54 protein-coding genes, 1 other RNA gene and 2 other annotated features (1 of these 57 running past the window's edge) are annotated in these 57,671 nt (G+C 52.8%); of the genes, 41 read left to right on the forward strand and 14 right to left on the reverse strand.

Annotated elements, in window-relative coordinates; all coding sequences use genetic code 11:
- Positions 1–74: 74 nt before the first annotated feature.
- On the reverse strand, positions 75–446 hold the full coding sequence (locus KNP02_RS14950) for a hypothetical protein (protein ID WP_251129312.1): 372 nt from the start codon (positions 444–446) through the stop codon (positions 75–77).
- Positions 447–1,247: an NAD(P)-binding domain-containing protein gene (locus KNP02_RS11815; protein ID WP_251129313.1), complete on the reverse strand. Its 801-nt coding sequence runs from the start codon at positions 1,245–1,247 to the stop codon at positions 447–449.
- A gap of 177 nt (positions 1,248–1,424) precedes the next feature.
- On the opposite strand from KNP02_RS11815, the gene KNP02_RS11820 reads away from it, so the two are divergent.
- Positions 1,425–3,185, forward strand: coding sequence for a methyl-accepting chemotaxis protein (locus KNP02_RS11820; RefSeq protein ID WP_214709630.1), 1,761 nt, complete (start codon positions 1,425–1,427; stop codon positions 3,183–3,185).
- A 40-nt stretch (positions 3,186–3,225) separates the two neighbouring features.
- Here KNP02_RS11820 and zupT read toward each other — a convergent pair whose 3' ends face one another.
- A complete protein-coding gene (gene zupT, locus KNP02_RS11825; RefSeq protein WP_034776881.1) occupies positions 3,226–4,080 on the reverse strand; it encodes a zinc transporter ZupT in 855 nt (284 codons plus the stop codon).
- 220 nt (positions 4,081–4,300) lie between these two features.
- On the opposite strand from zupT, the gene secD reads away from it, so the two are divergent.
- The 8 genes from secD (at position 4,301) to aspS (ending at position 15,629) form a co-directional block, all read left to right on the forward strand.
- The gene (secD, locus tag KNP02_RS11830) at positions 4,301–5,602 is read left to right on the forward strand and encodes a protein translocase subunit SecD (RefSeq protein WP_214709628.1); all 1,302 of its coding nucleotides are present in this window, start codon (positions 4,301–4,303) and stop codon (positions 5,600–5,602) included.
- Complete coding sequence (gene secF / locus KNP02_RS11835) at positions 5,592–6,515, forward strand: protein translocase subunit SecF (protein WP_214709626.1); 924 nt, start codon at positions 5,592–5,594, stop codon at positions 6,513–6,515. Before secD ends, secF begins: the two co-directional genes overlap by 11 nt.
- 102 nt (positions 6,516–6,617) lie before the next feature.
- Entirely contained in the window at positions 6,618–8,909 is a 2,292-nt protein-coding gene (gene recJ / locus KNP02_RS11840; RefSeq protein WP_214709625.1) for a single-stranded-DNA-specific exonuclease RecJ, read from the forward strand.
- A gap of 1 nt (position 8,910) precedes the next feature.
- The gene (locus tag KNP02_RS11845; protein ID WP_034776883.1) at positions 8,911–9,429 is read left to right on the forward strand and encodes an adenine phosphoribosyltransferase; all 519 of its coding nucleotides are present in this window, start codon (positions 8,911–8,913) and stop codon (positions 9,427–9,429) included.
- A gap of 244 nt (positions 9,430–9,673) precedes the next feature.
- A complete protein-coding gene (locus KNP02_RS11850; RefSeq protein WP_371819503.1) occupies positions 9,674–11,806 on the forward strand; it encodes a RelA/SpoT family protein in 2,133 nt (710 codons plus the stop codon).
- 16 nt (positions 11,807–11,822) lie between these two features.
- On the forward strand, positions 11,823–12,266 hold the full coding sequence (dtd, locus tag KNP02_RS11855) for a D-aminoacyl-tRNA deacylase (RefSeq protein WP_034776885.1): 444 nt from the start codon (positions 11,823–11,825) through the stop codon (positions 12,264–12,266).
- A 38-nt stretch (positions 12,267–12,304) separates the two neighbouring features.
- Positions 12,305–12,540, forward strand: a binding site (T-box leader).
- A 39-nt stretch (positions 12,541–12,579) separates the two neighbouring features.
- A complete protein-coding gene (gene hisS / locus KNP02_RS11860) occupies positions 12,580–13,860 on the forward strand; it encodes a histidine--tRNA ligase (RefSeq protein WP_214709621.1) in 1,281 nt (426 codons plus the stop codon).
- Positions 13,857–15,629: an aspartate--tRNA ligase gene (gene aspS / locus KNP02_RS11865; RefSeq protein ID WP_214709619.1), complete on the forward strand. Its 1,773-nt coding sequence runs from the start codon at positions 13,857–13,859 to the stop codon at positions 15,627–15,629. Before hisS ends, aspS begins: the two co-directional genes overlap by 4 nt.
- A 38-nt stretch (positions 15,630–15,667) precedes the next feature.
- Here the strand turns inward: aspS and KNP02_RS11870 are convergent, their stop codons facing one another.
- Together KNP02_RS11870 and KNP02_RS11875 are read right to left on the reverse strand one after the other, a co-directional pair.
- Positions 15,668–15,883, reverse strand: coding sequence for a hypothetical protein (locus tag KNP02_RS11870; RefSeq protein WP_214751538.1), 216 nt, complete (start codon positions 15,881–15,883; stop codon positions 15,668–15,670).
- Complete coding sequence (locus KNP02_RS11875) at positions 15,856–16,206, reverse strand: iron-sulfur cluster biosynthesis family protein (RefSeq protein ID WP_138859724.1); 351 nt, start codon at positions 16,204–16,206, stop codon at positions 15,856–15,858. Before KNP02_RS11875 ends, KNP02_RS11870 begins: the two co-directional genes overlap by 28 nt.
- A 119-nt stretch (positions 16,207–16,325) precedes the next feature.
- On the opposite strand from KNP02_RS11875, the gene KNP02_RS11880 reads away from it, so the two are divergent.
- Positions 16,326–18,038, forward strand: a complete 1,713-nt coding sequence (locus KNP02_RS11880; RefSeq protein ID WP_214709615.1) for an ABC transporter ATP-binding protein — start codon at positions 16,326–16,328, stop codon at positions 18,036–18,038.
- A 121-nt stretch (positions 18,039–18,159) separates the two neighbouring features.
- On the opposite strand, the gene KNP02_RS11885 is transcribed toward KNP02_RS11880, so the two are convergent.
- Positions 18,160–18,807: a YczE/YyaS/YitT family protein gene (locus KNP02_RS11885; protein WP_214709613.1), complete on the reverse strand. Its 648-nt coding sequence runs from the start codon at positions 18,805–18,807 to the stop codon at positions 18,160–18,162.
- A 345-nt stretch (positions 18,808–19,152) separates the two neighbouring features.
- Here KNP02_RS11885 and KNP02_RS11890 point away from each other — a divergent pair, with 345 nt between their 5' ends.
- The 3 genes from KNP02_RS11890 to KNP02_RS11900 all read left to right on the forward strand — a co-directional run bounded on the left by KNP02_RS11890 (position 19,153) and on the right by KNP02_RS11900 (position 21,491).
- A complete protein-coding gene (locus KNP02_RS11890; RefSeq protein ID WP_214709611.1) occupies positions 19,153–20,367 on the forward strand; it encodes a DASH family cryptochrome in 1,215 nt (404 codons plus the stop codon).
- A 75-nt stretch (positions 20,368–20,442) separates the two neighbouring features.
- Positions 20,443–20,629, forward strand: a non-coding RNA gene (ssrS, locus tag KNP02_RS11895) — 6S RNA.
- Between the two features lie 94 nt (positions 20,630–20,723).
- Positions 20,724–21,491, forward strand: coding sequence for a tRNA threonylcarbamoyladenosine dehydratase (locus KNP02_RS11900; RefSeq protein ID WP_214709609.1), 768 nt, complete (start codon positions 20,724–20,726; stop codon positions 21,489–21,491).
- A 23-nt stretch (positions 21,492–21,514) separates the two neighbouring features.
- Here KNP02_RS11900 and KNP02_RS11905 read toward each other — a convergent pair whose 3' ends face one another.
- Positions 21,515–22,822: a replication-associated recombination protein A gene (locus tag KNP02_RS11905; protein WP_034776901.1), complete on the reverse strand. Its 1,308-nt coding sequence runs from the start codon at positions 22,820–22,822 to the stop codon at positions 21,515–21,517.
- 60 nt (positions 22,823–22,882) lie between these two features.
- Here KNP02_RS11905 and cymR point away from each other — a divergent pair, with 60 nt between their 5' ends.
- From cymR to KNP02_RS11925, 4 genes are read left to right on the forward strand one after another with little or no spacing between them, the layout of a single operon-like run.
- Positions 22,883–23,290, forward strand: a complete 408-nt coding sequence (gene cymR / locus KNP02_RS11910) for a cysteine metabolism transcriptional regulator CymR (RefSeq protein WP_214709607.1) — start codon at positions 22,883–22,885, stop codon at positions 23,288–23,290.
- 17 nt (positions 23,291–23,307) lie between these two features.
- Positions 23,308–24,444 carry a cysteine desulfurase family protein gene (locus tag KNP02_RS11915; protein ID WP_214709605.1) on the forward strand — a complete coding sequence of 379 codons (1,137 nt, stop codon included), beginning with the start codon at positions 23,308–23,310 and terminating at the stop codon, positions 24,442–24,444.
- A 3-nt stretch (positions 24,445–24,447) separates the two neighbouring features.
- Positions 24,448–25,569: a tRNA 2-thiouridine(34) synthase MnmA gene (gene mnmA / locus KNP02_RS11920; RefSeq protein ID WP_214709603.1), complete on the forward strand. Its 1,122-nt coding sequence runs from the start codon at positions 24,448–24,450 to the stop codon at positions 25,567–25,569.
- 4 nt (positions 25,570–25,573) lie between these two features.
- Positions 25,574–26,239 (forward strand): tetratricopeptide repeat protein, encoded by a 666-nt coding sequence (locus KNP02_RS11925; protein WP_214709636.1) that lies wholly within the window; start codon positions 25,574–25,576, stop codon positions 26,237–26,239.
- A 44-nt stretch (positions 26,240–26,283) separates the two neighbouring features.
- On the opposite strand, the gene KNP02_RS11930 is transcribed toward KNP02_RS11925, so the two are convergent.
- The 3 genes from KNP02_RS11930 to KNP02_RS11940 all read right to left on the reverse strand — a co-directional run bounded on the left by KNP02_RS11930 (position 26,284) and on the right by KNP02_RS11940 (position 27,613).
- Positions 26,284–26,730 carry a hypothetical protein gene (locus tag KNP02_RS11930; RefSeq protein ID WP_214709601.1) on the reverse strand — a complete coding sequence of 149 codons (447 nt, stop codon included), beginning with the start codon at positions 26,728–26,730 and terminating at the stop codon, positions 26,284–26,286.
- Complete coding sequence (locus KNP02_RS11935; protein ID WP_138859715.1) at positions 26,727–27,002, reverse strand: hypothetical protein; 276 nt, start codon at positions 27,000–27,002, stop codon at positions 26,727–26,729. Before KNP02_RS11935 ends, KNP02_RS11930 begins: the two co-directional genes overlap by 4 nt.
- 62 nt (positions 27,003–27,064) lie before the next feature.
- On the reverse strand, positions 27,065–27,613 hold the full coding sequence (locus KNP02_RS11940; RefSeq protein WP_251129315.1) for a VOC family protein: 549 nt from the start codon (positions 27,611–27,613) through the stop codon (positions 27,065–27,067).
- A 118-nt stretch (positions 27,614–27,731) separates the two neighbouring features.
- On the opposite strand from KNP02_RS11940, the gene KNP02_RS11945 reads away from it, so the two are divergent.
- The 15 genes from KNP02_RS11945 to KNP02_RS12015 all read left to right on the forward strand — a co-directional run bounded on the left by KNP02_RS11945 (position 27,732) and on the right by KNP02_RS12015 (position 44,286).
- A complete protein-coding gene (locus KNP02_RS11945; protein WP_214709595.1) occupies positions 27,732–28,418 on the forward strand; it encodes a magnesium and cobalt transport protein CorA in 687 nt (228 codons plus the stop codon).
- A 70-nt stretch (positions 28,419–28,488) separates the two neighbouring features.
- Positions 28,489–30,696 (forward strand): SF1B family DNA helicase RecD2, encoded by a 2,208-nt coding sequence (gene recD2, locus KNP02_RS11950; RefSeq protein ID WP_251129316.1) that lies wholly within the window; start codon positions 28,489–28,491, stop codon positions 30,694–30,696.
- Positions 30,697–31,006: 310 nt separating this feature from the next.
- The gene (gene alaS / locus KNP02_RS11955; protein ID WP_034776913.1) at positions 31,007–33,646 is read left to right on the forward strand and encodes an alanine--tRNA ligase; all 2,640 of its coding nucleotides are present in this window, start codon (positions 31,007–31,009) and stop codon (positions 33,644–33,646) included.
- Between the two features lie 37 nt (positions 33,647–33,683).
- Positions 33,684–33,950 (forward strand): IreB family regulatory phosphoprotein, encoded by a 267-nt coding sequence (locus KNP02_RS11960; protein WP_029595797.1) that lies wholly within the window; start codon positions 33,684–33,686, stop codon positions 33,948–33,950.
- Position 33,951: 1 nt separating this feature from the next.
- Positions 33,952–34,374 (forward strand): Holliday junction resolvase RuvX, encoded by a 423-nt coding sequence (gene ruvX, locus KNP02_RS11965; RefSeq protein WP_034776916.1) that lies wholly within the window; start codon positions 33,952–33,954, stop codon positions 34,372–34,374.
- Positions 34,375–34,387: 13 nt separating this feature from the next.
- On the forward strand, positions 34,388–34,690 hold the full coding sequence (locus KNP02_RS11970; protein WP_034776918.1) for a DUF1292 domain-containing protein: 303 nt from the start codon (positions 34,388–34,390) through the stop codon (positions 34,688–34,690).
- A gap of 71 nt (positions 34,691–34,761) precedes the next feature.
- Entirely contained in the window at positions 34,762–35,904 is a 1,143-nt protein-coding gene (gene mltG, locus KNP02_RS11975; RefSeq protein WP_138859711.1) for an endolytic transglycosylase MltG, read from the forward strand.
- Between the two features lie 66 nt (positions 35,905–35,970).
- A complete protein-coding gene (locus tag KNP02_RS11980) occupies positions 35,971–36,612 on the forward strand; it encodes an O-methyltransferase (protein ID WP_138859710.1) in 642 nt (213 codons plus the stop codon).
- Positions 36,613–36,628: 16 nt separating this feature from the next.
- The gene (gene udk / locus KNP02_RS11985) at positions 36,629–37,264 is read left to right on the forward strand and encodes a uridine kinase (protein ID WP_034776924.1); all 636 of its coding nucleotides are present in this window, start codon (positions 36,629–36,631) and stop codon (positions 37,262–37,264) included.
- Positions 37,265–37,330: 66 nt separating this feature from the next.
- A complete protein-coding gene (greA, locus tag KNP02_RS11990; RefSeq protein WP_029595793.1) occupies positions 37,331–37,804 on the forward strand; it encodes a transcription elongation factor GreA in 474 nt (157 codons plus the stop codon).
- A 55-nt stretch (positions 37,805–37,859) separates the two neighbouring features.
- Positions 37,860–38,564 (forward strand): 5'-methylthioadenosine/S-adenosylhomocysteine nucleosidase, encoded by a 705-nt coding sequence (gene mtnN, locus KNP02_RS11995; protein WP_029595792.1) that lies wholly within the window; start codon positions 37,860–37,862, stop codon positions 38,562–38,564.
- Positions 38,565–38,639: 75 nt separating this feature from the next.
- A complete protein-coding gene (locus KNP02_RS12000) occupies positions 38,640–39,599 on the forward strand; it encodes a beta-ketoacyl-ACP synthase III (protein ID WP_034776926.1) in 960 nt (319 codons plus the stop codon).
- On the forward strand, positions 39,596–40,828 hold the full coding sequence (gene fabF / locus KNP02_RS12005; RefSeq protein WP_214709592.1) for a beta-ketoacyl-ACP synthase II: 1,233 nt from the start codon (positions 39,596–39,598) through the stop codon (positions 40,826–40,828). The genes KNP02_RS12000 and fabF overlap by 4 nt, the downstream gene beginning before the upstream one ends.
- A 66-nt stretch (positions 40,829–40,894) precedes the next feature.
- Positions 40,895–42,427 carry a peptide ABC transporter substrate-binding protein gene (locus KNP02_RS12010; RefSeq protein WP_214709590.1) on the forward strand — a complete coding sequence of 511 codons (1,533 nt, stop codon included), beginning with the start codon at positions 40,895–40,897 and terminating at the stop codon, positions 42,425–42,427.
- 203 nt (positions 42,428–42,630) lie between these two features.
- A complete protein-coding gene (locus tag KNP02_RS12015; protein WP_214709588.1) occupies positions 42,631–44,286 on the forward strand; it encodes a peptide ABC transporter substrate-binding protein in 1,656 nt (551 codons plus the stop codon).
- A gap of 120 nt (positions 44,287–44,406) precedes the next feature.
- Here the strand turns inward: KNP02_RS12015 and trpS are convergent, their stop codons facing one another.
- Together trpS and KNP02_RS12025 are read right to left on the reverse strand one after the other, a co-directional pair.
- Positions 44,407–45,408: a tryptophan--tRNA ligase gene (gene trpS, locus KNP02_RS12020; protein ID WP_214709586.1), complete on the reverse strand. Its 1,002-nt coding sequence runs from the start codon at positions 45,406–45,408 to the stop codon at positions 44,407–44,409.
- A 49-nt stretch (positions 45,409–45,457) separates the two neighbouring features.
- Positions 45,458–45,665 (reverse strand) — a binding site (T-box leader).
- A gap of 46 nt (positions 45,666–45,711) precedes the next feature.
- A complete protein-coding gene (locus tag KNP02_RS12025; RefSeq protein WP_214709584.1) occupies positions 45,712–46,080 on the reverse strand; it encodes a DUF3899 domain-containing protein in 369 nt (122 codons plus the stop codon).
- A 272-nt stretch (positions 46,081–46,352) separates the two neighbouring features.
- On the opposite strand from KNP02_RS12025, the gene KNP02_RS12030 reads away from it, so the two are divergent.
- The 5 genes from KNP02_RS12030 (at position 46,353) to KNP02_RS12050 (ending at position 52,271) form a co-directional block, all read left to right on the forward strand.
- A complete protein-coding gene (locus KNP02_RS12030) occupies positions 46,353–47,969 on the forward strand; it encodes a peptide ABC transporter substrate-binding protein (RefSeq protein ID WP_214709582.1) in 1,617 nt (538 codons plus the stop codon).
- 302 nt (positions 47,970–48,271) lie between these two features.
- Positions 48,272–49,198, forward strand: a complete 927-nt coding sequence (gene opp3b / locus KNP02_RS12035; RefSeq protein WP_214709580.1) for an oligopeptide ABC transporter permease — start codon at positions 48,272–48,274, stop codon at positions 49,196–49,198.
- A complete protein-coding gene (gene opp3C / locus KNP02_RS12040) occupies positions 49,198–50,223 on the forward strand; it encodes an oligopeptide ABC transporter permease (RefSeq protein WP_371819500.1) in 1,026 nt (341 codons plus the stop codon). The genes opp3b and opp3C overlap by 1 nt, the downstream gene beginning before the upstream one ends.
- Positions 50,224–50,247: 24 nt before the next feature.
- Positions 50,248–51,321, forward strand: coding sequence for an ABC transporter ATP-binding protein (locus KNP02_RS12045; RefSeq protein WP_034776940.1), 1,074 nt, complete (start codon positions 50,248–50,250; stop codon positions 51,319–51,321).
- Positions 51,321–52,271 carry an ABC transporter ATP-binding protein gene (locus tag KNP02_RS12050; protein ID WP_034776942.1) on the forward strand — a complete coding sequence of 317 codons (951 nt, stop codon included), beginning with the start codon at positions 51,321–51,323 and terminating at the stop codon, positions 52,269–52,271. Before KNP02_RS12045 ends, KNP02_RS12050 begins: the two co-directional genes overlap by 1 nt.
- A 72-nt stretch (positions 52,272–52,343) precedes the next feature.
- Here KNP02_RS12050 and KNP02_RS12055 read toward each other — a convergent pair whose 3' ends face one another.
- Positions 52,344–52,874 (reverse strand): HD domain-containing protein, encoded by a 531-nt coding sequence (locus KNP02_RS12055; RefSeq protein WP_214709578.1) that lies wholly within the window; start codon positions 52,872–52,874, stop codon positions 52,344–52,346.
- A gap of 544 nt (positions 52,875–53,418) precedes the next feature.
- On the opposite strand from KNP02_RS12055, the gene spxA reads away from it, so the two are divergent.
- From spxA to KNP02_RS12070, 3 genes are all read left to right on the forward strand, one after another.
- Entirely contained in the window at positions 53,419–53,817 is a 399-nt protein-coding gene (gene spxA, locus KNP02_RS12060) for a transcriptional regulator SpxA (RefSeq protein WP_015881217.1), read from the forward strand.
- 180 nt (positions 53,818–53,997) lie between these two features.
- Positions 53,998–54,654, forward strand: a complete 657-nt coding sequence (gene mecA, locus KNP02_RS12065) for an adaptor protein MecA (protein ID WP_034776946.1) — start codon at positions 53,998–54,000, stop codon at positions 54,652–54,654.
- A gap of 68 nt (positions 54,655–54,722) precedes the next feature.
- On the forward strand, positions 54,723–55,955 hold the full coding sequence (locus KNP02_RS12070) for a DUF2254 domain-containing protein (RefSeq protein WP_138859695.1): 1,233 nt from the start codon (positions 54,723–54,725) through the stop codon (positions 55,953–55,955).
- A 43-nt stretch (positions 55,956–55,998) separates the two neighbouring features.
- Here KNP02_RS12070 and KNP02_RS12075 read toward each other — a convergent pair whose 3' ends face one another.
- Complete coding sequence (locus tag KNP02_RS12075) at positions 55,999–56,721, reverse strand: SDR family NAD(P)-dependent oxidoreductase (RefSeq protein ID WP_214709576.1); 723 nt, start codon at positions 56,719–56,721, stop codon at positions 55,999–56,001.
- Between the two features lie 81 nt (positions 56,722–56,802).
- On the opposite strand from KNP02_RS12075, the gene cls reads away from it, so the two are divergent.
- Positions 56,803–57,671, forward strand: partial view of a cardiolipin synthase gene (gene cls, locus KNP02_RS12080; RefSeq protein WP_034776952.1) — the 5' portion only. It continues 643 nt past the right edge of the window; the window shows 869 of its 1,512 coding nt (coding positions 1–869); the start codon lies at positions 56,803–56,805; its stop codon lies beyond the right edge, outside the window.

Genomic DNA, 57,671 nt, shown 5'->3' on the forward strand with positions numbered 1-57,671 from the left:
CAAAGAAGGGGTCCGGCCACCGAAAATCGGTGACCGGACCCCTCTTTTTATTAAAAAGCTTTAAAGCCGGCTAGTTATGTCCCAGCCTCGTATTTTTGTGTGGAAAATAATTGGGGGATGATCCGCCGAGCCGCTTCTTGTCCCCCATAGATGGCGCGTGCGAACGGTCCGACGATAAGGTCGGCATAGGCTCCGGTCATATAAAAATCGTCGGTCCAAGCAAGCGTCTCATCGAGAACAGGCGTGCCACAAGGGGTGAGCGGCAAGTCGAGTTGCTCGAGAAGCGGTCGTAGAAACGACTGGGTGACATCGAGCGGACGGATACCCGTACAACAGACGATCTCGGTCGATGGGAGTGCCTGTCCGTCGACATACAATTGTTCGTCACACCGGACCGCCTCACCAATCACGTGATTGATCACGTCTTGACGGATGAGTCGTTTCACTTAGAGGACGAGGTCGTTCGGGGACGTCCCGGGCCGACGCTCGGCTTTGACGAAGGAGCGCTTCTCGATCCAATCGTCTTCAAGCTTATGGAAGGCCCGTAAGCCTTTCGGTCCCATAAAGCTACGGTCGGCATCGAACTGGCTCACCTCGAGCGGTCGTTTCGTGACAAGCGTGACGTGATGTCCTTTCTGATATCGTGCCAAGGCGTAATGGAGCGCTGTGATTCCACCACCGACGACGGTGACATGATCTTGCTCATGGACCTCCTCAGCGGAGAAAATGTGACGGCAACGTGGAAGTTCGGCCCAGTCCGGAAGGTGGACGGCGTTCGACTGTCCCGTCGCGACGATGACCACATCAGCCGTGATGCAGCGCTGGTTCGTCTCGATGACGTACATATTCTCTTCACGTGTCACGCGGGCGACAGGCTCGTTTCCAATAAAGTGGGACGATAGCTGCCAATCATCAATCGTTTGGTCACAATGGTCGTTGAACAGGGCGAGCGAGGGACGACCGAACGTGTCTTTGAAATGATGCGAGCCGTAATCGTAACAAGCGGCGAACTGTTTCAAAGCGTGCGGGTTAGAAGACAGGTGATGCACCCGCGTCGAGCGTAAGTGCGACATTGAAATCCGTTCCGTCTGCGTCTTCCAATTAGCGAGCGGACAATCGTTTGCGTCAATAATCAGCAGGTCTTCGAGCGACCCGCCTTGTTCTAAGTAGGAGACGGCGAGTGTCATCCCATGGACGCCGCCGCCGATTATCAAAATCCGTGTATGTCGTGTATGTGAAGAAACCATCGTTCCACCTCTTAAATAGTAATCATTACGATTAGTATCATAGCGGAAGTGGCGTCTTTTTGACAAACTTCGTCAATCCGACGAATCATCCACCTTATTTCCAAAAATCAAATTGAATCGTGAAAACGTTTGCATTATCGTCAAGTTGAGAAGACTTGGAAAGAAGGAGAAGAAGACATGGATGTGAAACGATTGCTACGCCCACTCAAAAAATGGAAGGTACGACGTCGCCCTGACCGCGTGAAAGGACGCTCGTCGATGCGCCGTAAGATGGCGATGGCGCTCGTGCCGACACTGATCGCTTTACTGATCGTCGGTGCGCTCGGCTCGTATCAATTACAGAACGCGACGTCAGAGTATGACCGCGTCTTGAACGAGCGGCTCCAAGATATGCTCGTCGCCGAAGATTTGGCGTTGACCGTGACCGATGCCGAGCGTTATTTGAACTACTACCTGCTCGTCTCGAACCCGAAAACGTTGATTAGCCTTGAGGCTTCCCAGACGAAACGGGACGAATTGATGGATACGCTCCAACAGTCGACAGAAGATCCGAAAGTGCTCGCCTGGCTCGATGATCTCGAGAAATTCAATCAACATCTCGACACGGAGATGGCCCGCGTCATCGACCTTCGACAGCAGCAAGACGAGATCGGATACAAGACGGTGCTCAATACGAGTGTGACACCGACGACGGATCGCGTCCGGATGACGGTGACCGACCTCGTCACGTATCAAGGCGAAGCGCTCGCCGCTGAGTCGGAAGCGGTCCAGGCGAGTGCCGGGCAGTCGATCATCTGGATGGTTGTCATCAGCATCATCGGCGTCGCTGTGGGTCTACTTTCACTAGTAGCCCTCCAAAAGCTGTTCTTGAAGCCGATCAATCGACTCGTCAGCGAAGCGCGCGTCGTTGCCGAAGGAGACTTGACCGGAGATGATATCGAGGTCGGTTCAAACGATGAGCTCGGTGACCTCGTCACGGCGTTCAACGATATGAAACGGAACCTCGTCGGCCTGATTCGCCAAGTCGGGGCGGCCTCGGATAAAGTGACGGCCTATTCGGAAGAGCTGTACGCCAGTACGGACCATGTCGCCACGACGACGCAAGATGTAGCCGGTCTATTCGAACAGATGAACCTTGCCGCCCAAGTGTCGGCGAAACGGGCCGAAGAAGGGACGTCCGGCGTCAATCAAGCCGTCGTCGGCTTGAACCAAATCGCCGCTGCCTCGCAAGGCGTGAACGAGCAGACGATTCATACACTCGAAGCGGCGAGTGGGGGACTGGAGACAATTCAGTTGGCCGAGCAGCAGATGCGGGAGATTCAACAAGCGAACGACTTGACGCAACGGATGGTCGAGCGCTTATCGAATCAATCGCTCGAGATCGAGAAAATCACTCGTTCCATCACGGCCATCACGGAACAGACGAACCTGCTCGCCTTGAACGCGGCGATTGAAGCGGCTCGGGCCGGGGAACACGGCAAAGGGTTTGCCGTCGTCGCGGCCGAGGTCAGAAAACTGGCCGAAGAGTCGAAACAGTCGGCAAAACAGATTCAAGCGGTCGTCGCCGACATTCAGCGCGACACGTCGGAAGTCGAAGCGGCGTTCGACGTCACAAGCCAGCATGTGACGAGCGGCGTCACCCAAATGGGAGAAGTCGCCGGTGCGTTCCGTGAGATCGTCTCTGTCATTCAAGAGACGTCTCGTCAAATGAGTGAGATCGCGGCGGCGACGGAAGAAGTGAGCGCGAACACGACCGAGGTAGCGGTCTCGGTCGAGGATATGTCGACGAATGCCGTGTCGACGCAACGAAGCGTGGAAGAAGCAGGCGCAAACGTAGAAGAACAACTCGCCGCCATTCAAGAAATCAACGGCATCGCCGAGACGATGAGCCATATGTCCGTCGAGTTGAAAGATCTTGTTCATTTATTCAAGGCATGAAAACAGCGTCTCCTCGACAATCGAGGAGACGCTGTTTCGGTTACATTAACAAAATCAGACTGGCTGCCATGACCATCATACCGGCGACCATGCCGTACACGGCATGGTGGGCCCGTCCGTATTCACGGGCAGCTGGGAGTAACTCGTCGAGCGAGATGAACACCATGATGCCGCCGACGCCTGCAAACAAGAGGCCGAACACCGTGTCACTCAAGAATGGCATCAAAAGAAGGAAACCAACGACCGCTCCGAGCGGTTCGGCAAGTCCGGACAAGAAGGACAGTTTCAGCGCCTTCTTCCGAGAACCGGTCGCATAATAGATCGGAACCGAGACGGCGATGCCTTCCGGAATGTTGTGTAATGCGATTGCGATTGCGATGGCGAGACCGACCGCTGGGTCATCGAGGGCCGAGATAAACGTGGCCAAACCTTCCGGAAAGTTATGGATGGTGATGGCGAGCGCCATGAACAGACCCATTTTATGAAGCCGTTGTTTCGTCTCTTGGTTCAATGGGACACGTTCGGTCGCCGTCGTCGCAAGTTCCTGGGACGACGGGTCGTTTTGCATCGTCTCGACGAATTTGACTTCGTGTGGGTTTTCCGGAGACGGGATGAACTTGTCGATCAAGGCGATCAACAACATCCCGCCGAAGAAGGCGAGGACGGTATAGAGCGTGCCGGCCTGCTCTCCGTGGGCCCCGACGAGTTCATCGAGCGCTTTCGGAAAAATCTCGATAAAGGATACGTAAATCATGACCCCGCCTGAGAAGCCAAGGGATACCGACAAAAATGCCGTGTTGGTCCGTTTGGCGAAGAAGGCGATCATACTTCCGATCCCCGTCGCGAGTCCAGCGAACAGCGTCAGTAAAAAGGCATAGAGTATCGTACTATCCATTAGAAAGGACTCCTTTGCATGTAGTGTGTAAGTTGATAATCACATCATAGCTCAAGTTTTGCCCTAATGCAACTTTTAGTCGCAAGTGCAAAAAAGCGTGGGAAATCAACGTGTGGGTGTTACAATTTCAGGAAAACGATTGATAAATGTTTAGAATATTTGTAATGTTAACGAGAGAAGTTTTTTTACGAGAACATGTGTTTAGAAAGGAAATAGTCGTATGTACAAAAAAGGGAATATCGCGATCTTTGCGGTCATCATGATTGCAACGATCCTGCTCGCCGCCTTGTCGACGCCATGGGTCGTCAAGAACACGAACCTCGGCCTCGATCTTAAAGGCGGGTTCGAAGTGCTGTACGAAGTCCAGCCGCTCGAAGACGGCGATGTCATCGATCAATCAGCGATGAATGCAACCGTTCGCGCCATCAACAACCGTGTCAACGTCCTCGGTGTCTCGGAACCAGACATTCGGATTGAGGATGATAACCGGATTCGTGTCCAACTCGCGGGTGTATCGAACCAAAACGATGCCCGAGAAGTGCTGTCGTCGACGGCGCAGCTTACGTTCCGCGACATCGATGACAACGTCCTGCTCGACGGAAAAGATCTCGCGCCGCGCGGTGCCTCAATCAGCTACGATCAGCAAGGCAACCCGGTCGTTGAATTGACGCTCCAATCGGCAGAACAGTTCGGTGAAGTGACGTCTGAGATCGCCCAGCGTCCGGCACCGGAAAACCGGCTCGTCATCTGGCTTGATTATGAAGAAGGCGACACGTACGCCGAAGAGATTCAAAAAGAGAACTCGAAAATCGTCTCGGACGCTTCGGTCAACGGACCGATTCTTTCGGATAAAGCCATCATCTCCGGTGGAGATATCGACGCCGAGAGTGGTCAACGTCTCGCTGACATCTTGAACGCCGGGGCACTCCCGGTCAAACTTGAAGAGATTTACTCGACGTCGGTCTCGGCCCAATTCGGTCAAGATGCACTTGAGAAGACCGTGTTCGCTTCGGTCATCGGTGTCGTCGCTATCTTCTTGTTCATGTTGTTCTTCTATCGTTTACCCGGTCTCGTCTCGATCATCACACTCATTTTGTATATCAATTTGATTATGTTGTTCTTTAACGGAATTAACGCCGTCTTGACGCTCCCGGGGATTGCCGGTCTCGTCCTCGGTATCGGTATGGCAGTCGATGCCAACATCATCACGGCCGAGCGAATTAAAGACGAACTCCGCTCAGGGAAGTCGGTCCTATCGGCGTTCCGTGCCGGTAACCGTCGCTCGCTCAGTACGATCATCGATGCCAACTTGACGACGCTCATCTCGGCAGCGGTCTTGTTCTATTTCGGAACGAGTTCCGTCAAAGGGTTCGCGCTCATGCTCATGATCTCGATCGCGATGACGTTCGTCTCGAACGTCTTCATCTCGCGCTATTTGATGCACCTCCTCGTCGCAAGTCGTCTCTTCGACAAGCGCAAAGGCTGGTTTGGTGTGAAGGAGAGTGAAATCCGTGAACTTTAAGCTCACTGAATTAAACTATATTAAACCGATGCGCACGTTGTTCCTCATCTCATGTGCCGTCGTCATCATCGGGCTCGGGATCTTGTTCTTCCGCGGCTTGAACCTCGGAATCGACTTCGCGTCTGGAACGCGGGTCGAAGTCCAAACTGAGTCGCAAGTGTCGCAAGACGATTTAGCGGCCGCCTTCACCGAGGCAGGCGTGGATGAAGACATCTCTTCTGTCCAATATGCAGAAGGCGGGACGCTCGCGAACGTGACGTTCGTCGGGCAGCTCACTCAAGATGAAGTCGCTTCGGTGAAGACTGTGTTCACGGAGACGTTCGGGAACGACCCGAACATCAGCACCGTCTCAGCCGAGGTTGGCCGAGACATCGCCCGTAATGCGATTTATGCCGTCTCGCTCGCATCGCTCGGGATTATCTTGTATATCACGTTCCGCTTCCAATTCTCTTACGGTGTCGCCACCGTCGTCGCCATGCTCCACGATGCGTTCTTCATGCTTGTGGCGTTCTCGATTTTTGGCATCGAGGTCAACTTGTACTTCGTCGCCGCTATCTTGACGATCATCGGTTATTCGGTCAACGATACAATCGTTACGTTCGACCGGGTGCGCGAGAACATTCAAGCGTATGAGAAAGAACGGAAAATCAAGACGATGGACGAGTACCGTATGCTCGTGAACAAAGCGATTCAAGAGACGATCGTCCGCTCGATCAATACGGTCGTCACTGTATTGTTCACCGTCATCGCCTTGTACATCTTTGGTGCCGAGTCAATCCGTGGTTTCTCAATCGCGTTGCTCATCGGTCTCGTCATGGGGATGTACTCATCGATTTTCATCGCCTCGTACTTGTGGATGCTCCTCAAAGGCATGTCGCTCAACAAAAAGAAAGAAACCGCCCCAGAGGCGTAACAGCAGGTCTCCCGCATCGTTCGGGGGACCTTTTTTGAATGTCAAGACGGCACTTCACTCGCTCGTTCTGATATAATCAACAATTGATTGGAGTGAGGCATTATGTATCATGCGAAGAAACGTTGGGTGTATCCGGAGACGGATACAACGGCTGTTGAACTGTTACAGACAGAATTGAATATATCGGAGCAACTTGCGACGCTCCTCATGCAACGGGGGCACCGCGACGTCGAGGCGGCCAAGGCGTTTTTATACGTCGAGGATGAATTGACGTTCCACGATCCGTTTTTATTTGAACAGATGCCAAAAGTCGTCGAACGTTTGAAACGAGCGGCCGACGAAGGCGAAATGGTATTGATTTATGGTGACTATGACGTCGATGGTGTCAGCGCCTCGGCCGTCATGTGGCACGCCTTGACGGAGATCGGTGTCATGGCGGAATGCTATATCCCGAACCGGTTCACCGAAGGATATGGGCCGAACAAAGAGGCGTTCAGCTGGGCCGCCGGTGAAGGGTTCACCCTCATCATCACGGTCGACTGTGGGATCTCGGGGATTGAAGAAGCGGCGCTCTTGAAAGAGCTCGGTGTCGATTTGATCATCACCGATCACCACGAACCGAAAGAGACGTTACCGGATGCATTCGCTATCATCCATCCTCATATCGACCCGTCGTATCCGTATGACAAACTCGCTGGGGCGGGCGTCGCACTCAAAGTGGCTCATGCCGTGCTCGGACGGATGCCGGAAGAGTTGCTCGACTTGGCCGTGCTCGGCACGATTGCCGACCTCGTCCCGCTCGACGGGGAGAACCGTTTGCTCGCGAAGCTTGGTCTGAAAGCGCTCGATGACTCAAAACGTCCAGGCATTCTCGCGCTCCGCGAAGTGTGCGCGTTGACGGACGGGACATTGAACGAAGAGTCGGTCGGTTTTGCGTTTGGACCGCGCATCAACGCCGCCGGTCGTCTTGACTCGGCGATGCCGGCGCTCCAAATGTTGCTCGCCGAGAGCGTCGAGGAAGCACTCGAACTGGCTCAAAAGCTCGACAAACAGAACAAAGAACGTCAAGACATCGTCAAGACGATCGCCAAAGAAGCGACTGAACTCGTCGAGGCCTCGATGACGGACGACCGCGTCCTCGTCGTCGCCAGCGAACGATGGAATCCGGGTGTCGTCGGGATTGTCGCCTCACGACTCGTCGAGGCGTACTATCGTCCGGTCATCCTGTTGTGCCACGACCCGAAAACAGGGAAGGCGAAGGGGTCGGGCCGTTCGATCGACGGTTTCGACTTGTTCAAAGAACTGTCGAAAAATGAAGACATCTTGCCGCACTTCGGCGGACACCCGGCCGCAGCCGGGATGACCTTGTTATCGGAGAACGTGGCCGAACTGCGCCGGCGTCTGAACGAACAAGCCGAATCGATTCCGGATGAGACGTTCGTCGCCCGCGTGAACGTCGACTTGAAACTTGACGTGAACGACGTGTCGCTCGATTTGATTGCAGAGATCGGCAAGCTCGCCCCGTTCGGGATGGGCAATCCATCACCGCGCGTCGTCGTAGCGGATGCGCGCCTGCGTGACATTCGTCAAATCGGGCGCGACAATACCCATTTGAAAGTCCAGCTCGCAGGGGACAAACGAGAGCTCGACGGGATTGGCTTCGGCTTCGGTCACGTCGTCTCCGAAATTTCGAAGATGGCCCACGTTTCGGTCATGGGCAGTCTGCAGGTCAATGAATGGAACGGGATGCGCAAGCCGCAGCTCATGATTCAAGACATCCGTGTCGACGGTTTCCAAGTGTTCGACTACCGAGGCAAGAAAAACTCGCTCGACGAATTGAAACAGCTTCCGGGCGAGACGACGTCGTTCGTATCATTCCAAGGCCGGGACGACTTCCCGCTCCACGATCTCAGCACGCCGCTCAAACCGTTCGTCGTCCTGCTCGATTTGCCGGACGAGGAAGATGTGCTCGCGGACATGTTGACCGAAGACGTCGAGCGCGTGTACTGTGCGTTCGGACAAGGCGGCTCATTTTTTGAGAAGTTGCCGACGCGAGAAGATTTCCGAACATATTACGTCCATATGGCGACGTGCGAACGGAAAAACCTGCGCGAAAACTTGATTCGTTTGTCAATCGAGCGAAAATGGTCAAAAAATACGATTCAATTTATGCATCAAGTATTCTCTGAACTCGAATTTCTTGTTACAATGGAAGACGGACTGCCTGGAGTGAATCCAGAAGCGCCGAAACGTGATTTGACCGAAGCGCCATGTTATAAGCGCCGGGTCGGACGAGTCCAACTCGAGGAGCGTTTCATCTATGCGTCGTTGGCAGAACTGAAAGAGCGGTTACAATCATTGCGATCGAACAAGATGCAGGAGGCTTACACATAAAATGGATTTCAAACAGCATATTAAAGAAGTAGCGGATTACCCGAAAGAAGGGATCAGCTTCAAGGACATCACGTCACTCATGCAAGACGGCCCGGCCTATAAAAAAGCGGTCGACGAGCTCATCGCTTACGCACAGGAGCGCGGTGCTGAACTCATCGCCGGCCCTGAGGCACGCGGTTTCGTCGTCGGTTGCCCGGCAGCGTACGCACTTGAGCTCGGGTTCGTCCCGGTCCGTAAAGAAGGCAAGTTGCCACGTGAGACGGTTCGCGTCTCTTACGGACTCGAATACGGCACAGACATTTTGACGATGCACAAAGACTCGATCAAACCGGGCCAACAAGTCGTCATCTTAGATGACTTGCTCGCAACAGGCGGAACGATCGAAGCGACAATCAAAATGATTGAACAGCTCGGCGGCGTCGTCGCTGGGATCGGATTCTTAATCGAGCTTGATGGACTTGGTGGACGTGAGCGTCTCGAAGGATACGACGTGTTCTCACTCATCCGTTACGAAGATTAATCAAAGGGAAGCGATGGCTTCCCTTTTTTAAATAGTTTTTTAAGTAAAACAACCCACAACCTTTGACAGGTCGTCAGATTTTTTCGATAATAGTAAGTAAAATTAGAACAACCACGTACGTTAACTACTACCATGCTGCGACTTGTCCGAGTCGATTGGAGCGGTAAGAAAAAGGGTGTCGAATGTTATGACCAAAAAACAAATCGTAAGTATTGAGGACCTTCTCGACGCGCTCGGGGAGTATATGGGTGAAGACGAGATTGCCGAAGTAAGACGCGCTTACGAATACGCCAAACTGCATCATACCGGTCAGTTCCGACGTTCAGGCGAACCCTACATTCTGCATCCGGTCCAAGTGGCCGGTATTCTCGTTGATATCGGGTTAGACGCGACGACCATCATCGGGGCGCTCTTGCACGACGTCGTCGAGGATACGGACGTCACGCTCAAAGAACTCGCCGATGAGTTCGGTGTCGATGTGGCCATGCTCGTCGATGGAGTGACGAAGCTTGGTAAAATCAAATATAAATCGAAAAAAGAAGAACTCGCTGAGAATCACCGTAAAATGATTATCGCGATGGCAGAAGATGTGCGCGTCATCTTGATCAAGCTTGCCGATCGTCTGCACAACATGCGGACGCTTCAACATATGCCGAAAGAAAAACAAGTTCAAAAGGCGGAAGAGACGCTCGAAATCTTTGCCCCGCTCGCCCACCGGATGGGGATCTCGACGATTAAATGGGAGCTCGAGGATATCTCGTTACGTTATATCAACCCGCAGCAATACTATAAGATCGTCTCGATGATGAAACAGAAGCGCACTGAACGCGAAGCGCTCGTCACATCGGTCATCACGGAAGTGAAAACCGTTCTCGAGGACGTGAGTATCGAGGCCGATGTCAACGGCCGTCCGAAGCATATCTACTCGATTTACAACAAGATGGTGAAGCATAAAAAAGAGTTCAATGAAATTTATGACTTGATGGCCGTCCGCATCATCGTCGATTCGATTCGCGACTGTTACGCCGTCCTCGGCATCATCCACACGCAGTACAAGCCGATGCCAGGCCGGTTCAAAGACTACATCGCCATGCCGAAACCGAACATGTATCAGTCGCTCCACACGACGGTGATTGGACCGAAGGGTGAGCCGCTCGAAGTGCAAATCCGGACGAAGGACATGCACTTCATCGCCGAATTCGGGATTGCCGCGCACTGGGCCTATAAAGAAGGAAAGAACGTCGCGACGAACGGGTTCGATGAAAAGATCGCCCATCTTCGCGAGATTTTAGAGCTTCAAAAAGATACGACCGACGCTGAAGAGTTCATGGAATCGCTCAAAGTCGATTTCTTCAGCGACATGCTCTACGTCTTCACACCGAAAGGCGACGTCTTCGAGTTGCCGAAAGGCTCGGTCCCGATCGATTACGCGTACCGCATCCATACCGAGATTGGTCACCGGATGACGGGCGCGAAAGTGAACGGACGGATGGTGCCGCTCGACCATAAACTCGAGACGGGTGACATCATCGAGATCATCACGTCGAAACACAGCTACGGGCCGAGCAAGGACTGGCTCAAACTAGCCGTCTCGAGCCAAGCGAAGAACAAGATTCGCCAATGGTTCAAGCGCCAACAGCGTGAAGAGAACGTCGAGAAAGGCAAAGAGCTCGTCGACGTCGAAATCAAGAAGCTCGGTTTCGAACCGAAAGAAGTGATCGATGACCAGTCGCTTGCCGTCGTCGTCGAGAAGTTCAACTTCGGGAACGAAGAAGAGATGTACGCCGCGGTCGGGTATCATGGCATCACGGCGGCGCAAGTCGCCCACAAGTTGACGGAGAAGCAGCGGAAAGAACCGAAACTTGAACTGTCGGACGCGATCAACGAATTGAAAGTCAGTCAGTCACCGAAGAAGAAGACGACCGAGGCCGGCGTCTCGGTGAAAGGGATCGACAATATGCTCATCCGCATGAGCCGATGCTGTAACCCGGTACCGGGCGACGAAATCGTCGGGTATATCACGCGCGGACGCGGCGTGTCGATTCACCGGAAAGACTGCTTGAACATCATCAATGAGCAGCATCCGGAGCGGCTCCTCACGGTCGAGTGGGAAGCCGGGCAAGCAAAAGAGAAGAACTATAACGTTGACATCGAGATCACAGGCTACGACCGTTCAGGGCTCTTGAACGACGTGCTTCAAGCCGTCTCGGCGACGAACACGAACATCGTGGCGGTGAGCGGGCGCGGGGACCAGAACAAACAGGCCCGCATCTCGATGACAATCTCGATTCCGAACGTGAACCATCTGCAAAAAGTCGTCGACCGGATTAAGCAAATCTCGGACGTGTACTCGGTCAGCCGAGTCATGATGACGTAACGAAAGGAAGATTTCAGTGCGTGTATTGTTGCAACGAGTGAAACAAGCCTCGGTCACCGTCGACGCGGAGACGGTCGGCCAAATCGAGGCCGGCTATCTGCTCCTCGTCGGGGTGACCCACGAGGACACCGAGACGGAAGTAAACTGGCTCGCCGACAAGGTGGCCGGACTTCGTGTCTTTGAGGACGCGGACGAGAAGATGAACCTATCGATTCAAGACGTCGATGGGAAAGTATTGTCCGTATCACAGTTCACGCTGTACGGCGACACGCAGAAAGGCCGTCGTCCCGCGTTCACGCAAGCAGCGAAGCCGGATATCGCCGAACGTCTTTACGAGAAGTTCAACGAGCGTTTGCGGACGCACGGGCTCGTCGTCGAGACCGGGCAGTTCGGGGCGATGATGGATGTCGCGCTCGTCAATGACGGACCGGTCACGCTCATGCTCGAAAAAAACGCTTGACAGAAGAGGGCACGATTCGGCATCATGAACCATATAACCTAACACCTGCGATAAAGAAGAGTACGGTCACCCCACCAGCAAAGAGAGCGATGCCTAGGCTGAAAGCATCGACTGGATGATGACCCGAACGACACTTTGGAGGTGCTTCCTTGAACGCTTAGTAGGGGGAGCCGTTTCATCGGGCGTTAACCGATTTCGAGTGGCAGAGTTTCAAGCATTGGCTCTGCAACGAGGGTGGTACCACGGGAAACTTTAACAGGCTCTCGTCCCTTTGCGGACGAGGGCCTTTTTGTATTCTAAGGAGGGAAATTGGATGAAAGCACCACGCGGCACACAAGACCTGCTTCCGGGCACGGTCGAGACGTGGCAGTATGTCGAAGAGAAACTACGCGACATCAGCGCCCGTTACAACTATAAAGAGATTCGTACCCCGATTTTTGAAACGACCGACCTGTTCACAAGAAGCGTCGGCGAGACGACAGACATCGTCCAAAAAGAGATGTTTACACTCGTCAAGAAAGGCAAGGACGAGTATACGCTCCGTCCGGAAGGCACGGCCTCGGTCGTCCGCGCCTTCGTCACGAACAAGCTGTTCGGTAGCCCTGACCAGCCGACGAAACTGTACTACATGGGACCGATGTTCCGCTACGAACGTCCACAAAAGGGACGGTTCCGCCAACTGCACCAATACGGTGTCGAGGCGATCGGCAGTAGCGACCCAGCCGTTGACGCCGAGGTCATCAGCCTCGCCTACACGATTTACAAATCGTTCGGGCTTAAAAAAATCAAAGTCGTCGTCAACTCGCTCGGTGACGCCGAGAGCCGCAACGCTCACCGCGAAGCGCTCATCCGTCACTTCGAGCCGGTCCAAGATGAGTTATGCCAAGATTGCCAGACGCGGCTTCACCAGAACCCGCTTCGCGTCCTCGACTGTAAAGTCGACCGCGACCACCCGTCGATGAAATCGGCACCATCGATTCTCGACTTCTTGAACGAAGAGTCGAAGACGTACTTCGAGAAAGTCCTCGCGCACTTGGACGCGCTCGGTGTCGCCTACGAGGTCGACCCGACGCTCGTCCGTGGTCTCGACTACTACACGCACACGGCGTTCGAGATCATGTCAGAAGCAGAAGGCTTCGGCGCCATCACGACGCTTTGCGGCGGTGGACGCTATAACGGTCTCGTCCAAGACATCGGCGGACCGGACATGCCGGGCATCGGCTTCGGGATCGGGCTCGAGCGACTCATCCTCGCTCTTGAGAACGAAGGAGTACTTCCTGAACTCGAGACGGGACTTGACGTCTTCGTCGTCGCCCAAGGCGGCACGGAAGTCGAAATGACGGCGACACGCCTGTTGCAACTGCTTCGCAGCGAAGGCTTCAAGGCGGACCGCGATTACCTCGGCCGCAAGTTCAAAGGCCAATTCAAACAAGCCGACCGCTTGAACGCGAAGTTCACCGTCATCCTCGGAGACGATGAAGTCGAACGCGGCTCAGCTTCCCTCAAGGTCATGGCGACCGGGGAACAAGTCGACGTGCCGCTCTCGGCCGTCGCAGACAAAATTCGTGAACTATCGGAAGGAGCAGGACAATGATCGGACGCACACATATGAACGGCCGCGTGACAGAGTCACTCATCGGCCAAGAGGTACAACTTAAAGGATGGGTACAAAAACGTCGTGACCTTGGAGGACTCATTTTCATCGACCTTCGTGACCGCACAGGCATCGTCCAAGTCGTCGTTCGCCCGGAAAACGAAGCGGTGCACCAGCTCGCCGAATCGATTCGCAGCGAATACGTGCTCGATATCAAAGGGACAGTCCTCGAACGTGAGAACAAGAACCCGAACATGCCGACCGGGAACGTCGAAGTCATCGCTTCAGAGATTAACATCTTGAACGCGGCGAAGATGACGCCGATTCCAATCGGTGACGAGGCCGAGAACGTCTCGGAAGACCTCCGTCTCAAATACCGTTACCTTGACCTCCGTCGTCCGGCGCTCCAAGAGACGTTCCGTCTTCGTTCGAAAGCGTCGAACACGATTCGTAACTTCTTGACGGAAGAAGAGTTCCTCGAAGTCGAGACGCCGATTTTGACGAAATCGACACCAGAAGGCGCGCGTGACTATCTCGTCCCGAGCCGTGTCCACGGCGGCGAGTTCTACGCGCTCCCGCAATCACCACAGTTGTTCAAACAGCTCCTCATGGTGGCCGGGTTCGACCGTTACTTCCAAATCGCACGTTGCTTCCGTGACGAAGACCTTCGGGCCGACCGTCAACCGGAATTCACGCAAGTCGACATCGAGACGAGCTTCACGGACGTCGAAGACTTGATGGCGATGATGGAATCGATGATGGGGCAAGTCATGGAAGCGACGCTCGGTCGCACCGATACGCCGGCCAAGTTCGAGCGGATGACATACGAAGAAGCGATGCGCCGTTTCGGTTCAGACAAACCGGATACTCGTTTCGGTCTCGAACTCATCGACGTCGCCGACGCGGTCACAGGTGCCGGCTTCAAAGTATTCGATATGGCCCTCGAGTCAAACGGACAAGTGAAAGCGATCAACGTCAAAGGCGAGGCGGACAAGTTCTCGCGTAAAGACATCGACAAGCTTCAAGAGTTCACAGCCGTCTACGGTGCCAAAGGCCTCGCTTGGCTCAAAGTGACGCCGGAAGGCTTGAACGGACCGATCGCCAAGTTCTTTGATGAGACGTACGCCCAGAAGTTGATGGAAGCGACGAACGCGGAAGCGGGCGACCTGCTCCTCTTCGTGGCGTCAAAACCGACTGTCGTCGCCGACAGCCTCGGCGCACTTCGCGTCAAACTCGGTCATGAGCTCGGTCTCATCGACGAGTCGAAGTTCAACTTCCTTTGGGTGACGGACTTCCCGCTCGTCACGTTCGAAGAAGAAGACGGCCGTTTCTACGCCAACCACCACCCGTTCACGATGCCTAACCGTGAAGACCTCCATCTTCTTGAGACGGACCCAGCGAGCGTACGCGCCCTTGCCTATGACCTCGTCTTGAACGGGTATGAGCTCGGCGGCGGCTCGCAACGGATTTATGAGCGCGACATTCAAGAGCGGATGTTCAAATTGCTCGGCTTCACAGAACAAGAAGCGGTCGATCAGTTCGGGTTCTTGCTCGAAGCGTTCGAATACGGTACACCGCCACACGCGGGTATCGCCCTCGGTCTCGACCGTCTCGTCATGATCCTCGCGGGTCGCTCGAACCTTCGTGACACGATCGCCTTCCCGAAAACGGCGTCGGCGAGCGACTTGCTCACACAAGCACCAAGCCCGGTCGCGGACGCGCAACTCCAAGAGTTGTCGATTCGCACTGCGGTGAAAGAGAAGAAATAAGGAAACGAAAGGAGGTTCGCCGCGGCGAACCTCCTTTTTTAATCGGTCTGTTTGTCCATCTTCTTCGCCGTCCGCTGCAGGGCGAACCCGAAAGCGAACAGCGAGGCGATCACGGCCGTCATCGTATAGACGGAGTCGGTGAAAGCGAGGAAGATGCCGAACAAGCCGAGCCCGAAGCTGAGGAGAAACCAAAGCCAAAGGCTCGGATGGTCTCGTAACGCCTGTTTCATCGGCTCGGGACGTTCAACTGGCAACCGGTCCCGTCGGTCACGAGCAAGTTCGAGTTGAACACTTGGCCGTTGCTCTTCAAGACGAGCGATCGTTTATCTTCGCGATAGTCGATGATCATGTCATCGTCGAGAAACACTTTCGTCCAGTTCTTGATGAGGATCGGGCCGATGTTCGAATCAATCTCGACGTCTTCCGGTGTCGTTTCGGTCACGTAGCGAATCTCGAAGATGCCGCTATTGCCGCAGCCGCAACCTTCCGTCTCATAAAACAAATGCATCTGTCCTTTACGGTCGCCTTTTAAAGCGTCAATCCGCTCTTGGGCGCGTTCTGTAATTTGTACGTTCATTTGAATCAGCTCCTTATGTCTATTATACCGCGCTGGAAAAAAGATTGAAAAAGACGTGCTTCCCATTTTCCACTTCCTGCAAAAAGGCGTAAACTATTTGTTTAGAAGGGGGAAACGAAATGATCTCACGTTTTTTTAGTTATTACCGTCCACATAAGAAGTTATTCATCCTCGATTTCTCGTTCGCCATCCTCGTCGGTCTGCTCGAGCTCGGCTTTCCGCTCGCCGTGCAATGGTTCATCGACGATTTGTTGCCAGGTGGGGAATGGAACTGGATTATCATCATCAGCATCGGCTTGCTCATCCTTTACATACTCGCCATGATGATGCAGTACGTCGTCAACTATTGGGGGCATAAGCTCGGCATCAATATCGAGACCGATATGCGGGAAGAGCTGTTCACCCATATCCATAAACAGTCGTTCCGGTTCTTCGATAACCACAAGACCGGCCATTTGATGAGCCGAGTGACGAACGACTTGTTCGATATCGGCGAAGTGGCGCACCACGGGCCTGAAGATTTCTTCATCGCCATCATGACGCTGCTCGGTGCGTTCGGGATCATGTTCTCGATCGACCCGCAACTCGCGCTCGTGACGGTCGTCGCCGTGCCGTTCCTCGTCATCATGATCACGTATGCCAACAAGAACATGAACAAGGCGTGGCAAAAGATGTATACGAACATCGGAGAAGTGAACGCCCGCGTCGAGGACAGCGTCTCTGGGGCACGCGTCGTCCAATCGTTCACGAACGAGACGTTCGAGATCAAGCGGTTCCAGAAAGACAACAATTTCTATCGCGGCTCGAAAATCGAGGCGTACCAAGTCATGAGTAAGTCGCTCGCCGGGATTTACATCACGACGCGGCTCATGACGCTGCTCGTCCTCGTCTACGGCGCCTATTTGACGTATCAAGGGCAACTGTCTTACGGACAGCTCGTCGGGTTCATCCTCTATATGAATTTGCTCATCAAGCCAATCGAGAAGATCACGGCCCTCCTCGAGATGTACCCGAAAGGGATGGCCGGCTTCAAACGGTTCACGCAACTGCTTGACGAGGCTCCGGACATCGAGAACCGTCCGGACGCCGTCGACGTCACTTCACTGAAAGGCGACATCGCCTTCCAACACGTCTCGTTCGGCTACTCGGACTATCGCCAAGTGTTGACCGACATCGACCTCGACATCAAGTCGGGGACGACGGTCGCCCTCGTCGGGACGAGCGGGGCCGGGAAGACGACAATCTGTTCGCTCATCCCACGTTTCTATGATGTGACGAGCGGTGCCATCACGATCGATGGCATGGACATCCGTGATATGACGAAAGAGAGTCTGCGCCGCCAAATTGGGATCGTGCAACAAGACGTGTTCTTGTTCGCCGGGACGCTCCGTGAGAATATCGCCTACGGAAAACTGGACGCGACCGACGCGGAGATTATGCATGCGGTCGAGAAGGCGCATTTGAACTCGCTCGTCGAGGAGCTCGAGCATGGTCTCGAGACGCAAATCGGGGAGCGGGGCTTGAAACTGTCGGGCGGACAGAAACAACGGATCGCCATCGCCCGCATGTTCCTTAAAAATCCGCCGATCTTGATTTTGGACGAGGCGACGTCCGCGCTCGACACGGAGACGGAAGCGATCATTCAAGACTCGCTCAATGAGCTCGCGGCCGACCGGACGACGCTCATCATCGCCCACCGTTTGGCGACGGTGAAAAATGCCGATCGCATCCTCGTCGTTACCGCTGACGGCATCGTCGAGGACGGGACGCACGATGAACTGAGCGCGAAAGGCGGCGTGTTCGCCGGACTTTTAAAGCGCCAACAGTTGTAAAATTCACAACTCGCTCATGTTTGTAAACAGCATACCGTACAGTTAAATAGTCGAACCAAACTATCAGTTTTCATCAACAAAAGAAGGGAAGCTGGACGTTAAGTCCAACTTCCCTTCTTTTTTATACTGGATCCACTTTTGCGCGATCAATGACCGAGACGAGCCGCCGGAACTGTTCGAGCCAAAACTGGAAGAACGGGCCGATCAGGAAAATCGACAGGACCGTTCCGAAGAAGACGGGGCCGCCGAGCACCCAGCCGATGAGGCAGGCCGTCAGTTCCATCCACGTCCGCATCATGCGGACCGACGTGTTGAATCGATCAGCCAAGGCGAGCGTCAACCCATCCCGTGGGCCGGCCCCATAACCGATGGCGACGTACAAACCGGCACCCATCCCGATGACGAAGATGCCGAGGACGAGCCAGGCGATGTTGAGCGCGATGCCGTCGAGCTGCGGCAACCAATGCTGGTCGAGAATCAAGTTCATGAACACGCCGACGAAGACGGCATTGACGAGCGTCCCGAACTGGGGCCGAATCCGGTCCAGTATGTACTTGCAGAGGACGAGCAAAAGACCGACGAGCAAGATGATCGTCCCGACGGAAATCGGTGTGTGGCGGGCGAGGCCGAGATGGAGCACGTCCCACGTCGACACGCCGAGGTCGGCCGTGATCATCATCGATGACCCGAGGGCGAGCAGGAATAGACCGCTCATGAACAACGTCCACTTCAAGCTGATTCGTAAAGATTGTACCCATACCGCGTGCATGTTCGTCGCCTCGATTCCCTAAAATGTTCCATCATCATATCATAGTTGGTTTCACGACAAGAAAAAAACGCCTCAGACGAAGTCCGAAGCGCTTGGCTCACTTTTTAGGTGTCGATGCTTTTTTTGCTTTGTTCTTTTTATAGTAATCGTAGACGAACGGTGCGACCGCCGTCGCGACTTTGATGAGTGTACCAAATTTACCTTTTCTAGCCATGTTGTTGCACCCCTTTCTGTTTCTAATGATGTATATTCCACCTGTTTAGGAAATGAAAACATGTTTTCTACAGTTTCGTCTAAGGTAACACCAGCAGCCATGTCCCATAATGGGGGAAGGAGGCGAAAAAGATGAAGACGATTATCTGGTATCAAAACGATTTACGGGTCGACGACCATCGTCCGCTCGAGGAGGCGCTCCGTCATGACGATCCGATTGAGGGCCATTACGTCATTGCGCAAGAAGAGCTCATTGAAAACCGTTTCGGCCATATTCCGCTCGGGCCGCGGCGACTCCAGTTTTTGAACGAGGCACTCGACGACTTGGCCGGTTCGCTCACAGCGTTTGGCATCCCGCTGTTCATCCATGTCGGACATCCACTCGACGTCTTCGAACCGACCGACCGCTTGTTATTCCAACGGTCGATCGGCTATAACGAACGGAGACGTGAACGTGAGGTCACAACCGCGTGGCAAGGCGAATATCAGTCGTTCGACGGATTCACCCTCTATCCGCGGGAAGAGATTCCATTTGAGAAGCTGCCATTCCTCTTCACCGAGTTTCGGAAAGCGGTCGAAGCTGATGCGAGACCGGACCGATTGGTCGAACGTTCGCCTATGAAGGAATGGCGTGCCGTCGATTTTCCGGTCGCTTATACACAGCCGGGACAGGACGCACGGACTGCGTTCCCGTTCCAAGGCGGGGAACGGGCGGGGCGAGCGCGTCTCGCCGCCTATTTGGCCGATCCGGTCAGAACGTACAAAGAGACACGAAACGGCTTCGGGGTCGACGACTCGTCGAAGCTGTCGGCTTATCTCGCCAACGGGTCGCTCTCACCGCGCCGGGTGCTGCACGAGCTCGAGCAACATGAGCGGTCACACGGTGCGAATGAGTCGACGTATTGGCTCTATTTTGAATTGCTCTGGCGTGATTTCTTCCAATGGGTCGCACTCGAGCAAGGGAAACGACTGTTCCGCGCCCAAGGCATCCGTTCGAAACAGAAGACATGGCGCGTGGACGATGACGTCATCGGGCGTTGGCAAGCGGGAGAGACGGGCGTCGACTTCGTCGATGCGTTCATGCGCGAATTGAACGCGACGGGATGGATGTCAAACCGGGGGCGTCAAATCGTCGCGAGCTATTTTGCGAAAGAGCTCGGGCAGGACTGGCGTATCGGCGCGTCGTATTTCGAATCGATGCTGATCGACTATGATGTTGCCAGCAATACCGGCAATTGGGCGTACCAGGCCGGCGTCGGCAACGACTCGAGAGATCGCCGTTTCAACGTCACGCGGCAACAAGATACGTACGACCCGACCGGTGCGTTTCGTAACAGCTGGTTGTGACGAAACTGTCATAAGAAGTCGTCGTTTCTGATTGACTTCTTTTTACAGACAGTGCTATAGTAAGGGCAACAGATGGGATACCTGAGGTGTACGAGAGCCGCCTTCGTTATTTTGAGCCAACACTTTGAATACGGGAGACCGAACTGCTATCCAGATCAACTGCCTCATCACGTGCAGGAGGACTTGTGAAGGGGACGCTAGGTCACCCACCTGCTTAAGCAGGTTCAAAAGCAGGGCATCGTCACGGCACTCCGGGTCCCATCGATTTTATTGTAAAAACGTCGCTAGACGTTTTTTTTTGATTATAATTCCGAGTAAAATAGTGTGAGAAAATAGGATTCATTTGGAGGAAGAGTATGTTACACCAGTTTTCACGTAATGAGTTGGCCATCGGTCAAGAAGGGTTAGAAACATTAAAAGGCAAGACGGTCGCCATTCTAGGCGTCGGCGGTGTCGGGTCGTTCGCGGCCGAGGCGCTTGCCCGGAGCGGCGTCGGACGAATCGTGCTCGTCGATAAAGATGATATCGATATCACAAACGTCAACCGCCAGATTCACGCGCTCTTATCGACGGTCGGGCAACCGAAAGTCGAAGCGATGGCGACACGCCTCCTCGATATCAACCCTGAGCTCGAGCTCGTCAAATTAAAAATGTTCTACACGGAAGAGACGTTCGAAGAATTCTTCGAGCAAAACCTCGACTTCGTCATCGATGCCTCGGACACGATCATCTATAAGATCCACTTGATCGTCGAGTGCAAACGTCGTGGCATCCCGGTCATCTCGAGCATGGGCATGGCCAACAAGATGGACCCGACGCGCATCAAAGTCGTCGACATCAAGGATACGACATACGACCCGATCGCCAAAATGGTCCGGACGCGTCTCCGTAAAGAGCGCATCCATAAAGGCGTCCCGGTCGTCTTTTCAGACGAGTCGCCGATCGTGACACGCGAAGACGTGAACGAGGTCGTCGGGAAGAAAGATGCCCCGATCCGTAAAGCGAAGATGCCGCCGAGTTCGAACGCGTTCGTCCCATCGGTCGCCGGCCTCGTCGCAGCAGGGTACGTCATCAACCAAATGCTTGAGACAGCTGGTGTCGAAATCAACCGCATCCAGAAATGAAAAAACGACGCGGCTCAAAAGAGTCAGCGTCGTTTTTCCCAATAATCGAGTCGTTTTTGCAGCTGTTGCTCGAAGCCACGGCTCGTCGGTGTATAATATTTAGGACGTTTTCGGGCCAAGTTCTCCGGCCAGTAGTTTTGCGCGACGTAGCCGTCTTTCTCGTCGTGCGGGTATTTGTATCCGGCACCGTTGCCGAGCTCGCGGGCGCCTGGGCTGTGCGCGTCACGGAGATGGACCGGTACCGGACCGCCTTCGACCGTCCGGACGTGGTGAATCGCCTTATCGATGGCGGTGATGACCGCGTTCGATTTCGGTGCCGTTGCGAGATATAGGACGGCCTGTGCCATCGGGATGCGCGCTTCCGGGAAACCGACGTGTTCGCTCGCGCGAGCGGCTGCATCGACGATGACGAGCGCGTTCGGGTCACTGAGCCCGATATCTTCGGCCGCATGCACATAGAGCCTGCGCATGATGAAACGCGGTGATTCGCCGGCCTCGATCATGACGGCGAGCCAGTACAGTGCCGCGTCCGGGTCCGAGCCGCGAATCGACTTAATGAACGCCGAGATGACGTCATAGTGTCGGTCACCCGTCTTGTCGTACTTGATGGCTTTTTGTTGAATCGACTCCTCGGCGACGTCGAGTGTGATTTGAATCTTGCCATCGACCTCGGGCGTCGTCAATACGGCTAGCTCGAGGGCGTTCAACAGGACACGGTAGTCGCCGTCCGCCATTTTGATATAATGGTCCACGGCGGCTTCCTCGATTTGGACGGGATAGTTGCCGAGTCCCTTTTTATCAGCGAGAGCCCGCTCCAAGACGACACGAAGTTCGTCTGGTCCAGGCGGTTCGAGCCGAAACACGGTCGCGCGCGACAGCAACGCCGCGTTGACCTCAAAACTCGGGTTTTCGGTCGTCGCCCCGATCAAGATGAGTTTCCCGGCCTCTAGTGCCGGGAGCAGGGCGTCTTGTTGCAGTTTATTGAAACGATGAATCTCGTCTAAAAATAAAATCGTTCGTTCTTGCTCGAAATCAAACCGGGACTCGGCCTCGCGGATGACGCTCCGGAGTTCATCGAGTTTGGCCGTGACGGCGTTCAATTGCACGAACGTCGCTTTCGTATAATTCGAGATGACGCGGGCGAGTGTCGTCTTGCCCGTTCCCGGCGGTCCATACAGGATGATCGTGCCGAGGCGGTCGGCCTCGATGGCCCGCCGCAGCAATTTGCCTTCGCCGATGATGTGGCGTTGACCGATGACTTCGTCTAACGTTTCAGGCCGCATCCGATTGGCGAGCGGGCCGCTATTCGATTGCTGAAATAAATCACTCATACGTACACATTCCTTTCGACAAACGTTTGTTCGACTAGTATAGCAGAAGGAGACATGAAGATGAAAATATCTACAAAAGGTCGTTATGGATTGACGATCATGATCGCACTGGCCCGGGAAACGGACAATAAACCGCTCAGCTTGAAAAAGATTGCGGCCCGGCATGACTTGCCGGAACATTACTTAGAGCAGTTGATCGGTCCACTTCGCAACGGCGGTCTCGTCAAGAGCGTCCGCGGGGCGTACGGCGGCTATCAGCTCGTCAAACCGGCAACGGACATCACGGCGGGAGAAATCATCCGCTTGCTCGAAGGGCCGCTCACAATCGTCGAAGACTCAGAAGCGGACGACGCCGTGAAACGGAAGCTTTGGGATAAAATCAAAGCGGCGATCGAGAAAGTGCTCGAAGAGACGACACTCGCCGATCTCGCTGAAAAAGATTCTGATGGCTATATGTTCTATATATAAAGATGAGGTGAACGAATATGAACTATTTTGATCATGCCGCAACGACGCCGATGCGTCCGGAAGTGCTCGAAGCGATGACACCTTATATGCTCGAACATTATGGCAACCCGTCGAGCATCCACGGCATCGGACGGACGGCGCGCGCCGCACTGGATACTTCGCGCCGGACGCTCGCCACGTGGATCGGGGCGACCCCGAACGAGATTGTCTTCACATCGGGCGGCACCGAGTCGGACAACTATGCGTTGTTCGGTACGGCTTACGCGAATCAACATAAAGGCAAACATATGATCACGACGAAAGTCGAACACCACGCCGTCTTGCACGCGATGGAGCAACTCGAGCGGGAAGGATTCGAAGTGACGTATCTCGATGTCGACGCGACGGGTGCGGTGACGCTTGACTCCGTTCGTGCTGCACTCCGGGACGATACGATCCTCGTCTCGGTCATGTACGGCAACAACGAGGTCGGCACACTGCAACCGATTGCGGAAATCGGTGCGCTCCTCGCCGACCATCAGGCCTATTTCCATACGGACGCGGTCCAAGCGCTCGGCACGGAAACGATTGACGTCAAGGCGCTCGGGGTCGATTTATTGTCGGCCTCGGCCCATAAAATCAATGGCCCGAAAGGTATCGGTTTTCTTTTTATAAAAACAGGTGTAAAATTAGCGACGCGTTCTTTTGGAGGACAACAAGAACGGAAACGTCGAGCCGGCACGGAAAACGTTCCGGGTGCCGTCGGGTTCCAACAAGCAGCCGAACTGGCCAAAATCGAGCAAGTCGAACGAGTGGGCGCGTACCAGCAAATGACCGAGGCGCTCTTCAAGCGACTCGATGAGCTCGGAGTCGAGTATGACGTGAACGGGGCGAACCGCTTACCGCACATCGTCAACTTGTATCTCCCGGGCATCGAACTTGAACCGTTCCTCATCATGATGGACATGCGCGGCTTTGCCATCTCGAGCGGCAGTGCCTGCACGGCAGGGTCGATTGAACCGTCACACGTCTTGACGGCGATGTTCGGGACGTCGGATCGGACGAAACAGTCCGTCCGCATCAGCTTTGGACATGGCAACTCGGTCGCAGACGTGGAGCGGCTCGCCGAACGACTCTCTGAGGTCGTCTCGACATTCACGAACGGAGTGAGATAAATCATGAACTTACGCACAAAAGCCCCTGCCGAGACGACGGTCGTCGTCGGGATGTCAGGCGGCGTCGATTCATCGGTGACGGCCCATTTGCTGAAAGAGCAAGGGTATAACGTCATCGGAATCTTTATGAAAAACTGGGATGATACGGACGAGAACGGTGTCTGTACGGCGACCGAAGACTATGAAGACGTCATCGCGGTCGCGAACCAAATCGGGATCCCTTATTACGCGGTCAACTTTGAGAAAGAATATTGGGACCGCGTGTTCGAATACTTCTTGGCCGAGTACCGTCTCGGGCGGACGCCGAACCCGGACGTCATGTGTAACAAGGAAATCAAGTTCAAGGCGTTCCTTGACCACGCGCTTCGCCTCGGTGCCGACTTCGTCGCGACCGGGCACTACGCACGGGTCGAGTACGTCGACGGTGAGCATCGACTTCTTCGTGGGAAAGATGCCAACAAAGACCAAACGTACTTCTTGAACCAGTTGTCACAAGACCAACTCGCGCGGACGATGTTCCCGATTGGTCATATGGACAAGAAAGACGTCCGTGTCATCGCCGAAGAAGCGGGACTCGCGACAGCGAAGAAAAAAGATTCGACGGGCATCTGCTTTATCGGAGAGCGCAACTTCAAAGAGTTCCTCTCGGAGTATTTGCCGTCACAACCAGGCATCATGCAGACGCTCGATGGGGAACAAAAAGGAAACCATGACGGACTCATGTATTACACGCTCGGTCAACGCCACGGCCTCGGCATCGGTGGCGACGGGGACCCATGGTTCGTTGTCGGCAAAAACGTGGAAGAAAACATCCTCTACGTCGGCCAAGGGTTCCATCATGACGCGCTCTATTCGGACGCGTTGCTCGCATCGAAGCTGTCATGGACAGGTGCCGTCCCAACAGGCGAGTTCCGGGCGACGGCGAAATTCCGCTACCGTCAACAAGACGTGCCTGTGACGATCGCGCCACTTGAAAATGGCGAAGTGCTCGTCAAATTTGATGAGCCGCAACGTGCGATCACGCCAGGACAGGCCGTCGTCTTCTATGACGGTGATATCTGCCTCGGTGGTGCGACGATTGACGAAGCGTATCGAAACGGAAAACGACTCGACTATATCGGATGAGGTGATGACTTTGAACGCAAACGAATTAGGCATCCAAGCGATGCAACAAGGTAAGTTCGAACAGGCGGCCAAGCAGTTCAATGCTGCCATCGAAGCGGACCCGACGGACCCGACCGGTTACGTCAACATGGGTACGCTCTTGCAAGCGATCGGCGACCATGAACGGGCCGTCGTCTTTTACGATAAGGCGCTCGAACTCGACCACGCGTTCGGCGCGGCCCATTACGCGAAGGGAGCGCTCGCCTATGAGCTCGAACAGCTCGACTTGGCCGAGGCATCTCTGCGTCAGGCGCTCCTCGCCGGGATGGACGACGCCGACCTTCATTTCATGCTCGGCTTGACGTACAAGGCGATGGGCGACTTCGTCCGGGCCTTGCCGCGTCTTCGGGAAGCGATGAAGCAGGCACCGGAAGACGTCGAAATTTCGTTCCAATACGGGCTCGCGCTCGCGCAGAACGAACAGCTCGACGAGGCCGTCGAAGCGCTCGAGCATACGCTCGACCTCGACGCGAGCCATACGGACGCCCGCTACAACTTGGCGATCGCCTACGCGTTCCTCGGTGAACAGGACAAGACGTACGCCGAGCTTGAACGTGTGCTCGAGTTGCAACCGGACCATGCGCTCGCGTATGACGCGAAAGCGAAAATGGATGAATTGCTCGGTAACTAAATTAATAAAGCGCTTCTCGCAGTTTTTGCGAGAGGCGCTTTTTGTTAGTCCCAATAATGGAAGATGACGTTACCGACCGTCTCTGGTTTCCAATATTTGATTTCTCCGCGTTCCGCCTTGTTCAGAAACGGCTGTAGCGACAAATCGAACCGCTCATTCAACTCAGCCGCTGACGGAATCTGATAGGTGTCAGGAAACATGTCGGTCAGTTCGGGTACATCGATGAATTCATATTGAAACGGTTCGAGTTTGGAGATGCCGATGACAGGATAGTTTCTGCTGAGCAGGACATAGATGGTTTGCTCACTCCATGTGATACTCGCCTGGTGATAATTCGGAGTGATTTCGTCCCCAATGGTAAAGGAACATATTCCTCGTTTAATCCGGGTGAACTCAAAACAAATCGATTTGAACGTCTTCCAATCTGACCCTGGGGCGGAACAGTCGCCGTATGAAAAGCCGGTGATACATTCAGGGAGGGTGAGCGTCATGCGGACACCTCCCCGATGACCCAAATCAAAAGATTAAAAGTCATCAATACAAGCGTGCCGGAGAGCGCGAGGTAGCTCCACAAGACACGCTTTCCGGACTTGGCTCGTCGTACACCATCCATCAAAATCAGGAAACTCGTCCCGAATGAGACGAACGCCAACGCTGCAAACGAAGTGGGTCGGTCGAGCGTGGGAAACGCATCGATCACAAAATACAGCCCAAAGGTGAGCAAGCCTAAACAAGCCATGAGGAAAAGCGGGAAGAAACGCATATAGCACGACCTTTTCCATTTTCTCTCATCGTATCATGTGGGTTGTCGAGCGTAAATGTGAATCAGAGCTGTTTCGTCGTGATTTTTACGGGCTCGCCGCCGAACTCACCGTAGGCCTCGTCCATGTTTTTCGTGTATAGTTCGATCACGTTCTTGCTCGGGTCTTTGAAGTAGGCCGAGCGCTCTTTGCCGTTGACCGTCTCGTCCTCGTCCCACGTCCGGAGTTTCGTCGGGATGTTTGACGCCTCTAACACTTCGAGCGCTTGGTCGAACGACTCCATCGGAACGAAAAATGCGCAGTGGACGTGGGCGCCGCCTTCATCATAGAGCGTGTCCCACTCGGTCACGTCCTCTTGGCGATTCAATTCTTCTTCTGACGTGAAATCTCGTTTCAGCCAAAGGCCGAGGCGCGTATTCCCACCGACATAGAGCCACGTCGCCCAAGGTTCGTCCGCGTGCTCCTGTGCCTCGCTCGGCTCGGCATCATCACCGACCCATTGTTCGACGACGGGCAGTCCGAGCTTGCCGTGCCAAAAATCGACGGCCTCGGTCATGTCGGTCACTTCTAACACGAGTTCACACAGGCCACTGATTGGAATACGGTTCGTCATACATAATCCCTCCTTCATAGGTTCACTCGAACAGTTCCCGCTTTGATTCGACGAAAAACGTGCATAGCCGTCCGAGTGTTCGGGAAATGGATTAGCAATGTGAGAGGGGAGAAAGCATATGCGGATGTTTAGTTTGGTCAGCGTCGTTATTTTTTTCATCATCGAATGGTTCATGCTCGGTCGTCTGTTCATCGAAGTCGATAATCGTCTCGCGACGGGCGAGTGGACGAATAATCTCTTGTTCCGGGTCGTCGTCGAGTCGGAACGGGCGACGACCGTGCTGTTACTCCTGTTTGCGACATTTTTTGTAATCGGTGTCGTCATGCATTGGGTATTGTCGGCGAACAAGTCCTGGCCCGTGACGTTTGGAGCGGTCGGGGTGGCGTGGGTCGTCCCGGCCCTGCTTGCCCTCGTGGCTTGGTTCATCCCGAACCCGTACATCCAGCTAGGGATCATCGTGTTGCAGTTGTCGTTCATCCCGCTCGTCCCGTTCGTCGGACAGACGGTACGGCTCGGTCACGTCGTGTTGAACTGGGGCGTCCACGTCATCGCCGCGGGACTTGTGCTGTTGATTCAGCGACCATCGCTTGAGCAACTGTTTCGTGTCGAGCGGACCGAGCTGTTCGAACGGCTCGAAGGTTATGTCAATTCGGGGGAGCTGGAACGGTTCGAACGACTGCTTGAAACCGTGGACTTGGAGCAACTTGAGCGCATCTTGAACCGAATCGATGTCGATCAGCTGATTCGGATTCTTGAACGTGTCGACCTCGACCAGCTCGAGCGCATCCTCAACCTGTTCAGTTAGGCGATTTGTCCTACCGTTCAAACTCGGGCTATAATGGGGGATGGAAAACTAGCTGGAGGTGGCTCGAATGATGGCAGCACCTTACGAGTTGACAGGAAAAGTCATCCGCGTCCTGTTTCAATCGGAAGAAGAAGCGCACACGATCGCGCTCGTACGTATAAAAGAAAAGAACTTTGAGATAGACGAGACCGAGATGGTCATCGCCGGTGTCGGCGTCGGCATTGAAAAAGGAGAGACGTATAAAGCGCACGGGCGTCTCGTCGACCATCCCCGATTCGGGAAACAGATGAAAGCGGAATGGATCCGCCGTGTCGTCCCGATGACGAAACGGGCGGCCGTCCGGTTTTTGACGAACGGCTCTTTCCCGGGAATCGGGCAAAAAACGGCCCAAAAGATTGCTGACGCACTCGGAGACGACTGCATCGACCAAATCGTTAAGCATCCGAGTATCTTGTCGAACGTCGACGGCTTGAAAGAAAAGCAGGCCCGCGTTATCACCGAGCGGTTGAACGTGTTGTATGGGGTCGATCAGTTGCTGTTGTTTTTGGCGCCGTTCGACGTCACACCGCGACTCGCCTCGAAGATTCATAAAGAGTATGAAGGCCGGGCGATGGAGACGATTGAAAAGAACCCTTACGCCTTGATGTATGACGTCCCTGGGATTGGCTTCAAGACGGCCGACGCCATCGCCGCCCATTTCGGGATTCAAGGGATTCACCCAGAGCGGATCGCCGCGGCCGTATTATACGTGCTCGAGCTCGAGCAAGGCAACGGGCATTTGTTCGTCACGGCCGATCAACTCGCGAGCGAGATGCCGCGCATCATCGGTGGCGACCCGGGCGAGGCACTCGTCTCGGCGCTTGAGACACTCGCGAACGATGAGCGTGTCATCGTCGAGGACGGGGTCGTCTATCATCCACGCGTCTATCGGGCCGAACAAAAAGCGGCCGAGGAACTCGCGCGCATCATGTCGACATCGACGACGGAAGACGTCGATATGACGACGATCTTTGATGCGGTCGGTCGCGTCGAGGAGATGTTCTCGATCGAGTATGCCAAGCAACAACGAGAGGCGATCGAACTTGCCTTGAAGTCGCCGCTCATGGTGCTGACAGGCGGACCCGGGACCGGTAAAACGACCGTCGTCCGCGGTATCATCCATGCGCTCAGCGACGTGTTCGACTGGAAGCTTGAACCGGTACAGAACCAACCGTTCCCGTTCGTGCTCGCCGCACCGACCGGCCGGGCCGCGAAACGGCTCAGTGAGTCGACGGGCTTGCCGGCCTCGACGATTCACCGTCTCTTAAAGTTTGATGGCAGCTCGTTCCAAGTCGATGACACGAATCCGCTCGTCGGAAAAGTGCTCATCGTCGACGAGGCGTCGATGATTGATATCTTCTTGTTCCGCAGCCTGCTTCGGGCTGTGCCGAACGGGATGAAAATCCTCTTCGTCGGTGACCGGGATCAATTGCCTTCGGTCGGACCGGGCCAAGTGCTCGCCGATTTGATGGCGACCGACGGGATTCCCGTCGTCCGGCTCGATGTCGTCCATCGGCAGGCGTCCGAGTCGAGCATCCTTCGTCTGGCGCACGCGCTCAACGCGAAACAGATGCCGGACGATTTGCTCGCGGCACTGCCGGACCGCCGCTTTTATACGGCCAACCAAGAGACGGCACTCCAGGCGATCTGTCAAATGGCCGGGGCCGCACTGCGAAAAGGTTATTCCCCATTCGATATCCAAGTGCTCGCACCGACGTACCGTGGGGTGTGCGGCATCGACGGATTGAACGAGGCGCTCCAAAACGTGTTCAATCCGAAATCGGCGGTCCGGGAAGTGAAACACGGCAACCGGACGTACCGAAATGGGGATAAAGTGCTCCAACTCGTCAATAACGCCGAGGAGAACGTTTATAACGGCGATATCGGTGAAATCACGAACATTTTCTATGCGAAAGAAAACGTCGACAAGGTCGACAAAATCTATATCCGCTTCGATCAGACCGAGGTCGAGTATAACCGGAGCGAATGGGACCAGTTCACCCACGCCTATGCCATCACCATCCATAAGTCACAAGGGTCCGAGTTCCCGATCGTGCTCATGCCCGTCTTCTTCAACGGCGGCTTCCGCTCGTCGCGCAACTTGATTTATACGGCCGTCACTCGGGCGAAGAAGAGTTTGCTCTTGTTCGGGGACGTCCGTGCGCTCGAGGCGGCGACGCGAGAAGAAGAGCCGGTACGGCGGACGAAACTCGTCGAGCGGCTAGGCGGCAAGTCTTGACGTCTCCCGATTGACGTGTGATAATGACGAATAGAAAACTGAAACGATTAAAGACGATGAAGGAAATGAGTACGTCGTAACCGCCTCACCAGAGACATCTTCCTAGGCTGTGAGAAGATGGGGGTCCGGTCGACCGAAGCTAGTCTGGAGTCCCCACTCACCCTGGGCGCCTCATCCGCGTTATCGGATGTTCGAGGCACGGCTTTGCCGTGCGAACGAGGGTGGTACCACGAAGCGATGCTTTCGTCCCTTTCCACAGGGATGAGCATCGCTTTTTTTCGTTTCGTTTAAACTGAAGGAGGAATTGTTGATGAAACCGCTCAAACCATTAACTGGCGCACAGATTCGCCAAATGTATTTAGATTTCTTCAAATCGAAAGGACACAGTGTCGAGCCGAGTGCCTCACTCGTACCGGTCGAGGACCCGACGCTTCTTTGGATCAACTCAGGCGTCGCGACGCTCAAAAAATACTTTGACGGCCGTGTCATTCCAGCCAACCCGCGCATCGTCAACGCGCAGAAGTCGATTCGGACAAACGATATCGAGAACGTCGGGAAGACGGCGCGTCACCATACGTTCTTCGAAATGCTCGGGAACTTCTCGGTCGGTGATTACTTCCGCGAAGACGCGATCAAATGGGGCTGGGAACTTCTGACGAGCGACGAATGGTACGGGCTCGACCCGGATCGCTTGTCGGTGACGATTCACCCGGAAGATGAAGAAGCGAAACAACTTTGGCTTGCACTCGGCGTGCCGGCCGACCGCATCATCCCACTCGAAGAGAACTTCTGGGAAATCGGGGAAGGCCCGTCTGGCCCGAACACAGAAATCTTCTTCGATCGCGGACCTGCGTTCGGCGACGACCCGACCGACCCAGAACTATACCCGGGCGGCGAGAACGAGCGTTACCTTGAAATTTGGAACATCGTTTTCAGTCAGTTCAACCATGACGGGCACGGCAACTATACCGAGCTCCCACGGAAAAACATTGATACAGGGATGGGTCTCGAGCGGATGGCGAGCGTCATGCAAGACGTACCGACGAACTTCGACACGGACTTGTTCATGCCAATCATCCGCGAGACAGAGAAAATCAGCGGCGAGACGTACCGCACCGACAGCAGCAAAGACGTGGCGTTCAAAGTCATCGCTGACCACATCCGCACCGTCTCGTTCGCGATCGGAGACGGGGCGCTCCCATCGAACGAAGGCCGCGGCTACGTGCTTCGTCGTTTGCTTCGCCGTGCCGTCCGCTATGCGAAGATGCTAGGCATCGAGCGTCCGTTCATGTATGAGCTCGTCGACGTCGTCGGCGACATCATGGTCGACTTCTACCCTGAAGTCCGTGAGAAGAAAGACTTCATCAAGAAAGTCGTCAAGAATGAAGAAGAACGTTTCCACGAGACGCTCCATGACGGTCTCGCTATCTTGAACGAAGTCGCGAAAGCGCAAAAAGCGGCCGGTTCGAACGTCATCAGCGGTGAAGATGCGTTCCGTCTCTACGATACGTACGGTTTCCCGCTCGAGTTGACGATCGAGTACGCCGAAGACCACAAATTGACGGTCGACGAGGATGGATTCAAACAAGCGATGAACGCTCAGCGTGAACGCGCTCGGACTGCCCGTGCCGACGTTGAGTCGATGCAAATCCAGTCAGGCGTTCTTGCGGAAATTACGCTTCCATCATCATTCGTCGGGTACACGAACCTCGGAACTGAAGCGAAAATCATCAGCTTGATTCATGATGGAGAGCTCGTTGACGTCGTCGCAGCAGGGGAAGAAGCGCAAGTCATCCTCGATCAGACGCCATTCTACGCTGAGAGCGGCGGTCAAATCGGCGATAAAGGACAAATCGTCGGGTCGGACTTCGTCCTTCACGTGAAAGACGTCTCGAAAGCACCGAATGGCCAAAACTTGCATACGGTCACGGTCACGTCAGGTGTCGCCAAGGCAGAAGTCGCGGTGACGGCTACGGTCGACTTCGATTCGCGTCAAGCGATCATCAAAAACCACACAGCGACGCACTTGTTGCATCGCGCGTTGAAAGACACGCTCGGTGAGCACGTCAACCAAGCAGGTTCGCTCGTGACACCAGACCGTCTTCGCTTTGACTTCTCGCACTTCGGCCAAGTGACGGCTGAAGAGCTCCAATCGATCGAACGTCAAGTGAACGAACGCATCTGGGCGTCAATCGCTGTCGATATCGAAGAAATGAACATCGCCGATGCGAAAGCGAAAGGTGCGATGGCGCTCTTCGGTGAGAAGTACGGGGATGTCGTCCGCGTCGTCGCTGCCGGTGACTCGGTCGAACTTTGCGGTGGCTGCCACGTCGGCAACACGGCGGAAATCGGTCTCTTCAAAATCTTGTCGGAATCAGGAATCGGAGCCGGTACACGTCGCATCGAGGCGGTCACAGGAGCTGGTGCTTACGAAGTGATGAACCAGCACATCGAGACGCTCGAGACGGCAGCAAAACTGCTCAAGACAAAACCGCTCGAAGTGCCGACGCGTGTCCAAGCGCTTCAAACTGAAATGAAAGAACTCGAACGCGCGAGCGAATCGCTCAAAGCGAAACTCGCCAACATCGAAGCGTCGTCACTCACAGACGCCATCGAGACGTTCGGTGATGTCCAATTGATCGCTAAGCGCGTCGACGGACAAGATATGGACGCGCTCCGTGGCATGGTCGACGAATTGAAAGGCAAGCTCGGCTCGGCCGTCATCTTGCTCGGCTCGGCGAACGGCGACAAGGTCAACCTCGTCGCAGGTGTGACGAAAGACTTGAACGACCGTGGCTTCCATGCCGGGAAATTGATCAAAGAAGTGGCGACACGTTGTGGCGGAGGCGGCGGAGGCCGTCCTGACATGGCGCAAGCCGGAGGCCGTGATGCGACAAAACTGGATGAAGCATTGAAGTTTGCTTCACATTACGTTCAATCACTGGCATAATAGAGTGTGAAGTGCAAACGGAAAGAGGTGGATTCTTGTGAGCCAAATGGATCGCACGATGCAATTCAATTTTCCAGAAGATGATAATCGAGCCAACACTCGGGAGACACTGATCACGGTGTATCAAGCACTCGAGGAGAAAGGCTACCAACCGATCAATCAAATCGTCGGATACTTGTTGTCAGGTGACCCTGCCTACATCCCGCGTCATAACGATGCGCGAAACTTAATTCGCAAAATCGAACGAGATGAGCTGCTCGAAGAGTTGGTCAAATCGTATTTGAACGATCGTAGAGAGGATTAATATGAAGCGAGTCATGGGGCTCGATGTCGGTTCGAAGACGATTGGGGTCGCCGTGAGCGACCTCATGGGATGGACGGCGCAAGGCGTGGAGACGGTCTACTGGACCGAGCCGGACTTTGAGGAAGCTGTCCGTCTGCTTCAACCGATTATTGAGCAGTACGATGTGAAAGAAGTCGTTGTCGGCCTCCCGAAGAACATGAACGCGACAATCGGACCTCGGGGCGAGGCGTCACAGGCGTTTGCCGCGGCCCTCACCGAAGCGACCGGTTTGCCGACAGTTCTCGTCGACGAGCGTTTGACGACGATGCAAGCGGAGCGGATGCTCATTTCAGCAGACGTCAGCCGAAAAAAGAGAAAGGCCGTCATCGATAAGATGGCAGCCGTCATGATTTTACAAAATTACCTGGATCGTGCAGGCAAATAAGGAGGAATTACTCATGGCAGAAATCCGTCGTGAAGAAGAAATGTACCGTATTCCAGACGAAAATGGAGACGAGCATTTATTTGCAGAAATTTTCCGGATGACGAGCGACCGCTCGAAGAAGACGTTTGTCGTTCTTGAGCCGGTCGGCAATCCAGAAACAGAAGACGAAGATGACGACACAATCGAAGTGTACGCGTTTGAAATCGAAGAACTTGAAGATGGCGAGTTCATCTTGAAGCTCGTCGAAGACGATGATGACTTCGAGGAAGTCATGGAAGCGTTCGATATCGTCAATGACGAAGTTGGTTTAGACTAATACGTGGACGGGCGACTAGGGGAAACCCTCGTCGCCCATCTTCATAACAGAAGAACAGGGGAGAAATGCGCATGAACCATCCATCGATGTTTGATGAGAAGCGTGCACGTAACCGGATCGTTCGGCGAATTACGGTCATCATCCTTGCTGTCTTTCTTCTAGTGATCGCCACAGGTGCCGCGGTATCTTATGCGTTCGTGAAACGATCGCTTGAACCCGTTGACCCAGCTTCGACCGAAACGGTCGAGGTCGAGGTTCCGCTCGGTGCAGGTTCTGGTTACATTGGCGAACTACTTGAAGAGAATGGACTCGTGAGGAATAGCACGATTTTCCGTTTTTACACACGGTTTAAAAATGAATCATCGTTCCAAGCGGGGACGTATACGTTGTCTCCGTCACAATCACTTGACGAGTTAATCGCCACGTTGAAGACGGGGAAAGTCATCGTCGTCCCGGATATCAAATTGGTGATCCCGGAAGGCTTTACGATCGACCAAGTCATCTCGCGTCTCGCAAAACAGGCTGATATTCCGAAAGAAGAGATTTCGGACCAACTGAGCGACGAGGAGTATATCCGCTCGCTCGTCAATGAGCATGAGATGCTGACGGACGAAGTGCTCGCCGACGGAATTTATCACCCGCTCGAAGGTTACTTGTTCCCGGCAACGTATGAGTTCGATAAAGGTGTGACGCTCACTCAGATCATCGATGAGATGCTCAAGCCGACCGAACAGCTCTATCTCGAATACGGCGATGCGGTCGAAGCGTCGGGACGCACGTTCCATGAGACGTTATCGCTCGCCTCGATCGTTGAGAAAGAAGCGGTCTCGACGGAAGACCGTCAAGAGATCGCGGGTGTGTTTGAGAACCGTCTGGCCGATGGCATGAAGTTGCAGTCCGACCCGACCGTCTGGTATGGTACCGGGGAGACTTCGATTTTCACATCGTTCAACGATCTCCAAAACGATTCACTTTATAACACATACCGCTACGAAGGAATCCCAATCGGACCAATCGCTGCGGTCAGTCGTGACGCATTCGTCGCCACGCTCAATCCGAACGATACGGATAACGTTTATTTCTACGCTAGACCACCGCGTGAAGGATTCCCGAACGGGGAAGTCTTGTTCGAAGTGGAGTACGAGGCGCACCAACAGAACGTCAACAAGTATCGTCCAGAATGGGAAGCGTTCGAAGAAGCAAACAACAATTGACGGATATGCGACCGGAAGCCTTGGCTTCCGGTCGTTTGAATGATTAGAGAGTAAGAGGTGTACGACGTGGAACATTCATCCTATGAAGGTTACGTGGAGAACTTGGTCACGCCCCGGTCGCCGTTATTGGCGGAGATGGAGGCGTTCGCCCGAGAACATCACGTGCCAATCATGGACTTGACCGGATCTGAAGTGTTGCTGTCGCTTCTCGCGATGCAACGTCCGAAACGGATCCTTGAGGTCGGTACGGCAATCGGATACAGTGCGATTCGAATGGCTGAACTGTTGCCGGACGCAGAAATCGTCACGATCGAACGAAACGCACGACGTCACGAAGAGGCACTCGGCTTTATCGGACGCTCGGACGTATCGGACCGAATCACTGTCATTCATGGTGATGCGGTGGAGTTGATCGGGACGATTGAAGGAGAATTCGATGCGGTCTTTATCGACGCGGCCAAAGGTCAGTATCAAAAATTCTTTGATGGGTATGGCGCTTTAGTACCAATTGGTGGTACGATTTACAGCGATAATTTATTTTTACGAGGGGACGTCCTGCTCGAGGATGTGTCAGTGCTTGACCGTCGACGCCGCCGGCTTGTTCGTCTCGTAAAAGAGTTTACTGAGCAATTGATGGCACGGACTGATTATCATACTGCAATTTTGCCCCTTGGTGATGGCCTAGCAATCAGTCGTAAATTACGATGAGGAGGACTTAACTTTGATGCAACATAAACCCGTCATTATCGGCGTGGCCGGGGGGACCGGATCAGGTAAGACGACCGTGGCCCGCGCGCTCGTGGATGCGTTCAAAGGACAATCGGTCGTCATGATCGAGCAAGACGCGTATTATAAAGACCAGTCAGAGATGACGATGGAAGAAAGATATAAGACGAACTATGACCACCCATTCGCATTCGATAACGATCTTTTGATCGAGCATATCAAGCAGTTACAAGAGCACAAGGCCATCGAGAAACCGGTGTATGACTATGCGGCGCACACGCGCTCGGACAAGACGATCTTGATCGAGCCGGTCGACGTCGTCATCGTCGAAGGTATTTTGGCGCTCGAGGACGATCGTCTCCGCGACTTGATGGACATTAAAGTGTTCGTCGACACGGATGCGGACGTCCGCATCCTACGCCGGATGCAGCGCGATCTCAATGAGCGGGGCCGGTCGATCGACTCGGTCGTCGCCCAATATACGAATGTCGTCCGGCCGATGCATCTTCAATTTTGTGAGCCGACGAAACGTTATGCGGACATCATCGTACCTGAAGGTGGAGAAAACTTTGTCGCCATCGATTTGCTCGTGACGAAGATTCGCTGGGTGCTCACAGAACGCAACCGGGCATAAGGAAATAAATCGTTTTCAATTTAACCTAGCTGTAATATACTAGGAGACAATGAAGGAGTGACAGAAATGGCTGAAAAACAACATTACATGACGTTAGACGGAAAAGCTAAGATCGAAAATGAATTGAACGAACTGAAGACGGTGCGCCGTAAAGAAGTCGTTGAGAATATTAAAATCGCCCGCGATTTCGGAGACTTGTCTGAGAACGCTGAATATGATGCGGCGAAAGAAGAGCAGGCAATGGTCGAAGGACGCATCGCCCAACTTGAAGAGATGCTTCGTAACGCCGTCATCATCCAAGATGACGTAGCCGACAACTCGATGGTCGCCATCGGGAAAACGGTAACGTTCTTCATTCAAGAAGATAACGAAGACGAGACGTACACAATCGTCGGTGGCGCCGAGGCCGACCCGTTCACAGGGAAAATCTCAAACGAATCACCAATCGCCAAAGCGCTTCTCGGCCGTACGGTCGGAGACGTTGTCAACGTTCAAACGCCAGGCGGCGACATGGTCGTCGAAATTAAAGAAATCAAGTAACACTAACGAGCGACATCCATCTGGAGGTCGCTCTCTTTCTGAGGAGGCACATATTATGAAAATCGGAATCATTGGAGCGATGGAAGAAGAAGTAAACTTGCTCCGCAACGAATTGACAGAACGGACAGACACGGAAATCGCCAACTATCACTTCTATGAAGGATACCTCGGCAACGTCGAAGTCGTCATTTTAAAGTCAGGCATCGGCAAAGTGAACGCGGCCATCGGGACGACGCTCTTGATTGATAAGTTCAAACCGGACGTCGTCATCAACACCGGTTCAGCCGGCGGCTTCAAAAAAGGGATGAAAGTCGGCGACGTCGTCGTCTCGACAGAAGTCCGTCACCACGATGTCGACGTGACAGCGTTCGGCTATGAGTATGGGCAAGTTCCAGGCATGCCGGCGGCATATACGGCCGATGCGCACTTGATGGACGTCTGTAAAGAAGTCATCGAGAGTCTCCATGACGTGAACGTCCATACGGGCCTCATCGTGACGGGCGACTCATTCATCAATGACTCGAAACGGGTGGCGGACATCCTCGGACATTTTGATGGCGTCGCCGCCGTCGAGATGGAAGCCGCTCCAATCGCGCAGACGTGCTACCAGTTTGGTGTCCCGTTCGTCGTGACTCGTTCAATCTCGGACAGCGCCGATGAGGAAGCGAACTTGTCGTTCGACGAATTTTTGGAGACGGCATCGATTAACTCGGCGAAAATGGTCATGGCCGTCACAAAACGACTCGGTCAAAGCGAATAATCGAGAGGGATGCGTTGACATCCCTTTTTTATTCCCTTATATTAGTACCAGATACTAAGAATAGGGGTCATCAACATGAACATTGGAATCATTGGCATCGGTTCGTTCCTTCCGGACAACCGGATCACGAACATCGATTTGGAAAAACGAATGGATACGAGCGACGAATGGATTCGGACCCGGACCGGGATCGAGGCGCGCCATTTGGCAGACGCTGATTTGAGCGTTGCCGATATGGCCACAAAGGCTGCCGAACGGGCGCTTCAAAGTGCGGGTGTGTCGATTGAAGATATCGACGCGATCATTTGCGCGACGGCGACGGCGCCATCATTCCCAGCGACGGCTTGTCTCGTGCAAGCCAACCTTGGGGCAAAGCAAGCGGTCGCCTTCGACGTTAGCGCCGCCTGTAGCGGCTTCATCTTCGCGATGGATACGGCGAAGAGCATGATGCTCGCGAAAGGGTTGAAGCGCACACTCGTCATCGGAGCTGAGAAGATGGGCAACTTGATCGATTGGGACGACCGTTCGACCGCCGTCTTGTTCGGTGATGGGGCGGGTGCCGTCGTTCTCGGCGAAGACGAGGTGGCCGCCATCGAGTCGGTCATTCTCGGAAGTGACGGAACCGGCGGAAAGTTCTTATATGAGAATGAAGAAGGTAAGATTGTCATGAACGGTCGTGAAGTGTTCAAATTCGCCGTCCGTAAGATGCCTGACATCGTCTTAGAGGCGTTGCAAGGGGCCGGGAAGACGATTGAAGACCTCGACGTCCTCGTGCCGCACCAGGCGAACCGTCGTATCATTGACGCAGCGATTGAACGGTTAGGGATTGACGAAGCAAAAGTTGTCGTCACGATTCAAGACCATGCGAACACGTCAGCTGCTTCAATTCCACTTGCTTTGGCCGAAGCGGTCAAGCAACGGAAAATCTCAAACGGTCAAACGATCGTCGTCGCCGGCTTCGGCGCCGGGCTCACATGGGGAGCGAGCTGTTTAACATGGAATAACGCTAACATCACGGAGGAGATTAACGCATGAAACGAGTAGTCATCACAGGATTAGGAGTCGTTTCCCCACTCGGGAACGACGTTACGGCAATGTGGGAGCGACTGTTGAACGGGGAAAATGCAGTCGATACGTTAACAAAGATTGATATTAGCCAGTATCCGGCGAAAGTCGGGGCGGAAGTAAAGGAATGGAACATCGATCATTTGGTCGAACCGAAGGAAGCGCGCAAGATGGATTCGTTCATTCAATATTCGATTCTTGCGGCTGACGCTGCGCATCGGGATAGCGGTCTAGATGTGAAAGCAATCGCGGACGATGTCGGGATTTGGATCGGAAGCGGGATCGGTGGTGTCGAAACGATCGACAAACAAGCGAGCATCTTGCATGAACGGGGACCACGTCGCATCAGCCCATTCTTCATCCCGATGATGATTCCAAACATGGCGAGCGGTCAAGTTTCGATTTACCTCGGAGCAAAAGGGCCGAGCAACTGCTCGGTCACAGCTTGTGCGTCTGGAACGAACTCAATCGGTGAGGCGTTTAAAGTCATCCAACGTGGTGATGCCCTCGCGATGTTCGCAGGTGGGGCCGAAGCACCAATCACGCCGCTCTCATTCTCAGGATTCTGTGCCAACAAGGCACTATCGACGAATCCAGACCCGAACACGGCATGCCGCCCGTTCGATCAGAACCGTGACGGCTTCATCATGGGTGAAGGCGCGGGCGTGCTCGTTCTCGAGGAATATGAGCATGCGAAAGCGCGCGGAGCCAAAATGTATGCGGAGGTCGTCGGGTATGGCATGAGTTCGGACGCTTATCACATCACGGCACCGTCACCTGAGGCAGAAGGTGGATCAAAAGCGATGAACGAGGCGCTTCGTGACGCGGGAATTCGTCCAGAAGACGTTCAATACATCAACGCACACGGGACGAGCACACCACTCAACGACATGCTCGAGACGAAAGCGATCCACAACGTCTTCGGTGACCACGCGCACAACTTGGCCGTCAACTCATCTAAATCGATGATCGGGCACTTGCTCGGCGCAGCCGGCGGAGTCGAGGCCGTCATCACGGCGCTATCGATTCATGAGGGACGGATTCATCCGACGATCAACTGTGAGACACCAGCTGATGATTGCAATTTAGACTATGTCCGTGATGGAAATCGGGAACTTGATATCCAGTACGCACTGAGCAACTCGCTTGGCTTCGGGGGCCACAACGCGACGCTCGCATTCGCGAAAGTGAACGACTAATAGTAGAAAAAAGTGACAAAAACGGGTAGGGTATAAGGGTTGGTCTAACAGAGAGGAGAATGCCAGATGAAACGATTTTTCATCGGTGCCGCCTTGTTGGGTTCAGTCCTTATCCTTTTTTTCGTTATTTGGTACGGACAACGAGAGCAGGCACGAGAGTTACTACCACCAGAAGAACAAATCGTGACGATCCATGGAGAGACGTTGCCGGAGCAGCCGAACACACTGCTCGCGATCGATCCGAGTTCGCAAACTGTGTTATCGCATATTTATGAAGGATTGTATCGCTTCGGAGCGGACGGTGAGATTGAACCGGGACTCGTTGAGACGATGACGCGTTCCGAGGACGGGGCGACATATACGTTTAACTTGAAGGCAAGTCAAACTGTGAATGGAAATGCGATCACGGCTGAAACGTTCGTCGAGCATTTTCGCATGCTCGCCGATGACGATACGAATTCCCCGTTCAGTTTCCTCCTCGGAGATGTATTGAACGCGAAAGCGATCAGTCTCGGGACGAAAGAACCAGAGACGCTCGGCGTGAAAGCGATTGACGAACAGACATTTGAACTGACGCTCGAGCGTCCGATGGAAGGGTTCGAGCAGATGTTAGCGATGCCGGCCTTTCTGCCGCAGACGATGATTGGGGAGTGGCAAGAACTCGACGCGAACGGACCGTTCCAAATCGAGTCAATCGACGCGGCCCAGGCGACGTTGATAAAAAACGAGGATTATTATGATGCAGATCGCGTCACGCTCGAAAAGGTTATCATCTGGGCGGATGAAGGTCTAAGTTCAGAGCCCGACGGTATTCACCCGATCCCTTACGGCACGGACGAGGGGACAATCGAATCAGTCGAAGGTAAGCTCGTTGATGTTCCGCGAAGCGGCGTCTTCTATTTAAAACCGAACGTCGACGAGTATCCGTTCGATGATGCCGATTTCCGACGCGCGCTCGCGCTCTCCTTAGATCGCGAAGCAGTGGAAGGGTCACTCGCAAGAGCCGAACGGACGACAGAACGATTGCTCGTCACCGATCAAACGAAGACGGAGCCGACGCTTGAAGGAGAGGCGGCGACACTGTTCGCAGACGTGCTTGATCGGCTCGAAGAAGAGGAAATCGAGATTGAGTTGCTCAGCTTTGTCGATGAAGAGGCGAGACAGATCGCCCAGACGATTGAAACAGAGATTGAACAACTTCCCGGTCTTCAAGTGAACGTCGTCGAGTTGCCGCTCGGTGACAAAGTTAGGAAAGAAGTCGCAGGCGATTACGCGTTGTCACTATCAGGGTGGCAACCGGACTACCCGACATTCAGTGCCTATTTGACCCAATTCGAGACAAATAACTATTTGAATTCGAGCGGATACACGGACGAAACGTTCGATCGTTTGATGGATGAGGCCCGCTCGACAGAAGTACTTGCGGACCGGAACGAGACGTATCGACAGGCGGAAAAACGGCTGTTGGAAGAAGCTGTCGTTATCCCAATCTACCAAGCTGGAAGATCTTTCGCAGTCGATTCCAAATATGCGGAAATCGGTTTTCCGGTCATCGGTCCTTCGTACGTCCTAACTTTTTCTAAAGTTTATGAAAAATGAGCTAAAAGCCCGTCTCCCTAGGCGGGCTTTTAGCCTATAATAAAAATTTTTTAGAAAAATTAAAATAAACACTTTGCAAAATTATCAGAATATTGTATTATTGCTTCAACGGGATTGTGGTAGCAAATTTTGTAAAGTGAGATATCTGAATTTTCTACCATCGTTCATTTCGTTAAACCGAAAAAAATCAGGGGGTCATCGCAATGAATAAGAAAAAAGGTTTTGCTTTAGCAACGTCGGTAACGCTTCTATCTAGCGCATTCCTAGCAGCTTGCTCGGGTGGGGAAGAAGAGACATCATCAAAAAATCAAGGTTCTGAAGGCGGCGCAGACGAGGAGCAAGTCCTCAACTTGCTCGATAGTTCTGACATCCCTTCACTTAACCCTACACTCGCGACAGACTCGGTTTCGTTCAACGTGTTGAACAACGTTAACGAAGGTCTTTATCGTATGGATAAAGACGATAACCCGACACCAGGGATCGCAGAGTCACATGAAGTCTCTGAAGACGGTAAAACGTACACATTCAAAATCCGTGAAGGCGCAACTTGGTCTAACGGTGAGCCTGTAACAGCTAACGACTTCGAATACGCTTGGAAAGAAGTTCTTAACCCGGACAACGCATCACAATATGCTTACGTCATGTCAATCATCGAAGGCGCTGAAGCCTATAACACAGGCGAAGGCGAGCGCGACGCTGTCGGCGTCAAAGCACTTGATGAGCAGACACTTGAAGTTAAATTGACTGCACCAGCTGATTACTTCCTCGGTCTCACAAGCTTTGGCGTATTCATGCCTAAACTTGAGTCGTTCGACAAAGAGCAAGGCGAGAACTTCGGTACGTCTGCAGAGACAACGCTCTACAACGGACCGTTCAAACTCGAAAACTGGGAGCGCGAGCAAGGCTGGAAAATGGTCAAAAACGACGACTATTGGGATGCTGAAGCCGTCAAACTTGAAGAAATCAACGTTAAAGTCGTTAAAGAAGTTTCAACAGGTGTTAACTTGTACGAAAACGGCGACGTTGACCGCACTGGTTTGACTTCTGAACTCGTTGCTCAATACCAAGACAACGAAGACTTCTCGACTGTCGTTGAGCCAACACTCTTCTACCTTCAGTTCAACACTGAGGTTGAAGCGCTCGACAACCAAAACATCCGTAACGCGATTGACGCGGCATACGATAAAGCAGCGATCTCTGAAACGCTCCTTGCGAACGGTTCAGTCCCTGCCAACTACCTCGTACCTAAAGACTTCGTAACTGGACCAGACGGTAAAGACTTCCGTGAAGCGAACGGCGACATCGGCGGCTATGACGTAGATCGTGCGAAAGATCTTTGGGAAAAAGGACTTGAAGAACTCGGTCAAGACTCTGTCGAAATCGAACTCCTCAACTATGACTCAGAATCTGCGAAGCAAATCGGTGAGTTCATCAAAGGTGAACTTGAGAAGAACCTTCCAGGTATCACGCTCACAATCAAGCAACAACCGTTCAACAACAAACTTGACCTTGAAAACAAAGGTGATTTCGAGTTGACATTCGCTGGATGGGGCCCTGACTACCAGGATCCAATGACATTCGTTGACCTCTTCGTCACTGACGGACCATACAACCGTGGTAAGTGGTCGAACGAAGAATTCGACAAGCTCATCGAATCTGCGAAATCAAGCACAGATGCTGAACAGCGTTGGGCTGACCTTCAAGCTGCAGAGAAAATCGTTCTTGAAGAGAACGCGATCTCGCCAGTTTACCAACGTGGATCGGCTCGCCTCACGAAGCCATACGTTAAAGGAATCGTTGAACACGCGTTCGGCGCTGACTACTCGTACAAGTGGGCATCTATCGAAGGCAAAGAGTAATAAGAAACAACACGCATACAAAAAAGAGACGGGGACGCCTGTCTCTTTTTTTGTGTCTTCAGTTTGACCAATCACGTTGCACGAACAAGCCGCCCTTTGCATGCAAAGGGCGGCTACTTTTTATTTCTTCACTTTGGCCCGTTTCCGGTTGAGTCCCATCGCTTTCTCGATTTTCGCGAGATTTTTGTTGGCGACGGCTTCTGCCTTTTCACGACCTGCGTCGAGGATCGCATCGAGCTCAGCTGAATCGACGAGTTCATGATAGCGATTCTGAATCGGCTCGAGCATGGCGACGACCGCTTCAGCGACATCTTGTTTGAACGTCCCGTAGTTCGAATCTTGATAATGTTCGACGAGTTCGTCGATTGGCGTATCGGTCGAGAGTGAATAAATCTCAAGCAAGTTTGAGATTCCCGGCTTGTTCTCTCGGTCGAAGCTGATGATCCCGCTCGAGTCTGTGACCGCGCTCTTGATTTTCTTGCGGATGACGTTCGGCTCATCGAGCATCGAGATGAAGCCTTTCACGTTCGCATCCGATTTCGACATCTTCTTCACCGGGTTCGTCAAACTCATGATGCGGGCGCCTTCTTTTTGAATGAGCGGCTCAGGAATCGTGAACGTCTCGTAGTATCGCTTGTTGAAGCGCTCGGCCAAGTCACGCGTCAATTCGACGTGTTGTTTTTGGTCATCACCGACCGGGACGAGTTCTGTCCCGTACAAGAGGATATCGGCCGCCATGAGCGTCGGATAGACGAACAGGCCGGCACCGATATTTTCACTGTTTTGGGATTTGTCTTTATACTGCGTCATCCGGCTCAGTTCACCCATGCCGGCGATACACGTCAACATCCATCCGAGCTGGGCGTGCGCCTTCACTTCCGACTGGACGAAAATCGTCGACTTCTCAGGGTCGAGACCACAAGCGAGATAAAGCGCCGCAAGTTTACGCGTGTTGTCCATCAACTCGACCCGGTCAAGTTGGACCGTGATCGAATGGAGATCGACGACACAGTAGAACGCTTCGTGCTCGTCTTGGAGCTCGACAAACTGTTTCATCGCCCCTAAGTAGTTACCGAGCGTCACGACGCCGGTCGGTTTAATGCCAGAAAAGATTTTTGCCATGATTGCACCTCCATAGAATATAAAAAAAACCGCGGTTCCCCGCCCGAAAAATCGGGACGAATAACCGCGGTGCCACCCAAATTTGCATGAAGCTCATGCCACTTGATCGCGTTAACGGGCGTGACCGTCTCACCATACTATCGTTCAGGTGAGCCACTCCGAAGTCCATTCGCTCGACGCTCTCCATCTACTCGCAGCAACGTAGACTCTCTGGGGGAAAGGGGGATCGAGGTACTTGTCTTCTTCATCGTGTTTCCTATTGTTCTAGCCATAGTGTAGCATATCGTCTGAAAAATCGGAAGGTCAAACGAGGGTGATAATGTAGGAGAGAATGATGCTACCGACGCCGACGTACACCCAACGCGAAGCCGAATGTTTTTGAGCGGCCCGTTCTTCCGGTGTCGCCTCTTCGTCTTCCTCGTAATCCGGGTCAATCTCTTTCAACTTGGCGCGTCGGTTACGTTTGAACCCGTACATGATGCCGTCGAATAGTCCGGACGCGCTCATTTGAGAGAACATACCGATTGCAAAGACGAGCATCCCGGCGACGAACAGACCGCCGCTCAAATGAAACAATAACGTTTCATCCTGGTAATAAGAGAGGCTCGACCAGACCGTGTAGGCAATTGTGACAATCCCCCAAACAATTAATATACTTCTAAATTTTTTCAATGTGACAAACTCCTTTCAGCTTGGATGTGCTCCATCGAGTTATCCGCCCTATGGCTCTATGATACCTGTTGCTTGGTGGAGAAGGCGAGAAGTTCGTGTTGAAAATGACGGCGGTTTATTAGGGAGTTGACAGTTTGATTAAAAATTTTTTACAATAGCCCTAACGTTTTTTCGTCGGATACAAAATGAAATATTCAGAAAATTAAAGAAAAAGTAAGATGTTATCGTCCGACGAAACGCCATGCTTCACGATTCAGAAAGGGGACATCGCAATGAAGAAAAAATCGATTTTGCTCATGATGACACTCATCTTGGCACTCGGTTCAGTGCTCGCCGCTTGCTCGACTGGCGGAGACTCTGACGGCGGTTCGTCTTCGAACGGAGAAAAAGTTCTCCGCTTGACGGACACGTCTGATATTACAACGGCTGACCCGGCGCTCGCGACGGACGCAGTCGCGTTCAACTTGATCGCCAACACGATGGAAGGTCTTTACCGTCTGGATCAAGACGGGAATGCCGTTCCTGCAATCGCCGAAGGAGAACCAGAAGTGAACGAAGACGAAACGGTCTACACGTTCACACTCCGCGACGCGGAATGGTCTAACGGCGAACCTGTCACAGCGAACGACTTCGTCTACGCTTGGCAACGCGCTGTGGATCCTGAAACAGGTTCACAATACGCGTACATCATGAACACAGTAAAAAATGCCGAAGCCATCAACACGGGTAAACTTCCTAAAGAAGATCTCGGTGTGAAGGCAATCGATGAGAAGACACTTGAAGTTACACTCGAGCGTCCAGACCCATCATTCATCTCGCTCACATCGTTCGGTACGTTCACACCGATTAACGAAGCGTTTGCGACTGAAAAAGGCGAAGACTTCTCGACGACTCCAGAAAACCACATCTACAACGGTCCATTCACATGGTCGGAGTGGGATCGCGAGCAAGGATACGTGTTGACGAAAAATGAATCGTACTGGGATGCTGAAAATGTAGCCCTAGAAAAAGTCGACGTTCGCGTTGTTAAAGATACATCGACAGTCGTCAACTTGTATGAAGCAGGAGAAGTCGACTACGCCGGCCTCTCATCTGAACAAGTTGCCGCATTCCAAGAGAACGATGACTACAGCACAGGCCTTCGATCATCTGTCGGTTACTTCAAGTTCAACCACGAAGATGAACTCTTCGCTGACATCAACGCTCGTAAAGCTGTCGCTCGTGCGGTCGACCCAACCGGGATTATCGATCAGCTGTTGAACAACGGCTCAATCGCCACGACTTCGTTCATCCCGAAAGACTTCATCAAGTATGAAGACGGCACGGATTACACGGAAGGCGTGACGCACTTTGAAACGAACGCTGACGAAGCGGCATCACTTTGGGAAGAAGCGACTGGCGGCGAAGCTGCTACAATCGAACTTCTCTCATTCGACAGCGAAGTATCGAAACAAATCTCAGAGTACATGAAAGGCCAACTCGAGTCGAATTTGCCGAACGTGACCGTGAACATCTCACAACAACCGTTCAACAACAAGCTTGAGCTCGAAGCGAACGGAGAGTACCAAATGTCATTCGCCCTTTGGGGACCTGACTATCAAGATCCGCTCACAAACCTTGGCATCTTTACATCTGACAACGGTCAAAACGACATCAACTACAAGTCTGCTGCCTACGACAAGTTGATTGATGAAGCATCTGCTGAAACAGCAATCGATGCCCGTTATGACAAATTTAAAGAAGCAGAGACGCTCTTGATCGAACAAGACCAAGCCATCATGCCGATTTACCAAGCTGGTGTCGCTTACTTGCTCCGTCCAAACGTCGAAAACTTCAACCGTCAACTATTCGGTGCTGATTACCAGTACAAATACGTCGATATCAACTAAATGAGAAGGGGGCATGCAACGTGCATGTCCCCCCTTTTCTAAAAAAAATCCGGAAATGAGAGAAAATACTATTCAAATGTTTTGTTGGTAAAGTATAATGTAGTAACAGTGAAAATTCAGAATACTTTACAAACTAAGGATTCTTCAATTTTCATGTGCTGTGCTAAGAGCCTTGAGATGACGTTTGACCTATTCTTTCAGAAAATTCCTTTCATTTTGTGAATTCAAGAAAAGGGCAATATGTCATAGTGACGCTGTTGGTGCAAGCATAGACACATTAGAAAAACAGGGGGTATTTATTTATGGGACGTTATATTCTGCAACGGCTGACTTACGGCCTCATCACGTTCTTCTTGATTGCGACGTTCACATTCTTCTTGATGGACCTGCTTCCAGGTTCGCCGTATCAGAACCAGGAGAAATTGACGGACACGCAAATTCAACTCTTGAACGATCGTTACGGACTCAATGATCCACTGCCGGTTCGTTACGCGACTTATTTAGGGAACCTTGTGCAAGGTGACCTTGGTGTGTCGTTCCGTACGGCCAACCGGCCAGTGACGGAGTTGATCATGGAGCGGATCGGTCCTTCGGCACAATTGGGTATTCAGGCATTAGTCCTTGGTACTTTCGTTGGGTTGTTGCTCGGAATCGTAGCGGCCATCCGTCACAACACGTACATCGACTATGGTTCAATGTTCGTATCGGTAATCGGGATTTCTGTCCCGTCGTTCGTCTTTGCAGCCCTCCTTCAGTACTATGTAGGGGTTAAGTTGCAGTGGTTGCCTGTCGCGTTCTGGGATTCACCGGCCCATACCATCTTGCCGACCATCTCGCTCTCCCTCGGTGTAACGGCGTCCATCGCCCGTTTCGTCCGGACTGAGATGCTAGAAGTGACCGGACAAGACTATGTCACGCTCGCTAAGGCGAAAGGATTGACCGGGAATGCCATCGTTTGGAAACATATGGTGCGTAATGCGATGATTCCTGCCATCACCATTCTCGGACCGATGACGGCTGGCCTGTTGACAGGTACGTTCGTTATCGAAAAAATCTTTGCGGTACCTGGGCTTGGTGAATTGTTCGTTACGTCCATCACGTTGAATGACTATTCGGTCATCATGGGCACGACACTGTTCTTCTCAGCTTTGTTCATTATTATCATTTTGCTTGTCGACTTGCTCTACGGAGTCGTTGACCCACGTATTCGTCTTGGGGGGGATAACTGATGATTGAAAATAAAAAGAATTTCGAGCAGTTCGACCAAGACATGTTCCAACGTGTCGAAATGAATGAACAGCTCGGTGAACGGATCGCCGGTAAAAGTTTAAACTTCTGGCAAGACGCTTGGATGCGCTTAAAGAAAAACAAGGCCGCCATCCTCTCGTTGTCAGTCATTGTCATTCTTGTCTTACTTGCGCTATTCGGTCCGATGCTTTCAGGCCGTGACGCATATGAACAAAACATCTCACAAGCCAAACTCCCACCTAAAGTCACTGGACTTGAATGGGCTGGATTTGATGGGATGGCCAACCTCGGTGGGCGCGACATTAATTTTTATGAACAGAAAAATGTTGAAGAGAACTTCTGGTTCGGTACAGACTATCTCGGCCGTGATCTTTGGTCACGTGTTTGGGAAGGGACACGCATCTCGCTCTTCATCGGTTTGATGGCCGCCATCATCGATACGGTCATCGGTGTCGCTTACGGTGGAATCTCGGCTTACTTCGGTGGCCGCACGGATAACATCATGCAGCGGATCGTTGAAATTTTGACAGGTGTGCCGAACTTAATTTTGATCATCTTGTTCATCTTGATTTTTGACCCAGGGGTGTTCACCATCATCCTCGCGATGACGATCACCGGTTGGATCGGGATGAGTCGACTCGTCCGCGGTCAAATCTTGAAACTCAAAAACCAAGAGTTCGTCTTGGCAGCCCGTACACTCGGTGCTTCAAGTAACCGTTTGATTTTCAAACACTTGATCCCGAACACGCTCGGTGCCATCATCATCACACTCATGTTCACGATTCCATCTGCCATCTTCTTCGAGGCATTCCTCAGTTTCATCGGAATCGGACTTCAACCGCCGCAAGCTTCACTTGGTACGTTGATCAACGACGGATACAAAGAGCTACGGACGTTCCCGTACTTGCTCGTCATCCCGTCAGTCATCATCGTCTTGCTCATGGTCAGCTTCAACTTGCTCGCCGATGGCTTGCGTGATGCGTTCGACCCGAAAATGCGTAAATAATTATAGAAACAGGGGGACTCGTGAATGGAAACGATTTTATCTGTCCGAGACTTAGCGGTCTCGTTCCATACGTATGCTGGAACGGTACAAGCCGTTCGCAACGTATCGTTTGATTTGAAAAAAGGCGAGACGCTCGCCATCGTTGGTGAATCGGGTTCTGGTAAATCCGTCACTTCGAAAGCGATTATGCGTTTGATTCCGAACCCGCCAGGTGAAATCACGAACGGGGAAATCTTGTTCGAAGGCAAAGACTTGGCGAAGTTGTCGGAAAAAGAAATGTTGAAGATCCGTGGCCGTGATATTGCCATGATCTTCCAAGATCCAATGACATCACTTAACCCGACGATGACGATCTTCAAACAGATTGCTGAAGGATTGAAGCAGCACCAAGGTCTTACGGGTGAAGATGCGAAGAAGCGTACGCTGGAATTGCTCACACTCGTCGGGATTCCAAACCCAGAAGCACGTCTTAAGCAATATCCGCACCAACTCTCAGGTGGTATGCGTCAACGGATCGTTATCGCGATCGCGCTCGCATGTAACCCTAAAGTATTGATCGCCGATGAGCCGACGACGGCTCTCGATGTAACGATTCAAGCTCAGATTTTGGAGCTCTTGAAAGACATCCAACAAAAGACCGGCACAGCGATTATCTTCATCACGCACGACCTCGGTGTCGTCGCGAACATGGCTGACCGTGTTGCCGTCATGTACGCTGGTAAAATCGTCGAGAAGGGAACGGTCGATGAGATCTTCTACGAGCCGCGTCACCCATACGCATGGGGACTGCTCGGATCGATGCCGCGCCCATCTGATGACCCGAACGAGGCGCTTCCTGCCATCCCAGGTACGCCGCCGAACTTGCTCGACCCGCCAAAAGGCGATGCGTTCGCACCACGTAACCCGTATGCGATGAAGATCGACTTTGAAAAAGAACCACCGATGTTCCAAATTAGCGACACGCACTATGCGGCAAGTTGGTTATTGCACCCGCAAGCACCGCAAGTGAGCCCGCCGAAAGCAATCCGTGACCTTGCACTCAAGTATCGTCCGGACAGCGCGTTCGCCAAATCGATTTTGAAAGGTGGTGCTGAATAATGGAACGCGAGAAATTACTCGAAGTAAAAGACCTGAAGCAGCACTTTAAAATTGGCCGAGGCCGCGTCGTTAAAGCGGTCGATGGCATCTCGTTTGATATCTACAAAGGTGAAGTACTCGGTCTCGTAGGGGAGTCAGGTTGTGGGAAATCGACGACAGGTCGTACCATCATCGGTCTTTATGACGCGACGGACGGTGATGTCGTCTTCAAAGGCGAAAACGTTCATGGCAAGAAGTCGAAAGCGGAGAAGTTGAAATTCAACCGGGCCATGCAAATGATCTTCCAAGATCCTTACGCATCGCTCAACCCGCGGATGACGGTCGCTGATATAATCGCTGAAGGCATTGATATCCACGGCCTTGCCAAGACGAAGGAAGACCGGATGAACCGTGTCTATGACCTTCTCGAAACGGTCGGTCTTACGAAAGAGCACGCGAGCCGTTACCCGCACGAATTCTCGGGCGGTCAACGTCAGCGGATCGGGATTGCCCGCGCTCTCGCGGTTGAACCAGACTTCATCATCGCCGATGAGCCAATCTCGGCTCTCGACGTATCGATCCAAGCCCAGGTCGTCAACTTGATGAAAGAATTGCAACGCGACCGTGACTTGACGTACTTGTTCATCGCCCACGATTTGTCGATGGTCAAGTATATCTCAGACCGGATCGGTGTCATGTATCAAGGTCACCTCGTCGAACTCGCTCCAGCAGCGCGTTTGTATGAGAACCCGATTCACGCCTATACGAAGTCGCTTCTCTCGGCGATCCCGCTTCCGGATCCAGAGCATGAGCGCACACGTAAGCGGATCGTGTATGAGTCGAAGTCACTCGGTGCCGTCGGACGTTCGGATGAGGATTCAAGCATCCCACCGCTCCGTGAAGTCGAGCCAGGCCATTACGTCTCATTGACAGACGAAGAATACGAAGCGTATAAAGCGCAACTCGTATAATTAGAAAGTCCCGAATCCAACCGGATTCGGGACTTTTTTGAACGCAAAGAAAAACACCATCCAAGGACGGTGTCAGGCGTTTGAGATGCGTGGCAAGTTCGAGAGCCGTTCGACGACCGCGTCAATCAGGCGGACACGGGCAAGGGCATCTTCGATTTCCATCGTCTCATAGTGATGCAGTCCGCCAGGTTGTTCCACGTACGTATCCGCATCATGGACGAGCTGTTGGAGTGGGGTACGTTGAATCCGGTTAGGCGGGAGATAGGAATCGGTATGAAGCAGAATCATGACCGAGATCTCTTTCGCGCGCGCTGGGTCTTCCCCGAGACGAATCAATAGCTTATGGGCGCGTTCGGCCCCTTTAATGGCATGAATGTCGTTTTGACGGTATAAATCGTAGTTCCATTTGCCTTCGGTGTACCATTCGTAGTGACCGATGTCATGGAGCAGAGCAGCTTTCGTCGCTAAATCCGTATCGAGTCCTCGTCGCGTCGCCAATTCGAGAGCGCGTTCACACACGTCGACGGCGTGTTTCAGACCGGAACGGGTCAAATATTTTTGGGTGACCGGATGTCGCATAATCGTCTCTAGCGTAATTCTCATATTCGCTCTCCTCCTTGGTGATTTCAAAGGTTATTTCTATTAACTATACGGGAATTGAAAAAGAAAAGCAAATTTGGAACGTGTGAAATGATGAAAATCTTCGAGATTGTTCAACCATTTTCATAAGAATGTGCTATAATTTAATTGTAGATTAGTGCAAGTTCAAGATTTTCAGATTCAGTAACGGTCGGTGGGTCGAGTCCTTATGGCGTTGGGGGTGAGAGACCATGAAAGAGCGTGACAAAGTATTGCAACAGAAAAAGAAACTTCTGAAGGAAGTCCTCAAGAAGAAATTGAAAGACTTACAAGTGAAGCCTGGCAAAGAGACGGTATCACAACCGGTTTCTCGAATGCCGGCGTCCTAGAACGGTCGATCAAGGGTCGCATTCTCCTGAATGCGTCCTCTTTTCTTACCCGAGTGAGAAAAGTTATCATTGAAGTTTCAATAAATAAGAATTATTATAATTAAGTGGACGAATTTTTGGGTATACAAATAGAGTCACTTGAAAAAGATGAACGAACACTTGATCAGGGAGGAACGAAAATGGTCACATTGTACACGTCTCCGAGTTGCACATCGTGCCGAAAAGCACGGGCATGGCTCGAGGAGCATGATATTCCATTCACGGAACGGAACATATTTTCAGAACCACTCTCACTCAATGAGATCAAACAAATCCTACGTATGACAGAAGATGGAACAGATGAAATCATCTCGACCCGATCTAAAGTTTTCTCGAAAATCGACGTATCGGTCGATGCGCTTTCACTCCAACAACTATATGATTTGATTCAAGAATATCCAGGATTGCTCCGCCGTCCGATTCTGATTGATGAAAAACGTCTTCAAGTCGGATACAACGAAGATGAGATTCGTCGATTCTTGCCGCGCAAGGTCCGGACGTTCCAACTTCAAGAAGCGCAACGACTTGTCAACGAGTGAGGAAGCATACTGTCTAAGCAGTGTGCTTTTTATTATTCCGTTTTTCCGATAAAATAATAGTAACAACCCCACCATCAATAGATTGACACGTTAAAAAAAGGGTACTATGATAACAAGACAATTTCCCCTCTCCTCCTTAATTGTTGAAGTAGGAGTGAGGTGAGAAGGGAGTGGACAATCGTGAAAATTGAGCGCATCAACGACAACACCGTCAAATTTTTCATTACGTATGTCGATATCGAGAAACGCGGTTTCGCTCGTGATGAAATCTGGTATAACCGAGAACGTGGTGAGCAGCTGTTCTGGCAGATGATGGACGAAGCGCACGAACGAGAAGATATCTCGTTTGATGGTCCACTATGGATACAAGTACAAGCGTTTGAAAAAGGACTTGAAGTGACCGTGACGATCGCGAAAAATGTGATTGACTCTGAAGACGATTCTGAGCTTGGGTCACTGCTGCGCTCGGCAATCGATGAGGCGCGCGATCAGCAATCGGTGCTTGATCAATTGAGTGAACTTGATGAAATCGAAGCTGAGCCGGAGGCGTGGGCTCCGCTCGCCATGGAAACGGATGACTTTGAGGCGATCATCTCGCTCAGTAAACGAGCAGGAGAGGCGTTGAACAACGTCAACCTTAAGTTATTCCATTACGACAATCGGTATTACTTGTGGATTGACTTCCCAGACGAGATGGAACCGGAAGAAGAAGAGAACGTATTAAGTCTCTTAGCCGAGTATTTGACGTTCAGCACGCAGACGTTAGCGATGCTTGAAGAATACGGCAAGCTCATTCTCGACGGGGATGTCTTCTCAAAAGTCCGTCACTATTTCTAAAGCCTAATCGCCTGTTCATGTGGACAGGCGATTTTTTTACCAATTTATACATATGAAGAGGTGTCGTGATGCTCAAGCGGATTCAATTAAAGTTGGAAGATAGCACCTGGTTCGTCCCGTTCTTATACGGAGTGGGAGGGATCGCATTAACGTTCCTGACTCAATATTTTGGAAGCTTCTTTCGCGAGCTGTTACCGGAAATCATTTATTTAGACAAGGATTCAGCAGCTTCTGTCCTGTCTTCGTCGTTCACGAGCCTCATGACGATGATGACGTTCAGCTTTTCGACGATCCTCGTCGTCTTGACGACGTATTCGTCGCAGTTCTCGCCTCGGACGATCAATAACTTTTTGACGAACTCGGCGTCGAAGCATACACTCGGCCTGTTCATCATGACGACGGTGTACGGCATTACGAACTTGTTCCTTATCCGGACATCGGATGAAGACGTCGTACTCGCTTCAGGCATCAGTGTCCTGCTCGTCGTCAGCTCGATTTGGGCGTTCGTTAAATTCATTCAAACGATCAGCGTCTCGATTCAAGCGGAGCGCCTCTTATCGGCATTGCACCGCGAAGCGCTATCCGTCATTGAAAACCAGAGACGGGCGGTCGAAGAGGAAGACATGTATATCGTCCCGAAACGAACGGTTCACACGTTCGAAGGACAGGCGGTCTATGCCTCTCGAACGGGCTACGTCCAACTGTTCTCGAGCGGGAAGCAGGAGAGCCGTGACGTCGACTTCGAATCGGTCGTGGCCGTCGGGGACTTTGTAGCGGAAGGAGATATTCTCGGCTATTGGCTCGCAGAAGAAGCGCCCGATATCGACGTGTTCCAAATCGGTGAAATCCGTTCATCGATTCAAGACCCGGCGTTCGTCATCGAGAAGTTGAGTGAGATCGCGCTGAAAGGCGTCTCACCGGGCATCAATGATCCGAATACGGCGATTCACGCGATTCACTACATCGGCGATATTTTACGCGAACTGAGCCGATTGCCGGCAGGCGACTTTTTATTCTCCAACGACAAGAGTAACTGGCATGCCAAACGTAAAACGATGGAAGCGACATTGTTCGAGGCGTTCGCTCCTGTGAAGACGTATGCGAGTCACGACATTTTCGTGATGGCATCCGTCTTCGAGGCGATCCGAATCGCGCGGATTCAGGCACACGCCTCGCATGATGAAACGTTCGAGGACTTTATCGACTACTTTGAGGAAGCGCTCGACTTGGATGAGTTGCATCCACGAGAGAAAGCGTTCTTGACGAATCAGATGACGAAAGCACGGAAAATACGTGATTGACGAGAAAGGAAGGGGTCCGAGAAGACCCCTTCCTTTCTGTGCATCATGAGAGGGTATAGCCCCCATCGACCGTAATGGCTTGGCCGTTGATGTAGCTCGACGCCTCACTCAACAAGAAGGTCACGACCGGCGCCACTTCATCCGGTTTAGCGGCATGTCCCCGGAAATGATGGGTCATCGCCTCTTGGAACTTGGCTTCCCCGCCGTACAACTTGTGACTGAGCGGGGTGTCGACCGGACCGAAACAGACCGCATTGAAGCGGATTTTGCCTTTCATTCGATGGGCGAACGTCTTCGTCAAGGCGATGACGGCCGCTTTGGAGGTGGCGTATGGACCGAGCATCGGTGGGAATTTGACGTGGCCGACGATGGCAGCGTTGTTGACGACGCTCGCTCCATTCGCGAGGAGCGGGATAGCGCGTTGGATAAGTCGGTTTGTCGCGAGCACGTTCAGTTCAAAGACGTCATCGAACGCGGACGCAGGCAACCGTTCTGGTGTCCCGGGGCGCCCGAACGTCGCCGCGTTATTGAATAGTCCGTCTAACGTGATGGCCCGGTCTTTGAGTTCGTCCATCATCGCCTCGATGTCGTCGGGTTGGGACAAATCGCATGCCATAAACGTGACGCGAGCGGATGCCGCCTCAATTTCTTCGCCTCGTGCCTCGTCTCGGCCGATGCCGATGACGTCATGTCCTTCCTCTGCTAACCGGAGGGCGACGGCCCGTCCAATCCCGCTCGTCGCTCCCGTAATCAAAAATGTGCCCAAATTTCGTTCGCTCCCCTCAAAAGATGGCGTTAAGTTGTATAATTATGATAATACAAGATAGAAACGGGGTCAGTTTATAATATGTTGCGACGCATACAAGTCCTTTTATCCCTGATTTTGCTCGCAGGTCTCATTGCCGTATTATCATATTACTGGAGCTCCCAAGTGATTGGCTTGTTCTCGGTGCTCGTCTTTTTGACGACGTTCAGCATTTTGCTCGTCATCTTGCTCGAGAACCGCAATCCGCAACGGACGCTCATTTGGGCGATCGTCATGCTCGGCTTCCCGGTCGTCGGTCTGTTCGCTTATTTCGTGTTCGGACAGAACTATCGCCGGAAGCGGATGTTCAAAGAGAAAGCGATGCTCGATGAAGAGACATACCTCGCCTATCGTCAGAAGGCGATGACGTTGTCGCCGTCACTCATGTTCTCCCACGACGATTATGAGAAATTGCTCCATTTGACGTCGTCACTCAATCAATTACCCGTCTCATCGAACACGTATACGCAAGTGCTGACGAACGGGCAAGAAAAGTTTTCCAAACTGTTGCCCGCCTTGAAAGGGGCGACCCGCCACATCCATCTCGAATATTATATTTTCCGGGAAGATCGTATTTCTCGGGAAATTCAACGCATTTTGATCGACAAGGCGAGGGCGGGGGTCGAGGTCCGCTTCTTGTACGATGCCGTCGGCTCGATCCATACGAGCGGGACGTTCTTCGACGAGATGCGGCAAGCAGGCGTCCACGTCCAAGCCTTCTTCCCGGTCGTCTTACCGCTCGTGTCGAGTAAGACGAACTACCGGAACCACAGGAAGATTGTCGTCATCGACGGCACGGAGGCGTTCACCGGCGGGTTGAACGTCGGTGACGAGTATTTGGGCGAACATTCGAAGTTCGGCTTCTGGCGTGACACGCATCTGTACGTCAGAGGGGAAGGGGTGTCGGAACT

It is taken from the genome of Exiguobacterium sp. s40, assembly GCF_018617905.1.
Taxonomy (GTDB): domain Bacteria; phylum Bacillota; class Bacilli; order Exiguobacteriales; family Exiguobacteriaceae; genus Exiguobacterium; species Exiguobacterium mexicanum_A.

Coding starts and splice junctions, on each gene's coding strand:
- KNP02_RS11930 (WP_214709601.1), bottom strand. CDS start 26,730: ATGACGCTCACCCTCCCTGAATGTATCACCGGCTTTTCATACGGCGAC.
- KNP02_RS11820 (WP_214709630.1), top strand. CDS start 1,425: ATGGATGTGAAACGATTGCTACGCCCACTCAAAAAATGGAAGGTACGA.
- KNP02_RS11875 (WP_138859724.1), bottom strand. CDS start 16,206: ATGAACGTACAAATTACAGAACGCGCCCAAGAGCGGATTGACGCTTTA.
- KNP02_RS12015 (WP_214709588.1), top strand. CDS start 42,631: ATGAATAAGAAAAAAGGTTTTGCTTTAGCAACGTCGGTAACGCTTCTA.
- KNP02_RS12070 (WP_138859695.1), top strand. CDS start 54,723: ATGCTCAAGCGGATTCAATTAAAGTTGGAAGATAGCACCTGGTTCGTC.
- KNP02_RS12050 (WP_034776942.1), top strand. CDS start 51,321: ATGGAACGCGAGAAATTACTCGAAGTAAAAGACCTGAAGCAGCACTTT.
- mtnN (WP_029595792.1), top strand. CDS start 37,860: ATGAAAATCGGAATCATTGGAGCGATGGAAGAAGAAGTAAACTTGCTC.
- KNP02_RS12055 (WP_214709578.1), bottom strand. CDS start 52,874: ATGAGAATTACGCTAGAGACGATTATGCGACATCCGGTCACCCAAAAA.
- mltG (WP_138859711.1), top strand. CDS start 34,762: ATGAACCATCCATCGATGTTTGATGAGAAGCGTGCACGTAACCGGATC.
- cymR (WP_214709607.1), top strand. CDS start 22,883: ATGAAAATATCTACAAAAGGTCGTTATGGATTGACGATCATGATCGCA.
- KNP02_RS11850 (WP_371819503.1), top strand. CDS start 9,674: ATGGGTGAAGACGAGATTGCCGAAGTAAGACGCGCTTACGAATACGCC.
- KNP02_RS11940 (WP_251129315.1), bottom strand. CDS start 27,613: ATGACGAACCGTATTCCAATCAGTGGCCTGTGTGAACTCGTGTTAGAA.
- opp3b (WP_214709580.1), top strand. CDS start 48,272: ATGGGACGTTATATTCTGCAACGGCTGACTTACGGCCTCATCACGTTC.
- KNP02_RS11880 (WP_214709615.1), top strand. CDS start 16,326: ATGATCTCACGTTTTTTTAGTTATTACCGTCCACATAAGAAGTTATTC.
- KNP02_RS11885 (WP_214709613.1), bottom strand. CDS start 18,807: ATGCACGCGGTATGGGTACAATCTTTACGAATCAGCTTGAAGTGGACG.
- KNP02_RS12000 (WP_034776926.1), top strand. CDS start 38,640: ATGAACATTGGAATCATTGGCATCGGTTCGTTCCTTCCGGACAACCGG.
- zupT (WP_034776881.1), bottom strand. CDS start 4,080: ATGGATAGTACGATACTCTATGCCTTTTTACTGACGCTGTTCGCTGGA.
- greA (WP_029595793.1), top strand. CDS start 37,331: ATGGCTGAAAAACAACATTACATGACGTTAGACGGAAAAGCTAAGATC.
- KNP02_RS11935 (WP_138859715.1), bottom strand. CDS start 27,002: ATGCGTTTCTTCCCGCTTTTCCTCATGGCTTGTTTAGGCTTGCTCACC.
- KNP02_RS11815 (WP_251129313.1), bottom strand. CDS start 1,247: ATGGTTTCTTCACATACACGACATACACGGATTTTGATAATCGGCGGC.
- KNP02_RS11925 (WP_214709636.1), top strand. CDS start 25,574: ATGACTTTGAACGCAAACGAATTAGGCATCCAAGCGATGCAACAAGGT.
- KNP02_RS12045 (WP_034776940.1), top strand. CDS start 50,248: ATGGAAACGATTTTATCTGTCCGAGACTTAGCGGTCTCGTTCCATACG.
- trpS (WP_214709586.1), bottom strand. CDS start 45,408: ATGGCAAAAATCTTTTCTGGCATTAAACCGACCGGCGTCGTGACGCTC.
- recJ (WP_214709625.1), top strand. CDS start 6,618: ATGTATCATGCGAAGAAACGTTGGGTGTATCCGGAGACGGATACAACG.
- aspS (WP_214709619.1), top strand. CDS start 13,857: ATGATCGGACGCACACATATGAACGGCCGCGTGACAGAGTCACTCATC.
- KNP02_RS11890 (WP_214709611.1), top strand. CDS start 19,153: ATGAAGACGATTATCTGGTATCAAAACGATTTACGGGTCGACGACCAT.
- KNP02_RS12030 (WP_214709582.1), top strand. CDS start 46,353: ATGAAGAAAAAATCGATTTTGCTCATGATGACACTCATCTTGGCACTC.
- fabF (WP_214709592.1), top strand. CDS start 39,596: ATGAAACGAGTAGTCATCACAGGATTAGGAGTCGTTTCCCCACTCGGG.
- KNP02_RS11845 (WP_034776883.1), top strand. CDS start 8,911: ATGGATTTCAAACAGCATATTAAAGAAGTAGCGGATTACCCGAAAGAA.
- KNP02_RS11900 (WP_214709609.1), top strand. CDS start 20,724: ATGTTACACCAGTTTTCACGTAATGAGTTGGCCATCGGTCAAGAAGGG.
- KNP02_RS11945 (WP_214709595.1), top strand. CDS start 27,732: ATGCGGATGTTTAGTTTGGTCAGCGTCGTTATTTTTTTCATCATCGAA.
- KNP02_RS11970 (WP_034776918.1), top strand. CDS start 34,388: ATGGCAGAAATCCGTCGTGAAGAAGAAATGTACCGTATTCCAGACGAA.
- secD (WP_214709628.1), top strand. CDS start 4,301: ATGTACAAAAAAGGGAATATCGCGATCTTTGCGGTCATCATGATTGCA.
- udk (WP_034776924.1), top strand. CDS start 36,629: ATGCAACATAAACCCGTCATTATCGGCGTGGCCGGGGGGACCGGATCA.
- hisS (WP_214709621.1), top strand. CDS start 12,580: ATGAAAGCACCACGCGGCACACAAGACCTGCTTCCGGGCACGGTCGAG.
- recD2 (WP_251129316.1), top strand. CDS start 28,489: ATGGCAGCACCTTACGAGTTGACAGGAAAAGTCATCCGCGTCCTGTTT.
- ruvX (WP_034776916.1), top strand. CDS start 33,952: ATGAAGCGAGTCATGGGGCTCGATGTCGGTTCGAAGACGATTGGGGTC.
- spxA (WP_015881217.1), top strand. CDS start 53,419: ATGGTCACATTGTACACGTCTCCGAGTTGCACATCGTGCCGAAAAGCA.
- opp3C (WP_371819500.1), top strand. CDS start 49,198: ATGATTGAAAATAAAAAGAATTTCGAGCAGTTCGACCAAGACATGTTC.
- alaS (WP_034776913.1), top strand. CDS start 31,007: ATGAAACCGCTCAAACCATTAACTGGCGCACAGATTCGCCAAATGTAT.
- KNP02_RS11905 (WP_034776901.1), bottom strand. CDS start 22,822: ATGAGTGATTTATTTCAGCAATCGAATAGCGGCCCGCTCGCCAATCGG.
- KNP02_RS11915 (WP_214709605.1), top strand. CDS start 23,308: ATGAACTATTTTGATCATGCCGCAACGACGCCGATGCGTCCGGAAGTG.
- mnmA (WP_214709603.1), top strand. CDS start 24,448: ATGAACTTACGCACAAAAGCCCCTGCCGAGACGACGGTCGTCGTCGGG.
- KNP02_RS12010 (WP_214709590.1), top strand. CDS start 40,895: ATGAAACGATTTTTCATCGGTGCCGCCTTGTTGGGTTCAGTCCTTATC.